This is a genomic window from Hyphococcus sp. D3-15, from assembly GCF_055809375.1.
This window is the reverse complement of sequence record NZ_CM147910.1, coordinates 442336-496463: the sequence shown is the minus strand read 5'-3', so window position 1 is coordinate 496463 and position 54128 is coordinate 442336. Positions and strand designations below refer to the sequence as shown.

60 protein-coding genes, 1 tRNA gene and 1 pseudogene (2 of these 62 only partly in view) are annotated in these 54128 nt (G+C 61.0%); 29 read left to right on the top strand and 33 right to left on the bottom strand.

The genetic code is table 11. The features are described 5' to 3' along the window. The 5 genes from AC0L8G_RS02600 to AC0L8G_RS02580 form a co-directional block, all read right to left on the bottom strand. On the bottom strand, nt 1–226 hold the 5' end (the start) of the coding sequence (locus tag AC0L8G_RS02600) for a hypothetical protein (RefSeq protein WP_473386518.1). The gene continues 263 nt to the left of window position 1, outside the view; 226 of the gene's 489 nt are visible here — the first part of the coding sequence; it begins with the start codon at nt 224–226; its stop codon lies beyond the left edge, outside the window. 129 nt (nt 227–355) lie between these two features. Continuing rightward, nucleotides 356–1411: a DNA polymerase III subunit delta gene (holA, locus tag AC0L8G_RS02595; protein ID WP_473386517.1), complete on the bottom strand. Its 1056-nt coding sequence runs from the start codon at nt 1409–1411 to the stop codon at nt 356–358. Nucleotides 1412–1417: 6 nt separating this feature from the next. Then, nucleotides 1418–2059: an LPS assembly lipoprotein LptE gene (gene lptE / locus AC0L8G_RS02590; protein ID WP_473386515.1), complete on the bottom strand. Its 642-nt coding sequence runs from the start codon at nt 2057–2059 to the stop codon at nt 1418–1420. A 37-nt stretch (nt 2060–2096) separates the two neighbouring features. After that, nucleotides 2097–4916: a leucine--tRNA ligase gene (leuS, locus tag AC0L8G_RS02585; protein ID WP_473386513.1), complete on the bottom strand. Its 2820-nt coding sequence runs from the start codon at nt 4914–4916 to the stop codon at nt 2097–2099. Nucleotides 4917–4986: 70 nt separating this feature from the next. After that, nucleotides 4987–5430, bottom strand: a complete 444-nt coding sequence (locus AC0L8G_RS02580; protein ID WP_473386512.1) for a DUF3576 domain-containing protein — start codon at nt 5428–5430, stop codon at nt 4987–4989. Nucleotides 5431–5896: 466 nt separating this feature from the next. Here AC0L8G_RS02580 and AC0L8G_RS02575 point away from each other — a divergent pair, with 466 nt between their 5' ends. Both AC0L8G_RS02575 and AC0L8G_RS02570 read left to right on the top strand, forming a co-directional pair. After that, a complete protein-coding gene (locus tag AC0L8G_RS02575; protein WP_473386510.1) occupies nt 5897–7042 on the top strand; it encodes a porin in 1146 nt (381 codons plus the stop codon). A gap of 233 nt (nt 7043–7275) precedes the next feature. Beyond that, nucleotides 7276–7635 (top strand): VOC family protein, encoded by a 360-nt coding sequence (locus AC0L8G_RS02570; RefSeq protein ID WP_473386508.1) that lies wholly within the window; start codon nt 7276–7278, stop codon nt 7633–7635. A 119-nt stretch (nt 7636–7754) separates the two neighbouring features. Here the strand turns inward: AC0L8G_RS02570 and AC0L8G_RS02565 are convergent, their stop codons facing one another. Continuing rightward, entirely contained in the window at nt 7755–8360 is a 606-nt protein-coding gene (locus AC0L8G_RS02565; RefSeq protein ID WP_473386506.1) for a thiamine phosphate synthase, read from the bottom strand. 12 nt (nt 8361–8372) lie between these two features. Between AC0L8G_RS02565 and AC0L8G_RS02560 the strand changes: the two genes are divergently transcribed. The 3 genes from AC0L8G_RS02560 (at nt 8373) to arsC (ending at nt 10249) form a co-directional block, all read left to right on the top strand. Next, nucleotides 8373–9095 carry a YggS family pyridoxal phosphate-dependent enzyme gene (locus AC0L8G_RS02560; RefSeq protein WP_473386505.1) on the top strand — a complete coding sequence of 241 codons (723 nt, stop codon included), beginning with the start codon at nt 8373–8375 and terminating at the stop codon, nt 9093–9095. Between the two features lie 88 nt (nt 9096–9183). Next, nucleotides 9184–9873: a response regulator transcription factor gene (locus tag AC0L8G_RS02555; RefSeq protein WP_473386503.1), complete on the top strand. Its 690-nt coding sequence runs from the start codon at nt 9184–9186 to the stop codon at nt 9871–9873. A 25-nt stretch (nt 9874–9898) separates the two neighbouring features. Then, nucleotides 9899–10249: an arsenate reductase (glutaredoxin) gene (arsC, locus tag AC0L8G_RS02550; RefSeq protein ID WP_473386501.1), complete on the top strand. Its 351-nt coding sequence runs from the start codon at nt 9899–9901 to the stop codon at nt 10247–10249. Here the strand turns inward: arsC and AC0L8G_RS02545 are convergent. Continuing rightward, complete coding sequence (locus AC0L8G_RS02545; protein ID WP_473386500.1) at nt 10246–10737, bottom strand: DUF302 domain-containing protein; 492 nt, start codon at nt 10735–10737, stop codon at nt 10246–10248. The two genes, arsC and AC0L8G_RS02545, sit on opposite strands and share 4 nt — an antisense overlap. Nucleotides 10738–10749: 12 nt before the next feature. Next, on the bottom strand, nt 10750–11889 hold the full coding sequence (locus AC0L8G_RS02540; RefSeq protein ID WP_473386498.1) for a patatin-like phospholipase family protein: 1140 nt from the start codon (nt 11887–11889) through the stop codon (nt 10750–10752). Between the two features lie 15 nt (nt 11890–11904). Here AC0L8G_RS02540 and AC0L8G_RS02535 point away from each other — a divergent pair, with 15 nt between their 5' ends. From AC0L8G_RS02535 to dnaQ, 3 genes are read left to right on the top strand one after another with little or no spacing between them, the layout of a single operon-like run. Further along, nucleotides 11905–13737: a PAS domain-containing protein gene (locus AC0L8G_RS02535; protein ID WP_473386495.1), complete on the top strand. Its 1833-nt coding sequence runs from the start codon at nt 11905–11907 to the stop codon at nt 13735–13737. 20 nt (nt 13738–13757) lie between these two features. After that, on the top strand, nt 13758–14636 hold the full coding sequence (locus AC0L8G_RS02530) for a response regulator (RefSeq protein ID WP_473386493.1): 879 nt from the start codon (nt 13758–13760) through the stop codon (nt 14634–14636). Between the two features lie 48 nt (nt 14637–14684). Beyond that, nucleotides 14685–15398 carry a DNA polymerase III subunit epsilon gene (gene dnaQ, locus AC0L8G_RS02525; RefSeq protein ID WP_473386490.1) on the top strand — a complete coding sequence of 238 codons (714 nt, stop codon included), beginning with the start codon at nt 14685–14687 and terminating at the stop codon, nt 15396–15398. A gap of 16 nt (nt 15399–15414) precedes the next feature. On the opposite strand, the gene secB is transcribed toward dnaQ, so the two are convergent. From secB to AC0L8G_RS02510, 3 genes and pseudogenes are all read right to left on the bottom strand, one after another. Continuing rightward, on the bottom strand, nt 15415–15912 hold the full coding sequence (secB, locus tag AC0L8G_RS02520) for a protein-export chaperone SecB (protein WP_473386487.1): 498 nt from the start codon (nt 15910–15912) through the stop codon (nt 15415–15417). Nucleotides 15913–16011: 99 nt separating this feature from the next. Then, nucleotides 16012–16143, bottom strand: a complete 132-nt coding sequence (locus tag AC0L8G_RS02515; protein WP_473386483.1) for an FxsA family protein — start codon at nt 16141–16143, stop codon at nt 16012–16014. 109 nt (nt 16144–16252) lie between these two features. After that, nucleotides 16253–16399, bottom strand: a pseudogene (locus AC0L8G_RS02510) (FxsA family protein); the annotation flags it as partial. A gap of 127 nt (nt 16400–16526) precedes the next feature. Between AC0L8G_RS02510 and AC0L8G_RS02505 the strand changes: the two are divergent. The 3 genes from AC0L8G_RS02505 to AC0L8G_RS02495 all read left to right on the top strand — a co-directional run bounded on the left by AC0L8G_RS02505 (nt 16527) and on the right by AC0L8G_RS02495 (nt 19194). After that, nucleotides 16527–17123 carry a Tim44/TimA family putative adaptor protein gene (locus AC0L8G_RS02505; RefSeq protein ID WP_473386481.1) on the top strand — a complete coding sequence of 199 codons (597 nt, stop codon included), beginning with the start codon at nt 16527–16529 and terminating at the stop codon, nt 17121–17123. A 66-nt stretch (nt 17124–17189) separates the two neighbouring features. Beyond that, nucleotides 17190–18548, top strand: a complete 1359-nt coding sequence (gene mltA / locus AC0L8G_RS02500; RefSeq protein ID WP_473386477.1) for a murein transglycosylase A — start codon at nt 17190–17192, stop codon at nt 18546–18548. A gap of 343 nt (nt 18549–18891) precedes the next feature. Further along, nucleotides 18892–19194, top strand: a complete 303-nt coding sequence (locus AC0L8G_RS02495) for a Smr/MutS family protein (protein WP_473386476.1) — start codon at nt 18892–18894, stop codon at nt 19192–19194. 48 nt (nt 19195–19242) lie between these two features. Here the strand turns inward: AC0L8G_RS02495 and AC0L8G_RS02490 are convergent, their stop codons facing one another. From AC0L8G_RS02490 to hslV, 4 genes are all read right to left on the bottom strand, one after another. Further along, on the bottom strand, nt 19243–21108 hold the full coding sequence (locus AC0L8G_RS02490; RefSeq protein ID WP_473386474.1) for a hypothetical protein: 1866 nt from the start codon (nt 21106–21108) through the stop codon (nt 19243–19245). Nucleotides 21109–21323: 215 nt separating this feature from the next. Beyond that, the gene (gene hslU / locus AC0L8G_RS02485; RefSeq protein ID WP_473386471.1) at nt 21324–22631 is read right to left on the bottom strand and encodes an ATP-dependent protease ATPase subunit HslU; all 1308 of its coding nucleotides are present in this window, start codon (nt 22629–22631) and stop codon (nt 21324–21326) included. Further along, a complete protein-coding gene (locus AC0L8G_RS02480) occupies nt 22624–23520 on the bottom strand; it encodes a VPLPA-CTERM sorting domain-containing protein (protein ID WP_473386469.1) in 897 nt (298 codons plus the stop codon). Before AC0L8G_RS02480 ends, hslU begins: the two co-directional genes overlap by 8 nt. 306 nt (nt 23521–23826) lie before the next feature. Continuing rightward, nucleotides 23827–24372 carry an ATP-dependent protease subunit HslV gene (gene hslV / locus AC0L8G_RS02475; protein WP_473386466.1) on the bottom strand — a complete coding sequence of 182 codons (546 nt, stop codon included), beginning with the start codon at nt 24370–24372 and terminating at the stop codon, nt 23827–23829. 149 nt (nt 24373–24521) lie between these two features. On the opposite strand from hslV, the gene hisB reads away from it, so the two are divergent. Next, the gene (gene hisB / locus AC0L8G_RS02470; RefSeq protein WP_473386464.1) at nt 24522–25115 is read left to right on the top strand and encodes an imidazoleglycerol-phosphate dehydratase HisB; all 594 of its coding nucleotides are present in this window, start codon (nt 24522–24524) and stop codon (nt 25113–25115) included. Between the two features lie 9 nt (nt 25116–25124). Here the strand turns inward: hisB and AC0L8G_RS02465 are convergent, their stop codons facing one another. Together AC0L8G_RS02465 and AC0L8G_RS02460 are read right to left on the bottom strand one after the other, a co-directional pair. Next, complete coding sequence (locus AC0L8G_RS02465; RefSeq protein ID WP_473386461.1) at nt 25125–25370, bottom strand: hypothetical protein; 246 nt, start codon at nt 25368–25370, stop codon at nt 25125–25127. A gap of 98 nt (nt 25371–25468) precedes the next feature. Then, nucleotides 25469–27112 carry an EF-hand domain-containing protein gene (locus AC0L8G_RS02460; protein ID WP_473386457.1) on the bottom strand — a complete coding sequence of 548 codons (1644 nt, stop codon included), beginning with the start codon at nt 27110–27112 and terminating at the stop codon, nt 25469–25471. A 229-nt stretch (nt 27113–27341) separates the two neighbouring features. Between AC0L8G_RS02460 and AC0L8G_RS02455 the strand changes: the two genes are divergently transcribed. The 8 genes from AC0L8G_RS02455 to AC0L8G_RS02420 all read left to right on the top strand — a co-directional run bounded on the left by AC0L8G_RS02455 (nt 27342) and on the right by AC0L8G_RS02420 (nt 32154). Next, entirely contained in the window at nt 27342–27608 is a 267-nt protein-coding gene (locus AC0L8G_RS02455; RefSeq protein WP_473386455.1) for a hypothetical protein, read from the top strand. Nucleotides 27609–27633: 25 nt separating this feature from the next. Next, on the top strand, nt 27634–27885 hold the full coding sequence (locus AC0L8G_RS02450) for a hypothetical protein (protein WP_473386452.1): 252 nt from the start codon (nt 27634–27636) through the stop codon (nt 27883–27885). 123 nt (nt 27886–28008) lie between these two features. Beyond that, entirely contained in the window at nt 28009–28653 is a 645-nt protein-coding gene (gene hisH / locus AC0L8G_RS02445) for an imidazole glycerol phosphate synthase subunit HisH (protein ID WP_473386450.1), read from the top strand. Next, nucleotides 28650–29381, top strand: a complete 732-nt coding sequence (hisA, locus tag AC0L8G_RS02440) for a 1-(5-phosphoribosyl)-5-[(5-phosphoribosylamino)methylideneamino]imidazole-4-carboxamide isomerase (RefSeq protein WP_473386447.1) — start codon at nt 28650–28652, stop codon at nt 29379–29381. Before hisH ends, hisA begins: the two co-directional genes overlap by 4 nt. A gap of 63 nt (nt 29382–29444) precedes the next feature. Next, nucleotides 29445–30662, top strand: a complete 1218-nt coding sequence (locus tag AC0L8G_RS02435) for a CYTH and CHAD domain-containing protein (RefSeq protein ID WP_473386445.1) — start codon at nt 29445–29447, stop codon at nt 30660–30662. Then, the gene (locus AC0L8G_RS02430) at nt 30575–31012 is read left to right on the top strand and encodes a CHAD domain-containing protein (RefSeq protein WP_473386442.1); all 438 of its coding nucleotides are present in this window, start codon (nt 30575–30577) and stop codon (nt 31010–31012) included. Before AC0L8G_RS02435 ends, AC0L8G_RS02430 begins: the two co-directional genes overlap by 88 nt. Before the next feature lie 8 nt (nt 31013–31020). Continuing rightward, nucleotides 31021–31806: an imidazole glycerol phosphate synthase subunit HisF gene (gene hisF / locus AC0L8G_RS02425; RefSeq protein WP_473386438.1), complete on the top strand. Its 786-nt coding sequence runs from the start codon at nt 31021–31023 to the stop codon at nt 31804–31806. 12 nt (nt 31807–31818) lie between these two features. Beyond that, entirely contained in the window at nt 31819–32154 is a 336-nt protein-coding gene (locus tag AC0L8G_RS02420) for a phosphoribosyl-ATP diphosphatase (protein ID WP_473386437.1), read from the top strand. 49 nt (nt 32155–32203) lie between these two features. Here AC0L8G_RS02420 and AC0L8G_RS02415 read toward each other — a convergent pair whose 3' ends face one another. From AC0L8G_RS02415 to AC0L8G_RS02400, 4 genes are all read right to left on the bottom strand, one after another. Further along, nucleotides 32204–34075: a M2 family metallopeptidase gene (locus AC0L8G_RS02415; protein ID WP_473386435.1), complete on the bottom strand. Its 1872-nt coding sequence runs from the start codon at nt 34073–34075 to the stop codon at nt 32204–32206. A gap of 72 nt (nt 34076–34147) precedes the next feature. Next, nucleotides 34148–34711: a demethoxyubiquinone hydroxylase family protein gene (locus AC0L8G_RS02410; protein ID WP_473386433.1), complete on the bottom strand. Its 564-nt coding sequence runs from the start codon at nt 34709–34711 to the stop codon at nt 34148–34150. Further along, entirely contained in the window at nt 34708–35313 is a 606-nt protein-coding gene (locus AC0L8G_RS02405) for a disulfide bond formation protein B (protein WP_473386430.1), read from the bottom strand. Before AC0L8G_RS02405 ends, AC0L8G_RS02410 begins: the two co-directional genes overlap by 4 nt. An 18-nt stretch (nt 35314–35331) precedes the next feature. After that, nucleotides 35332–36018: an exopolysaccharide biosynthesis protein gene (locus AC0L8G_RS02400; protein ID WP_473386428.1), complete on the bottom strand. Its 687-nt coding sequence runs from the start codon at nt 36016–36018 to the stop codon at nt 35332–35334. Between the two features lie 146 nt (nt 36019–36164). Between AC0L8G_RS02400 and AC0L8G_RS02395 the strand changes: the two genes are divergently transcribed. Continuing rightward, a tRNA-Leu gene (locus tag AC0L8G_RS02395) sits at nt 36165–36249 on the top strand. A gap of 129 nt (nt 36250–36378) precedes the next feature. Here the strand turns inward: AC0L8G_RS02395 and AC0L8G_RS02390 are convergent. The 7 genes from AC0L8G_RS02390 to AC0L8G_RS02360 form a co-directional block, all read right to left on the bottom strand. Beyond that, on the bottom strand, nt 36379–36714 hold the full coding sequence (locus AC0L8G_RS02390) for a zinc ribbon domain-containing protein YjdM (RefSeq protein ID WP_473386427.1): 336 nt from the start codon (nt 36712–36714) through the stop codon (nt 36379–36381). Between the two features lie 63 nt (nt 36715–36777). After that, nucleotides 36778–37848, bottom strand: coding sequence for a right-handed parallel beta-helix repeat-containing protein (locus tag AC0L8G_RS02385; RefSeq protein WP_473386425.1), 1071 nt, complete (start codon nt 37846–37848; stop codon nt 36778–36780). A gap of 10 nt (nt 37849–37858) precedes the next feature. Then, a complete protein-coding gene (locus AC0L8G_RS02380; RefSeq protein WP_473386424.1) occupies nt 37859–39148 on the bottom strand; it encodes a peptidoglycan-binding protein in 1290 nt (429 codons plus the stop codon). 227 nt (nt 39149–39375) lie between these two features. Continuing rightward, nucleotides 39376–39642, bottom strand: a complete 267-nt coding sequence (locus tag AC0L8G_RS02375; protein WP_473386422.1) for a sulfurtransferase TusA family protein — start codon at nt 39640–39642, stop codon at nt 39376–39378. 62 nt (nt 39643–39704) lie between these two features. Next, nucleotides 39705–40454: a slipin family protein gene (locus AC0L8G_RS02370; RefSeq protein ID WP_473386421.1), complete on the bottom strand. Its 750-nt coding sequence runs from the start codon at nt 40452–40454 to the stop codon at nt 39705–39707. A 51-nt stretch (nt 40455–40505) separates the two neighbouring features. Then, a complete protein-coding gene (locus AC0L8G_RS02365; RefSeq protein WP_473386420.1) occupies nt 40506–40820 on the bottom strand; it encodes an NfeD family protein in 315 nt (104 codons plus the stop codon). A gap of 4 nt (nt 40821–40824) precedes the next feature. Beyond that, on the bottom strand, nt 40825–42402 hold the full coding sequence (locus AC0L8G_RS02360) for an NfeD family protein (protein ID WP_473386418.1): 1578 nt from the start codon (nt 42400–42402) through the stop codon (nt 40825–40827). 223 nt (nt 42403–42625) lie between these two features. On the opposite strand from AC0L8G_RS02360, the gene AC0L8G_RS02355 reads away from it, so the two are divergent. Then, a complete protein-coding gene (locus AC0L8G_RS02355) occupies nt 42626–44767 on the top strand; it encodes a tetratricopeptide repeat protein (protein WP_473386417.1) in 2142 nt (713 codons plus the stop codon). Between the two features lie 18 nt (nt 44768–44785). Here the strand turns inward: AC0L8G_RS02355 and AC0L8G_RS02350 are convergent, their stop codons facing one another. Further along, nucleotides 44786–45490 carry a VPLPA-CTERM sorting domain-containing protein gene (locus tag AC0L8G_RS02350; RefSeq protein WP_473386415.1) on the bottom strand — a complete coding sequence of 235 codons (705 nt, stop codon included), beginning with the start codon at nt 45488–45490 and terminating at the stop codon, nt 44786–44788. A 140-nt stretch (nt 45491–45630) separates the two neighbouring features. Further along, nucleotides 45631–46851: a threonine ammonia-lyase gene (locus tag AC0L8G_RS02345; RefSeq protein ID WP_473386414.1), complete on the bottom strand. Its 1221-nt coding sequence runs from the start codon at nt 46849–46851 to the stop codon at nt 45631–45633. A 239-nt stretch (nt 46852–47090) separates the two neighbouring features. On the opposite strand from AC0L8G_RS02345, the gene AC0L8G_RS02340 reads away from it, so the two are divergent. Further along, nucleotides 47091–47762, top strand: a complete 672-nt coding sequence (locus AC0L8G_RS02340; protein ID WP_473386413.1) for a hypothetical protein — start codon at nt 47091–47093, stop codon at nt 47760–47762. Between the two features lie 18 nt (nt 47763–47780). Further along, nucleotides 47781–49220, top strand: coding sequence for a protein adenylyltransferase SelO (locus AC0L8G_RS02335; RefSeq protein WP_473386411.1), 1440 nt, complete (start codon nt 47781–47783; stop codon nt 49218–49220). Between the two features lie 3 nt (nt 49221–49223). On the opposite strand, the gene AC0L8G_RS02330 is transcribed toward AC0L8G_RS02335, so the two are convergent. After that, nucleotides 49224–49361: a hypothetical protein gene (locus AC0L8G_RS02330; RefSeq protein ID WP_473386410.1), complete on the bottom strand. Its 138-nt coding sequence runs from the start codon at nt 49359–49361 to the stop codon at nt 49224–49226. A 296-nt stretch (nt 49362–49657) separates the two neighbouring features. Between AC0L8G_RS02330 and AC0L8G_RS02325 the strand changes: the two genes are divergently transcribed. The 3 genes from AC0L8G_RS02325 (at nt 49658) to AC0L8G_RS02315 (ending at nt 51804) form a co-directional block, all read left to right on the top strand. Further along, a complete protein-coding gene (locus tag AC0L8G_RS02325) occupies nt 49658–50941 on the top strand; it encodes a hypothetical protein (protein WP_473386408.1) in 1284 nt (427 codons plus the stop codon). Nucleotides 50942–50950: 9 nt separating this feature from the next. Further along, the gene (locus AC0L8G_RS02320) at nt 50951–51385 is read left to right on the top strand and encodes a hypothetical protein (protein ID WP_473386407.1); all 435 of its coding nucleotides are present in this window, start codon (nt 50951–50953) and stop codon (nt 51383–51385) included. A gap of 95 nt (nt 51386–51480) precedes the next feature. Beyond that, complete coding sequence (locus AC0L8G_RS02315; RefSeq protein ID WP_473386405.1) at nt 51481–51804, top strand: YbjQ family protein; 324 nt, start codon at nt 51481–51483, stop codon at nt 51802–51804. 85 nt (nt 51805–51889) lie between these two features. Here AC0L8G_RS02315 and AC0L8G_RS02310 read toward each other — a convergent pair whose 3' ends face one another. Further along, nucleotides 51890–52522 (bottom strand): c-type cytochrome, encoded by a 633-nt coding sequence (locus AC0L8G_RS02310; RefSeq protein WP_473386403.1) that lies wholly within the window; start codon nt 52520–52522, stop codon nt 51890–51892. A 276-nt stretch (nt 52523–52798) separates the two neighbouring features. On the opposite strand from AC0L8G_RS02310, the gene AC0L8G_RS02305 reads away from it, so the two are divergent. Together AC0L8G_RS02305 and AC0L8G_RS02300 are read left to right on the top strand one after the other, a co-directional pair. Continuing rightward, nucleotides 52799–53656 (top strand): prephenate dehydratase, encoded by an 858-nt coding sequence (locus AC0L8G_RS02305; protein WP_473386402.1) that lies wholly within the window; start codon nt 52799–52801, stop codon nt 53654–53656. Between the two features lie 10 nt (nt 53657–53666). Continuing rightward, entirely contained in the window at nt 53667–53960 is a 294-nt protein-coding gene (locus AC0L8G_RS02300; protein WP_473386400.1) for a DUF1330 domain-containing protein, read from the top strand. 9 nt (nt 53961–53969) lie between these two features. On the opposite strand, the gene nudC is transcribed toward AC0L8G_RS02300, so the two are convergent. Continuing rightward, a protein-coding gene (nudC, locus tag AC0L8G_RS02295; RefSeq protein ID WP_473386398.1) for an NAD(+) diphosphatase crosses the window boundary here: on the bottom strand, nt 53970–54128 show its final stretch. The gene runs 750 nt beyond the window's last position; 159 of the gene's 909 nt are visible here — the last part of the coding sequence; the start codon falls outside the window, past its right edge; the stop codon is at nt 53970–53972.

The following is a 54128-nucleotide window of genomic DNA, read 5'->3' as shown; positions in this document are numbered from 1 at the left end:
GCCGGTAGGAGCCGGTGCGGAACAGGGACAAGATATAGTTATGCACCTGAAGAAAATCTTCCTGAGTGTCAAAACGGTCGAACCACACAGTGGTCACCAGCGCCAGCTCCTGATTATGCCCGACAATTGCATAAATTTGATCGTTTTTTCGGGTGAACAGACGGTTCTGCGTGACCGAAAACGTGACGGCGACGTCTTCCTGGGCTCTGGCGGTATTGTCAGTCATACTGCGGTTCCGGCTTCTTGTTGTTATTCTCGCCCCCGCGAACTTTATTTGTGCTTTTGAGTATATAACGAGTGCGACCTGCAAATCCACTGGAATGCGGGCGCCGCTTTGACGGCGTCATCAATGCGCCTAGCGCTTACCCATGACCGATAGCGCCAGCGCCGCCCGTTCGACGATTTCCCGCTGCGGCGCGCCGGTGGTTTTGGCGTCGAGTTCTGCATCGATCAGCATGCGGAGCGCCCGGTCGAGCTTTGGCCCGCGCCATTTATAGAGCCGGTTTTCAAAGGCCCGCTCCTCGGCGAAGAAAACCGGCGGGCGTAATTTTTTCATCGCAGAAGACGGGCTCTCCCCGGCATCCATGAAATCCTGCGCGGTTTTGAGCCGCGCAAATTGCCGTTGCAGGGCGCGCAGCAATCCGATCGGGCTGGCTCCGGCGGCGGCGGCCTTGTGCAGGGCGGTTGCAAGGCGCGCGGGCGCGCCGTCGGCGGCGGCGGACGCCGTGTCGTCCATCGCATCGCCAAGCCCGTCGACCAGCGAGGCGCGCACATCCTCCAGCGAGATGCTGGCCGGGCCCTTACGCAGTTCTTTCGGGCCTTTATAGAGCACCAGCTTGTCGATTTCGGCGCGGGAAATGCCGTGATCTTCACCGAGGATCGAAACCAGAAGATCAAGCGCATCAGGATCAAACCGCAGATCCTCGCCCTTGGCGACTTCCTGCGCCATGGCGCGCACATCGCCCGGCCCGTCCGCATAACAAGGCAGCGCGACGGCGCGTTTTGCTTTCTCAAACGCCTTGCGCAATCCGGCCCGCGGGGTCAGCTCGCCCGCCTCGACAATGACCATGCCATTGGGCTTCAAATGCCCGCTATCGAGCCCCTCAAGCAGCGCCTGAACGGCCTTCACCGCCGCCTCGCCGCTGGTCCGCAAGCGGATCACCCGTTCGCCCCCGGCGAATGAAAGCGCCGTGATTTCATCGGCGAGCCGGCCCGGTTCTTCCTTCAAATCGGAATCGGAAAGCTCCAGCGCGTTGAACGGGTCTTTGAGATCGGCGACGACGCGCGATGCGATTTTGAGCGCGCGCTCGCGCGCCAGGCCGCTATCGGGGCCATAGATCAGCACCGCGGCGACATTCTTGTCGCGCTCGGCGAGAAAGCTTTTGATGGCCCTGCCCTTGAGCGCGACCATGGCGGATTATTCTTTCTCTTCGGTGACGGTCGGTCCGTCGAAACCCTCATTGCCGAGCAGGGGTTCGACGGTTTCGCCGCGCCGCGGCTCCATCAGGATTTCCGACGGATCGAGATCGGTTTCGTAATCAAGGTCGCGTTTTTTGGCGCGCTGTTCCGGCGGTTCGTTGAACCGGATCAGAAGATCGCGCTCGATTTCCTCGGCGAGCAGGCGCGCGGCTTTTTCAATCGCCGTGCGTTCTGCGAACAGCGTTGAATATTGCGAGTTGACGATATTGTAGGAGGTGACGGCGCGGGCGAGACCGGAAAAGCGTTCGCCGGATGTGCGGTCCACCACCGTATAGCGCGCCGACAAGCGGTAATTATAGCGCGTCACCGTTGCGTCGATCTGCACCGCCAGGCGCTCGGCGCCTTCGCGGGCTTCGACGAAAAGATCATAGCGCGGTTCTTCTTCGGCGCGCGCGCCCATGCGCTCATGCAGCGCGTCGTTGATATAGGGCGCCACGGTTTCCGGTGCGGCGACGGAGTTGATCGAGACAAGCCGGCTGATCGCCGTTTCGCCTTCAGCGGTTGCGTAAAGCGGGCGGAAGCCGCAGGCGCCGAGCGACAGGGAAAGCATTATGGCGGCGGCGGATTGGATGAGTTTCATGAGGCCGCACTCCTGTGGCTGGCGCAAAACTTCGACGCTAGTTCGCGACGATATTGACGATCCGTCCCGGCACAATGACGATCTTGCGCACGGTCTTTCCGTCAATATGCCGCTTTACGCCTGCATCGGACAAGGCCGCTTGTTCCACAGTCGGATTGTCCGCATCGGCGGCGATGGTGATTTCCGCGCGGCGCTTGCCATTGACCTGCACCCCAAGGACGATTTCGTCTTTCGCCAGCAGCGCCGGATCGGCTTTCGGCCATGGCGCATTACAGATCATGCCTTCGCCGCCGAGCACTTCCCAGCACTCTTCGGCGAGATGCGGGATGAACGGCGCCACAAGCTGCGCCAGCGCGCCCAGCGCTTCGGCGCGGGCCCATGGGCTCGCATCGGCTTCTTTTTTTAGCACGTTCAAAAATTCATAAACGCGGGCGATCGCCTTGTTGAAGCGAAAATTTTCAATGTCGTCGGTGATGCCGGCGATCGCGCCATGGGTCGCCTGACGCAGCGCCTTGTCGCCCTCTTCCGCGCCGGGTTTTGACAGATCCACCGATTTCAGCAGGCCGGGCGCGGCGGAAACCGGGTCCCAGATGCGGCCGATCAGGCGCCATGCGCCTTCAACGCCGCTATCGGTCCATTCAACGTCGCGTTCCGGCGGCGAGTCCGACAGCATGAACCAGCGCGCCGCATCGGCGCCATAGGTCTGCGCAATCGCTTCCGGCGAAACGACATTCTTTTTCGACTTCGACATTTTTTCAATGGGGCCGACGAGGACGGGCAATAGTTCTTTCTTACCTTTGTGGTCTGTGACTGTTGTGCACAGCCAACTCTCATCGCTCTCTTGGAAAAATGGGTGACCAGGTCCGATAAATTCACTAACGCCAAATTGTTCTTCGTATTTGTTGACATCATCGCCGGTGATTTTTTTATCGAACATCAATTTCAAAAGTGCGCCTGAAAAGGCATTACCAATGACGCCCTTTTCAAAAAGAAATTGACCAAGAGCTTTTTTTGCGCGCCATGTAGTTTTTAGCTCTTCCGCTTCCTCAAGGTTAGGTTTCCTAACATCCTCTGGAAGCGCCCACTGTCCTCTGGCATCGCGATAAGTCGCATGCACGACCATGCCTTGCGTGAACAGATTGGCGAAGGGTTCGTCTACGGACAAATATCCGCATTGCTTCATCGCGCGGGTGAAGAAGCGCGCATATAACAGGTGCAAAATCGCATGCTCGATGCCGCCAATATATTGATCCACCGGCAGCCAGTAATCGGCGACCTCTTTATCGACCGGCTTGTCTTTCGGTTGCGAGGCGAAGCGCGCGAAATACCATGACGAGTCGATAAAGGTGTCGAACGTGTCGGTCTCGCGCCGACCCTTGCCGCCGCATGCGGGGCAGTCCACATGCTTCCATGTGGGATGCCGGTCGAGCGGATTTCCGGGTACGGAGAAATCGGCTTCCTCGGGCAGTTTTACCGGCAAGTCTTTTTCCGGCACGGGAACAATGCCGCATTTTTCGCAATGGATCGCCGGGATCGGGCAACCCCAATAACGCTGGCGCGACACGCCCCAATCGCGCAGGCGATATTGTGTGACGCCTTCGCCCTCGCCCATCTCCTCGATCTTTTTGATCGCCGCGGCGATGGCGTCGTCGACCGACAGCCCGTCGAGGAAGCTGGAATTGAAGATCTTGCCCGGCCCGATATAGGGCTCGCCTTCTAGCTTGTAGGTTGCGGCGTCCGCGCCGTCGGGCAGCACCACCGGCGGGATGGCCAGACCGTATTTGGTTGCGAAATCAAAATCGCGCTGGTCATGGGCGGGGCAGCCGAAGATCGCGCCCGTGCCGTAGCCCATCAACACGAAGTTGGCGACATAGACCGGCAGCTTGCGGTCATCGAAGGGATGGCCGGTTTCGAGCGCGGTTTTATAGCCGCGCTTTTCCGCCTTCTCGATCGCTTCTTCCGACGTGCCGGCGCTGGCGCATTCGGCGATGAAGGCGGCGAGATCCTTGTCGGTCTCGGCCAGCTTGGCGGCGAGCGGATGATCGGGAGAGATGGCGACGAAGCTCGCGCCGTAAAGCGTGTCGGGGCGGGTGGTGAACACCTCGACGCCCTCTTCAAAGCCCGCAGGCGTTTTCGTGTCGGCTGCAAAACGGAACTTCATCTGCAAGCCTTTTGACTTGCCGATCCAGTTTTTCTGCATCAGGCGGACATTGTCCGGCCAGCCGGCGAGGCGGCCGTCATCAAGCGCCGCCAGCAGGTCTTCGGCGTAGTCGGTGATCTTGAAAAACCACTGCGACAGCTTGCGGCGCTCGACCGGCGCGCCCGAGCGCCAGCCTTTGCCGTCGATCACCTGCTCATTGGCGAGCACCGTGTGGTCCACCGGGTCCCAATTGACCTGGCTTTCCTTGCGATAGGCCAGTCCCTGTTTCCAGAAGTCGAGGAAAATGCGTTGCTGGTGAACGTAATATTCCGGATCGCAAGTGGCGAATTCGCGCGCCCAGTCGACGGAAAGCCCCATCTGTTTGAGCTGCCCGCGCATGATGTCGATATTGCCGTAAGTCCATTTCGCCGGGTGCGACCCGGTCTGCATCGCCGCGTTTTCCGCCGGCATGCCGAAAGCGTCCCAGCCCATGGGGTGCAGCACGTTATAGCCGCAAGCCTTTTTGTAGCGGGCGATGACGTCGCCCATGGCGTAATTGCGCACATGGCCGATATGGATGCGCCCCGACGGATAGGGAAACATCTCCAGCACATAGTATTTCGGCTTGGTCTTGTCGGCGCTGGTCGCAAAGACGTCTTCCTCAGCCCAGCGCTTCTGCCATTTCTGTTCAACTTCGGTTTTGTTGTAGCGGGACATGGGTCGGGTCTTTCAGATACAAAAAAGCGGCGCCGTCGCGCCGCCTTTTCACCTAGTCTGGCGCGAATTTCTAGCCGTCGATCTGGTTTAGACGAAGCTGGCGGGCGCGGGTGAGGATCGCATTTTCGATCTCGCGGCCGGTCGCCGGGTTCACCGTGGCGTCATCCCAGACGCCATTCTCGCCGCGCACCTGACGGAACACCGATACGCGCAAGGCGTCGGCGCGCAGCGCGCTGTCGAGGATGTACACATTGGTTTTGACCCGCTCATTCGGGATTTCCGGGTTCACATACCAATCGGTGATGATCAGCCCGGCAATCGGATCGGCGGAGAAAATCGGCAGAAAATCAAGGGTTTCCAGCGAGGCCGCCCAAAGATAGCGGTTCACCGTGGTCGCCTGCGCATGGCCGGATTTGTAGTTTGCGAGGGTCTCGTTGCGTGACTCCCCGGCGCTGTTGCCGCCGCAGGCGGTCAGGGCGGCGCAGGCGCTCGCCAAAGCCAACACTTTGAACATACTTGCTTTTTCCGGCTTCATCGATGACTGTCCTGTAAATCCGAGAGGCTCCTGGCGCGTCGCCGTCGCCGGAGAGTGGCTTTCCTACCACAAACCGGCAATTACACAACGCCAAAGCGCCCCCTCGCTTGAACCCCCCCAGCGCTACGCCATTATAGCCGCTGGTCATAAAGCTGTTAACTTTATGTCGTTAACCTGTTTGCGCGCCGTGGAAGTCTTTACTACTGAGCTTCGAAGCTGGCGCGGGAATTGAAAGCATGGGCTGCGGGGGCGGCATATGCGGATGGCGATAAAGGCTTGTGGCGCCAGGGGTGTTGCGTAGGGAGAGTAGCCGGGTTACCGGCATGTTTGAAACGGTCGGGGGGCCGGATCGAGCGAAGCGGAATAAACACGAAGGCCCATTCGAATAAGGGTCTACTGGCGAACGAAACAGCGGGTTGAAGGACTGATGACCAGTCTACGGAGAATGTTGCTAGGCACGAGCGCGGCGGTGATTACCGCCGGCGCCGCTTATGCGGCTGATCCGATCAAGATCGATGTTGACGGCGAAGTCAGCGCCGCCGCCGGACTGGTTCGCGGCGACGACGCCAAGGGCGACGTCAACGCCGAGCTCAATGTCAAAGGCTCGACCCTTCTCAATAACGGCCTTGAGGTCGGCGCCGGTCTTTCCGCGCGTCTCGACGGCCAGCAGCCGCATCAGCTTTTCGGCGGCGGCCGCTATTCCGGCTTGCTCATGGGCGGGCCTCGCGGCATCGCGCCGACCCATAGCGACGCTTATCTTCAGGGCGCATATGCATATGCGCGCGGTTCTTTCGGCCAGTTGATTGTTGGCCGCGAAAAAGGCGCCGCGCAGATGCTTTCCGTTTCTTCGCCGACGATTTTCGCATCGGTGAATGTCAATAATTGGCAGACGGATCTTTCCGGCCTTAACGACATTCACACCATCAACGATGTTACCGGCTATTCGACCAAGCTCACCTATATGCCGCCGGCGAATTTCCTCGGCGGCGTGCTCGGCGGTTTGCAGCTTGGGGTTTCTTATTCGCCGTCGCTGAAAAATTGCGGCGACCTTCTTTGCGCATCGGAAGGCGGTTTCCTGATCGCGCCCGAAGGCGCCATGCTGACGACCGAGAGCCGTTGGGCCGATGCGGTCGAGGCGGCGCTCTATTACGAAAAAGGCATCAAGGTCAGCAGCAGCGAACGGCTCTATCTGGGCGTTGGCGCGAGCTTTGTGACGGCGGACGAAGACAATATCGCGCCGATGTCGTATTTTGATAATTATCAGGCTTATTCGGTCGGGCTCAATCTGGCCTTCCGCGGCATCACCGTGGGCGGCTCGGTCAAGTCAACCAATGCGGGCCTCGCCTCGCTTGAGGATGACGGCTATCTCGCTTTCGATGCGGGCATCACGTTCCGCACCGGCGAGGATGAAGGCGATGTTGCGTTCATGGTTGGCGTTGGCCAGTCGGAAGCGAACTCGCTGGCGACCAACCCGCTTGATCCTACTCTTTATCGCGATACGCGCTCTGCTCAGGCGGGCGTGACCTATGTTCTTGGTCGCGGCATTACGGTCGGCGCTGCCGCCCAATATGTCGAGATCCAAGAAGCCTGAAGCCGTAGGCGGCCCGGAAGAGGCGGCCACGGTGGTGATCGAAAGCTCGATCAAATTCTAAAGTTTCTGAGCGCCTAGCTGCTTGGAGGGGAATGAAGCAGGACGGTTCGTATGAGCCGTCCTGTTTTCTTTTGTGCGCCGCGCAAACCTGACCGGCATTTCTGGCGGGCTGGGGAGAATGACGCCATGCGCGCTCTTTCCGCGCTTGTTATGTAAGCAAGCTGCAAGGAGAGATGATGATGACAAGCATGAATAATCATATCGATTATGTGGAGCTCGCCGCGCAAGACCTGACCGCCGCGAAGAAATTTTACGCCGACGCGTTTGGCTGGGATTTTCAGGATTGGGGTCCCGAGTATGTGAGCTTTTCCGGCGCCGGTCTTGAAGGCGGCATTCGCGGCGGTGAAACGCCGGTCAACGGATCGACGCTAGTCATTCTTTATGCGGATGATCTGGAGGCGAGCGAAAAACGCGTGGTCAAAGCCGGCGGTGAAATCACCGAGCGTCATGACTTTCCCGGCGGACGGCGGTTTCATTTTCGCGATACGGTGGGCAATCAGCTCGGCGTGTGGACCAAATCCGGCGACGAATAGTCAGCCCATTCTTCCCGCCGCAAATTTTCCTTCATCCTGAGGGCGGGCTCGAAGAGCCCGTGTCTCGAAGGGCGAAGGAAAATTCGCTCCTCAGGATGAAGGGGTCCGCCTTTTAAGGTTCAACCCAAAAAAGCGCCGATCGCGGCGATTCCGGCGACATTCGTCCCGGCCAGAAGTCCTGCATTGGTTTCATCGACCCCGCCAAGCGCCAGCACGGGAAGCGGCGCGGCGGCGGCCATCATGCGAAAGCGCGCCGGGCCCAGCGCACTCTCTCCCGGATGGCTTTGGGTCGGGAAAGCGGGCGACAGCAGCGCGAGATCGGCGCCGGAATTTTTTGCGCGGGCCAGTTCGCCGGCGTCATGGCATGAGGCCGTGACGATCATGCCGGACGGCAAGGGCGCATCGGGCGTGAACCAGCGCGGCAGATGCACGCCGTCTGCGCCGATGCGCCGGGCGAGCGCGATGTCGGCGCCGATAATCAGCTTCACCTCGCGGCGGGCGCAAACCGACTTCAACTGCGCCGCCAGTCCGGTGCGGTGCGGAAGATCATAGTCGCGCAAAATCACGGCGCTGCCGCGCGGCAACACGCGCGCGACCAGCAGCGGATGCGGCGCACGCCGGGCGTCGGTCAAAAACGCCAGCGAAAACGGCGCCGTCCCATTTTGGGGTGCGCCCGATTGGCGTTTGAGCCGGAGCGCGGCGGCTGCTAGTTTCGCGGCGCGCAAGCGGAGCCCTTGATGCCTTCCCACAATGACCTTTCTGATGATTTTTCTGCCGATCCGGCGGCCAATCTCGCAGCGATCAAGACAGAAATCGAGACCGCGCTGAAAGAAGCCGGCCGCGCGCCTGGCGCGGTTGTCGTGACCGCCGTTTCCAAAACCCATGAGGCGAGCCGCATCCTGCCTGCGCTGGAAGCGGGACAGCGGGTTTTCGGGGAAAACCGGGTGCAGGAAGCGCTAGGCAAATGGCCGGCCCTGAAAGAACGTTTCCCCGATATCGAGCTGCGCCTGATCGGGCCCTTGCAGACCAACAAGGCGAAAGAGGCGGTGGCCCTGTTCGATGTCATTGAAAGCGTCGACCGGCCGAAACTTGCGCGCATCCTGGCGGAGGAGATGGCCAAACAGAACCGCCGCCTGAAGCTCTATATTCAGGTCAATACCGGCGAGGAGCCGCAAAAGGCCGGCCTCGCCCCGGCGGATGTCCCGGGTTTTCTGGCCCAGTGCCGGGACGAATTCGGCCTCGAAATTGAAGGCCTGATGTGTATCCCCCCGGCTGAAGACGATCCCGCGCCGCATTTCGCCCTGCTCGCCAAAATGGCGAAAACTCTTGGGCTTTCCGGCCTTTCAATGGGCATGAGCGGTGACTATCTGATTGCTGCGCAGCTTGGCGCAACAAACGTGCGGATCGGCACGGCGATTTTCGGCGCCCGGCCTGCTACACAGGAGATCACGGCCGCCTAACGAAAAGTTGTAGGGCGCAAGAATTTCAATTGCTGGTCAATCGGGGCTATGACCCGCCGACCGAATGCATGATCTGGGTGAGAGAGAAATGAACCGTGTAAAGAAAATCTTGCTGGTCGATGATGACGAGCTGTTGCGCGACGCGCTGATCGATCAGTTCGGCGTGCATGACGAGTTCGCCGTAGAGCCGGTCGCAAACGCCAACGCCGCCATTGAGCGCGCCAAGGAAGAAGCCCATATCGACTTGATGCTGCTCGATGTGGGGCTGCCTGATATGGATGGGCGCGAAGCCTGCCGCATCATGCGCAAAAACGGATTTAAATCCCCGATCATCATGTTGACCGGCGCCGATAGCGAGGCCGACACGATTTTGGGGCTGGACGCGGGCGCCAATGACTATGTGTCAAAGCCGTTCAAATTCGGCGTCTTGCTGGCCCGGGTGCGGGCGCATTTGCGCAGCCATGAACAAAGCGAAGATGCGGTGTTCAAGGTCGGCCCTTATGAATTCCGCCCGGCGGTGAAAATGCTGGTGACCCAGGAAGATAAAAAAATCCGCCTGACGGAAAAAGAAACATCGATCCTGAAATTTCTTTATCGCGCCGGCGGCAAGCCGGTGACGCGCGATGTGTTGCTCGACGAGGTCTGGGGCTATAATTCCGGCGTCACGACGCACACGTTAGAAACCCATGTCTATCGCCTGCGCCAGAAGATTGAGCCGGACCCGTCCAATGCGTCGATCCTGCTGACCGAAAGCGGCGGGTACAGATTATCGCTTTAGGCTTTGAGCGCGGCCACAGAGGAACATGATGACCGTTACGATTTACCACAATCCGCGCTGCTCCAAATCGCGTCAGACATTGGCGTTGTTGCAGGAAAATGGCGTCGAGCCTGAAGTGGTTTTGTATCTGGAAAACCCGCCGTCAAAAGCGACGCTGAAAGGGCTTGTGAAAAAGCTCGGCGTCAACAGCGCGCGCGACATGATGCGCATCAAGGAAGCGCCATTTATCGAGCTTGATCTCAAAAACGTCACGGCGGAAACCGCCCTGATCGATGCGATCGCGGAAAACCCGATCCTGCTTGAACGCCCGATTGTGGTGAAAGGCGAGAAAGCCGCCATCGGCCGCCCGCCGGAAGCAGTGCTGGAAATCCTTTAGCGTCCGGCTTCTTCTGCGATGGCGGCGAGTGCGCCGCTCATTTTCTCCGCAGCCGGATGGTCGCCGATTCCATATTCGTGAAAGGTGTGCTCCATGTCGCGCCAGCTCAGCGTGACAAGGCCATCGGCGTTTTGCGTCACCAGCATTTTCAGCGGCAATTCCAGCCCCATTAGCTGCTCCGCCTGCATCACCGGCGCGCCGCCTTTCGGGTTGCCGAAAATAACAAGCGTTGTCGGGCGCAAATCCACATCCACGGTTTGCGCGCCGGCGCCATGGTCGATCACGGCGAATGTTTTAAAGCCGCGCGCATCAATCGCGCCGTGCAACTGCGCCAGCGTCGCATCGAAATCCGCTGCGCTGTCATGGCTCAATATATGCGGCCCGTGATGCTCGGCCATGCTTGTGTCCGCATGATGGGCGGGCGCATCCGTCTGTGCGGAACATGCCGCAAGCGTCGCCGCCGCGATCAGTGTGAGCAGTTTTTTCATGGCGCGTTTCCTCTATTCGCGTAGCAGCTTTTCAATCTTCACCCGCTGCTCCATCAGCGCGTGATAGCCTTCCTCGATAAATTCATCGGCGCGGTCGAACGCTGTGGGCATGGCGTCGCGCATATCCGGCTTGATCAGAATGTCCGGCGGTTCGGCGATGGCGCGGGCGCGGGCGAGCTGCATCTGGAAGATGTCGGCGGCGGCGTAAGCGGTCTCGAACAGATGCGGCTGCGCGCCGGCGCGGGCGCGCGCCATGGCGACCTGGCGGTCAATCGCCGCCATCGTGTCGTCGATCAGCTTGGTCACCGCGCCGGTCATGGTGGCGGGCAATTGATCGTTTTTCGGGACCAGCACCGGCAGTCTCTCCGCCGGCGCATCGAACCGGTCGAGGACGCGCGGCACCGCGTTGAGGTCGACTGAAATCACCACATCCGCGCCAAGCTGGCGGGCCAGCGACACCGGCGCCGGATTGGCCAGCGCCCCGTCCACCAGCCATTTCCCGCGTGTCTGCACCGCATGGAACGCGACCGGAATGGCGCTCGACGCCCGCGCCGCGTCAATCACCGAGCCGGTGGTGAGGATCACCTCTTCGCCGGTGGCGAGGTCTGCGGCGACCGCGCCATATTTGATCGGCAAATCCTCGATATTCTTGTCATAGCTGCGAAACGCCTCAAAGGCGGGCGCGGTGTCGATGAAACCGCCCTTGTGCAGTTTGAGGGTGAAGGTCTGCAGCGCGGAAATCGGTTTCAGGGTGCGCGCCCAGCGTTCAAACTCTTCAAGCGCGCCCAATAGATGGGCGCCGCCCACCAGCGCGCCGACCGAACAGCCGGCAATGGCGTAGGGCTCAACGCCGATCTCCTTCAGCGCCCGCAGGACGCCAATATGGGCCCATCCGCGCGCGGCGCCGGAGCCGAGAACCAGTCCGAGTTTCTTCGCCATTGCGCCCATGCTCCTGAGATTGCGCCGCTTCAACTGGTAAGCCGAATGCGGTCTTGCAATGCTTACGGGAACATAATGCGGCGAGGTGCGGCGCAGGAAGGGCGAAAGCCTGAAAAGATAAAAGAAATCCGCCGCGAAACCGGGAAAACCGGCGCCGGGCGATGGTGGCGTGGGAAAGCGAAGCGAGCCATAGTCGCGGGTTCGAATCACCATTTTGGAGAGAGCCCCGTGTCCGGCGCAGAGCCTGTAAAATCCCTGCGAGAAGCCCTTCTCGAGCAGACCGGCGGCAAAACCGGCGATCAGGCCGAGGGGGAAGAGCGTCTCGGGAGCGAAGCGGATGAAACGCCGCGCCCGCATACGCGCGAAGAAATCATCGCCATGATGGATGAAGCGGTGGCGAAGGCTGGCAAGCCCGAGCGCGCGCCGGGCGGCGGGTTTTTCAACGCCGCGACCTTCTGGCTTTTATGGGCCGGCGTCTTCACTGCGGTCGCGGCGATCATCTATGTGATTTTGAGCGCCCGCGATTCCGGCGGCGCGGGGATCATTCTCGCCGGGGGGCTCGCCCTCCTGATCGCCGTGTTTCTGACCGGCGCGGCGATGAAAATGTTTTCGCCCGTCTTGGTGGCCGGCGTCATGCTGCGCCGTGCGACGGGCAAGAAGCCGGCTGAAGCGGTGGAGCTTGCGGGCGCGGAAATTCTCGGCGCGCTGGGTCTTGCGGAGCGGGTGCTTGATTCCGATCAGGATGCGCGCCTTGTCGCCCGCCGCGACGGCGTCGTCACTTACGCCAACCGGGCTTACTTCAATTTATCGCGCGCCGCCGGGGTGATGGGCCCCGCCGGCCTGCCGCCGCGCATCGACCGGCTGTTCGCCCAGCAAGGGGCGGAAGCGACCAAGGTGTTTCGCCTGTGCAAAGCGGCGAAAAGCGCAGAGACAGCGGAAGAAATCATCTTTCAGACCATGGGCCTTGCGGGCGGCGGCGAACGCCGCCGCTTTGAAGTCAGTGTACGCCCTATTCGCGGCGCCGACGAGCATGTGACCTGGCGCTTGCGCGAATTGCCGCTTGAGGAACAAGAACAGGACAGCCTTGCGGCGGCCTATGCGGATTTTCCCGAGCCGGTTTTTGCGCTGGAGAAATCCGGGCAGGTCGCCTGGGCGAACGCCGCAGCGCGCGAAAAACTCGGCGCGGCGCGCGGACAGGTTCAATCCATTGACGACATCGTGCTGGGCGAGACCGGCGATCTGGTGAGCGCCTTGTGGCGGATTGATCGCGAGCCGGTCAACGCGCAAGTGCGCCGCCGTCACGCCGATCCGGCGGAAGCAAGCTTCGTCGCTTTCCGTCGCGGCGGCGTCGGCGAAGGGTTCGCCTGCGTCGAGATGACGATTGATGAAGGCGCCGACGAAGTCGAAGACGTGGCGCTCTCCGGCGACATTTCGGAATCTCCCTTCGGCATCGCAATTGTCGAAGGCGAATTGAATCGCGACGGCCGGGTCATTGAAGCGAACAAGGCGTTCGCCGATGCGTTTGGCGCGCAAAAGAAAAATGCGCCCCTGGTCAAATCCGTGGCGCAGGCGACGCTCGAAGAAATCGCCGAGGAAATCCGCCGCAAGACCCGCGCCGGGGGCGCGCCTAAAGGCATTGAGGCGACCATCGGAACCGGCGCCGCCGCGCGCACTTATGCGCTGTTCGCCCGTCCGGTCCGCCGCAAGCGCGGTTCTTACGGGGTGCGCCGCACCCTCCTCTATTCGGTTGACGTCACCGACCGCAAACAGATGGAAGAAGAATACGCACAGGACCAGAAGCTGCGCGGCATTGGCGAGCTGGCGAGCAAGGTCGCCCATGACTTCAACAATTATCTGCAAGTGGTGATCGGCCATTGCGAACGCTTGATGCTGAAACATCCGGCCGGCGATCCCGCCTATGGGGATCTGGTGCAGATCCGCGAAAACGCCCAGCGCGCGGCGAACACCACGAAACAGCTCCTCGCCTTTTCGCGCAAGCAGACGCTAAAAAAGAAGTTCTGTCGATCACCGAAATTCTGCGTGACTTCTCGCGCTTCCTGACCCGCTCCATCGGCGAGAAAGTGAAGCTCGAACTGGTCAATGGCCGCGCCTTGCCGTCGGTCAAGGTCGACCGCTATCAGCTTGAAACGGCGGTCATGAATCTGGCGGTGAACGCCCGCGACGCAATGGCGCCCAATGGCGGCGTGCTGACCATCCGTACACAATGCGTTACGGCGGCGGACGTCAAGGCGCGCAATGTGCCGGGCCTGCTCGATCAGGATTATGTGCTGATCGAAGTCTGCGACACCGGTCCTGGCGTGCCGGAAGACATCGCCGCGAAAATCTTCGACCCGTTCTTCACCACCAAGGAAATGGGCAAGGGAACCGGCCTTGGCCTGTCGACCGTCTACGGCATTATCCGCCAGCTTGACGGCGTGATTGCGCTCAAAAGCGGCGCGGGCAAAGGCGCGATATTCGAGATTTATCTCCCCGCTTATGACGCGGAAGACATTGCGGAGCCGGCGGCGCCGAAAAAGCCCGCCACCGCCGTGACGCCGCGTTCGCAGCCGCAAGACCTGACCGGGGCGGGCCGCGTTCTGATCGTTGAAGACGAAGATCCCGTGCGCAATTTCGTCGTCGCGACGCTGACCGATTGCGGCTATGAAGTCAGCGAGGCTGCGGACGCCGAAGAAGCGCTCGAGATGCTGGAAGAAGACATGGATTTCGATCTCGTTGTTTCCGACGTGATGATGCCGGACATAGACGGCCCGACCATGATCCAGCAGGCGCGCGAGACATTGGGCCTGCAGTCAAAAGTGATCTTCATGTCGGCTTATGCGGAGGCGGCGGTGCGCGAACAGCTCGATCTGATCGAGGGTGCGGGCTATATTCAAAAGCCGTTCACGCTTCAGGGGATTGCTGCGCAAGTGAAGGCGGCGTTGTATCCTTCAGCGGATTGATCTGAATTTTTGCGCCGCTTGGGCCGGTGCGTGTAAGAAGGCGGCGGCATGCGGCAGATAGTATTCGACCTTGAGACGACGGGCTTTAAATTTTCCGAAGGACACCGGATTGTTGAAATCGGCGCGGTCGAGATGGTCAATGGCGCCGTCACCGGCCGCAATTTCCACACCTATGTAAATCCGCAACGCGACATGCCCGAAGGCGCCTTCAAGGTGCATGGATTGTCGGCGGCGTTTTTGAGCGACAAACCGCTGTTCACCGATCCGCTTGTGGCGCCGGCCTTTATCGACTTCGTCAATGGCGCTGAGCTTGTGGCGCATAATGGCGTCGGCTTCGACTTGCCCTTTTTGAATGCGGAGCTGGCGGCGGCGGGCCTGCCGACGCTCGACACCAAAAAGATCAAAGACACGCTGCATATGGCGCGGCGCAAATTCCCCGGCGCGCCCGCCAGTCTTGATGCGCTGTGTTCGCGCTTTGGCATTGATACGTCGACGCGCGAACGCGACGGCCACGGCGCCTTGCTCGATTCCAAGCTGCTGGCGGCGGTCTATATTGAATTGACCGGCGGCCTGCAGGCGGGCCTCGACTTCCGCCGCGATGACGGCTCATCCGGGCGCGATGCGAATGGCGAAAGAATGCCGGCGCGCCAGCGTCCGAAAGCCTTGCGCTCGCTCATCACCGATGAAGAACGCGCGGCGCATGAAACCTTCATCGCCGAGATGGGCGATGAAGCCGTCTGGAAGAAGCTGGCGGCGAATTAGCCGGGGCGCCTCAAGCTCAGGCTTGAGCGCCGCCCTGTGCTGCATTGCGCTGGGCGTTCGCCACATAGATGCCCATGAAATCGATCGGCTCGAGCATCAGCGGCGGGAAATTGCCGTTGCGCGTCGCATCGGCGACGATCTGGCGCATGAACGGGAACAGAAGCCGCGGGCATTCCACCAGCATAACCATTTCAAGCTGCTCGCGCGGCACGCCGGTGATTTCAAACACCCCGGCATAGCTCGCCTCGACGACGAACATCGCCTCTTCGCCTTCGCGATTGGCGCGGGCGGAAACCGAGAGCTCGACTTCATATTGATTGGCGTTCAGGCCGCGGCCTTGAACATCGACATTCACATCGATCTTCGGCTGCGCTGAGGATTGGTAGACCGCCGGCGCGCGCGGGTTTTCGAAGGAAAGATCCTTCAGATACTGCGCCAGCACCGTCAGCGACGGCGCGTCTTGCGGATTGACCCCTTGCGGGGCGTCATTCGGTGTGGTCGGCGTATCTGACATCAAGTCGTCCCGTCAGTTTATGAGGAAAAGAGCAAGCTCCTTACACGGCCCGCCCAAGGCCTGCAACCCGGCGCGCCTCCTGGCCAATGCGCCGTTCTATCAGCGGGTCAGGTCCTCATGGCGGACAATATGGCCGCGCACGGCCTTGAGCGCCATCTGGGCGATGATCCGCCGCACGGGCGGGATCAGCAGGGTGAAGCCGACAGCGTCGGTCAGGAAGCCCGGCGTCATCAGGAATGGGGCCGCGACGATCAACAGCGCGCCGTCGACCGCCGAGATCGACCGGCAGGCGGCCGGTTTCGAGATCCTTGCGCGCCGCATGCAGCGCCGCCAGCCCTTGCCAGCGGATAATGAAGCCGCCGAGAAAGGCGGTCATCAGGCAGGCGGCGATCACCGGCAGGATGCCAAACGCATCAGCGGCGGTCAAAAGCACGTAAATTTCTGCAATCGGGCCGATTATAAACAGTGCAATAAGTGCAAACAGCATGGAAACCCCGGGTGTATTCTGCTCTATAGCTCCTATATAGACCGTGCTTGAGCAATATTAAGGTTTCGGAGCGATATTGGCCCCTATGGATCCAGTGCTTCTATTTTTTGCAGGCGTAGCTGCGTTCGTGATTTTCCGGTTGATATCGGTGCTCGGCGCCCGGACCGGGCATGAGCAGCAACATGACCTTGAGGCCGTGCAGCGTTCGTCAGGCGCGCAAGCGGAAAATCAGCGCGACGATGCGCCCGCGCGCGAGGATGTGGCGCCCAAACCGGTTTCCACCAATGCCCGCGTCTTGCGCGATGCAGACCCGGCCTTTGACGAGGCGGCGTTTCTCGACGGCGCCCGCGGCGCCTATGAAATGATCGTTGAAGCGTTCGCCGCCGGCGATCTCAAATCCATCCGGCCCTATCTCAATGAGTCCGTATACGGCGCGTTTCGCGGCGCGGTGAGTGATCGCGACGCGGCGGGCCAGACGAGCGATCTGAAATTTGTCGGCATCGAACATGCGGCGATCACGGACGCTTCCGTCGACGGGGACATGATGTCCGCGACGGTTGAGTTCACATCCAATCAGGTGCGCGTGACGCGCGACCGGGATGGCGAAGTCGTCGATGGCGATCCGAACCGCATCGATCTCGTCAAGGACCGGTGGACCTTTGCGCATAAACGCACAAGCAATGATCCGAACTGGATGCTTGTCGCGACGGGCGGCGCCGAATAACACTAGCCGGCGTAACCAGGAGGGAGCGCCGGTCTCCGTGTCTTGTTCATGAAAATTTCGTCGGGAATGCTGTTGCGTCTGTTTTTGGCGGGCGCTGTCGCAATCGCTGCGCTCGCAACGGCGTTGGTGTTTTCCGGCGTGATCCCGCCTTATTATGCGCGTGACTTCACCGATGCGGATTATGCGCCGCCGGTGATCGACTATCGGCTTGTCGATTTTGACGACATGCCCGGCTGGCGCCTCGACGATCCCGGTCAGGCGCTGGAAGCATTTGTGCGCTCCTGCGCTGTGTTTGAGCGCCGCGATCCGGCGGCGATGGCTAATCCGCTGGAAAATCTCGGTATTTCAGACCCTGCGGTCAGCTTCTCCGGGACTGTCGCCGACTGGTTGCGGCCCTGCGCCGAGGCGCGGGCGCTGATCGTCAGCGCGTATTCCGACCCGGCGAACAAGCGGGGCGCATACCGGTCCTTCTTCGAGTTTCACTTTCAGCCCGTGCGCATTCTTTCCGTACGCACGCCCTTGCCTGACGGACGCGCCCGCCGGGCCGGCCCGCGCATCGATCTTGAAGGCGTGTTCACCGGCTATTTCGAACCTGTCTACGCCGCCTCGCACACGGCGTCAGGCGCACACACCGCGCCGGTTCTTCCGCGTCCGGACGATCTGGTGGAGGTTGATCTCGGCCTGTTTCGCGATGCGCTGAAGGGCGAGCGGATCGCCGGTCGCGTCACAGACGGGCGTCTTGCGCCTTATGAAGACCGCAGCGCACTGGAAACGAAAACGCCGCAGGACGCGCTGGCCTGGCTCGATCCCAATGATCTCTTCTTTTTACAGATACAAGGTTCCGGGCGGCTGTTGTTTGAAGACGGCGAAGTGATGCGCGTCGGCTATGCGGCGCAGAACGGTCACCCCTATACGGCGATCGGACGCGTCATGGTGGAGCGCGAATTGATGCCGCTCGATCAGGTGAGCATGCAGTCGATCCGCGGCTGGCTTGATGCGGCCGCTCATGAGGATGCGGCGGAATTGCGCGCCCAGAACCCTTCTTATGTGTTCTTCCGGCCGCTGGACGAGATCGCAGCGGGTCTCGGTCCGCTGGGCGCGCAAGGGGCGCCGCTGACGGCGGGCCGCTCCCTCGCGGTCGACCGCCGCTTCACGACGCTGGGCGCGCCGGTCTGGGTCGATATCGAGCCGGTGGCGGGCGCTGGCGCCGATCCGATCCGGCGGCTGGTGATCGCGCAGGATACGGGCGGCGCGATCAAGGGGCCGATACGTGGCGATCTGTTCTGGGGCTCGGGCGAGGCCGCTGGCGAAATCGCCGGCGCCATGAACGCCAAAGGCGCGATGATCGTCCTCCTGCCCCGGCGGCTGGCGGAGCGGCTGCCGCCGCGATCCGGGGAGCTCAGAACCGGGAAATCCCGGTCATGAGCCGGCGGCGCGGCCTGACGCCCGAAGAGGAAGCGCTGTGGTGCAAGGTCACCCGCGATGTGGCGCCGTCGCGGATGAAAAAGCCTGTGCCTGAAATGCTCGTCTCGCCCCCGAAATCGATGCAGAAACCATCCTCCGGCATGGGTCTGGCGCGCCGTTATATGGGCCTGGAGGGCGGTTCGGCGGGGCCTGCCTCCCATGGCCGGCCAAAGCCCCCTCGCCCCGGCTTGAGCATCCCTTTGCGTCCGGTGACCCGCGGCTTGAAAAGCTCGCCGGGCGCGGCCGCCTGCCGATCGATGCGACGCTGGACCTGCATGGCCATACCCAGCGTACCGCAAGGCCGGTGTTGCACCAGTTCATCGCCGAGGGCTATGCGCGCGGCGCGCGCTGTCTTCTGGTGATTACGGGCAAGGGCGCGCCGGAATTCACCCGCGGCGTGGAGGCCGAAACGGGCGGCGCCTGGAGCGGGGGCCAGAGCGGGGGCATAGGCGGGGGCATGAGCGGCGGGTCGGGACGCGGCGTGCTGCGCGCCCGGCTGGCCCATTGGATCGGTGAAGACACGGTGCGGAAATTCGTGTCCCGCGCAAGCCCCGCCCATCAGCGTCATGGCGGCGGCGGCGCGTTTTACATTTTCCTCAAGCGATAAAAAACCCGCCATGAAGGCGGGTTTTTTGGGTCGTTATTTTTCGGGGCGTTACGACCCGCTCATCAGCCGGATAAGCAGGTAGACGATCAACGCCGCCGGAATGACAAACACCAGCAAGACCCGCGACAGACGAATAAACATCGTCTCGGCGAACTCGCCGAACCAGGCGCTGACCGCTTCGCTCCACCAGCGGCGCGGCTTGTGGCGCGGCAACTGGTTGGTCTCAAACGGCACCGCGGCGAGCACTGTGACGCCGCGATTTTTCCAGCGCTGGAATGCGGTTTTCAACGCGCCATTGACGACGGAGCCGCGCAGGCGCCGGGTCCACATGGAAATCGGTCCGTAGGAAAAGTCTTTCGGATCGAACTCGACATCAAGCAACACCGCCGCCGGCGCCGCGCCTTCGCTGTCTTCATCCATGCGCACGATGGAATGACGAACGCCGAAATTGCGCAGATAGTCTTCAATGTCGCCAAGCGAAGCGGCTGTGGAATCGCGGCGGAAGCGCAGCATCATGCGCACGCCCTGATTGCCGGTGCTCTGTACAGAGAGCATCACCCAGGCGGCCATTGCAATCGCGGCGCCAAGCGCCGTCATGGCGCCGGCGGTCAGGCCGGACAGCCACGCAATCGAGTCGGGCAGGTTGAGTTCAATCGTTGTCGAGGTCGCCAGCCCGAACAGGCCGAGGCTGACCAGCGCGATGGCGAGCGTGCTCGCAGCGTAGCCGAACATTTTGACAAAGCCGGCGCCGAAGGAGCCGCGCGGGCTGGAAATCGCCTGCAAGCGGCGCACCCAATAGCGGGTCTTGGCGTCGGTCGTGCGATAGGCGTCTTCCACCAGGGTCTGGTCGAGATTTTGCTCGACAACGAGGAAGCGGGTCTTCGCCGGCGTCGCATCATCGTAATTGTGGTCGATGATCACATAGTCGGAAGAGCGCATGGCGACTTCGTAAGGCAGGACCATGCCGAACAGTTTTGAATCCTGCGTATCGGCGCCAAGGGTCGAATAGAACCGCGTTTCGCCGCTCACCGGGTCGAACATGGTGTTGGTCTGGCGCGACGGATTGGCCGTTGACCGCGCCAGCCGCGCCAGTTCGCGATGGGGTTCGATCATTTGCGCGGTTTCGCGCACTTCAACGCCAACCGCGCGCAAGCCGTCAAGCTTCGACTTGCAACGGCGGGATGCGTCGGGGCCGGCGAACACCATATCAATCCGGTCACGGATCAATTTCTGGTCGGCCATATCGATAGGCAGGCCGGCGCGCGGCATTTCGATATCATAGTCGCCGCCCGGCGTGTTGCCGCTTTCGGAATCCAGCAGGCCCCATGATTTACGCATGCGCCGCTGCAGGGCGGAAAAGCCAGTGCCCGGATGTGATGACTGAATGAGATCGTAAAGCTGCGATTCATGCACGGCGAGGCAAAGCTGATCGGTCGCCGCAACCTGTTCCACGCCCAACAGGCCGAACTGGCTCCCGAGCGCGCGCAGGCTTTCAAAATCATAACCGGAATAGGGATGGTAAAACGGGATGAGGGCGAAATCCGCCGTCCCCTGCTTCACCGCCATCAAGGACTGTTCTTTGGTCCGCAGCGGCATGGTGTCGGAAAAGCGGTAGTCAAATTCGTTATTCGGGCTCGCCTCTTCGAATTCGCGTTCGGTGCGCGCGTTTACCGCGGCGAAGCCGGCGTCGAAGACAGTGCCGTCCTTGCGGGCGCGGCGCAGGAACTCGTCAGTTGCGCGATAGCCAAAACCCCACTCCTCGCCGGTGAAGGCGATGCGCGGGCGTTTCTTGCCTTTGCCGATTTCGTTGGGGGTTTCCTTGGTCTCGACCTTGTCCGTGAAACGCGGATCCGCGTCCTCGGCATAGGCCATCATCGTCCGCCGCTTCCAGGGCCGTGTTGAGCCGTCTGCCATGGCGTTATTCCCCGCTGCCAATCCCTCGTGAAACTTTAGATTAACCCGTCATTAACGATCATGAAAGCCCGCTTTTTGGGGCTCCGCACGCGATTTCACGGCGGATTCTCACCGCCAGGCGCGGAATCGCCCGAATTCCGGCAATTCGCGGCGCCGGCGCTGGCGCCAATTCGCCTCCGGGCTGGTTATTCCGGGTCCGAAAGCGCCAAGGCTATCTAAAGGATATACTTGGACAAATCGGCGTTTTTGGTGATCACGCCCAACCGCGCCTCCACATAGGCCCGGTCGATGGCGACCGCCTCCCCGCCCTGATCGGCGGCGGTGAAGGAAATCTCGTCGAGCACCGTCTCCATGATCGTCGCCAGACGCCGGGCGCCGATATTCTCCACCCCGGCGTTCACTTCGGCGGCGGCGTCGGCCAGCGCGTCGATGGCGTCCTCGGCGAATTCGAGGGTCACATTCTCGGTCGCCAGCAGCGCGGTGTATTGCTTGATCAGGCTCGCCTCGGGCTCGGTCAGGATGCGGCGCAGATCGTCCCGCGACAGCGCTTCAAGCTCGACCCGGATCGGCAACCGCCCCTGCAGTTCCGGCAGCAAGTCCGACGGCTTTGACAGATGGAACGCGCCGGAGGCGACGAACAGAATGTGGTCGGTTTTCACCGGCCCGTATTTTGTGGCGACGGTCGCGCCTTCGATCAGCGGCAGGAGATCGCGCTGCACGCCTTCGCGCGAAATGTCGCCGCTGGCGCGATCGGAACTGCGCGCGATTTTGTCGATCTCGTCGAGAAAAACGATGCCGTCATTTTGCGTCAGGTCGACTGCTTCGCGGTTGATGGTTTCCTCATCCATCAACTGATCGGCCTCTTCGGCCAGCAGCGGTTCATAGGCGTCTTTGATCTTCACGCGGCGGGTTGATTTTTGGCCCTGAAACGCTTTGCCGAGCATGTCGGACAGATTGATCATGCCCATTTGCGCGCCGGGCATGCCGGGCACTTCAAACATTGGCGACGACGATGACGCTTCGCGCAGATCGAGTTCAACCTCGCGGTCGTCAAGCTCGCCCTCGCGCAGTTTTTTGCGAAAGGCTTCGCGCGTTGACTCGCTGCCATGTTCGCCGACCAGCGCATCAAGCACGCGCTCTTCCGCCGCCGCCTGCGCCGCGGCTTTGACGTCTTCGCGTTTTTTCTCGCGCACCATGCCGACGGCGATTTCAGCCAGGTCGCGCACAATCGAATCCACATCGCGGCCCACATAACCGACCTCGGTGAATTTCGTCGCTTCCACTTTCAGAAAGGGAGCGCCCGCGAGCTTGGCGAGGCGGCGGGAAATTTCTGTTTTGCCGACCCCGGTGGGGCCGATCATCAAGATGTTTTTCGGCGTGATTTCTTCGCGCAACGGGCCTTCGACGCGGCGGCGGCGCCAGCGATTGCGCAAAGCGATGGCGACGGCGCGTTTGGCGGCTTTCTGGCCAACGATGTAACGATCGAGTTCGGAAACAATTTCGCGGGGAGAAAAATCAGACATAAATATCAGGCGTAACCATGTTGTGAGGGACCGCCCTCACATAGAGATTCCAGATGAAAGCGCAATGGCGCGGGGCTGTGGGGCTAGAAAAACAAGGTGCGATAAAGGGCGCAAAAAAAGGGCGCCCGGTTTGGGCGCCCTTGATCTGGTTCGCTGCAATGAAAGCTTTCGGCTTAAGCTTTTTCTTGCGCGCGGCGAAACCGAAGCCTGCAATGCCGGCCAGGAAGAGCGGCAGAGCTGCAGGAAGCGGCACTTCCGGCACTTCTTCGAAGGTCACTTTTTTCAGCTTCCATTCGGACTTCTTGGTTTCGCAGACTTTCTTTTTCTTGCCGTGCTTCCATTTGTAGTAGCAGGACACTTCGGAATAGCTCGTGCCGATGCCGAACAGTTTGCCTTCAAGCAAGCTTGCTGCGACGAGGCCGCTCAGCGAAACGCTGCTGTAACCGGATGAAAGGCTCTGATCGGTCAGGACCCGCTCAAGAATGCCGTCGTCATTTGAATCGACGAAGAGGTCGAATTTCGCATAGCTGTTGGCATAGTTGAACACGAGCTGTGTCAGGCTGACGACCTTGTCGAAAGCGAGGATCAGCACTTCCGGGTAATATCCGTCTACCGTGTGCTCGCCGTCATTCTGGTCATGCGAGATGCCGGTGCCGTAGCCGTTGTAAAGGACAGGACGCGCGTTGTACTGTCCCTCGGTTACGACCGCTGGCGTGTCGTCGGTGTAAAGGCCAGCCGTCACCGTCATGGTGACGCCATCGTCTTCATAGGTCTGTGAAGACGACGTTCCCGAAACATAGTCGGAATAGCTGTTGGTAGAGATGGTCGTTGCGTTGGCGGCTGTGGCGCTCATCAGAGCGGCAGCGGCGATCGCGGTTAGCTTTTTCATAGTACTCCCCAAACTCAACATAAAACTCGAGAACTACTCCCAACGTGAAACACTATCCCTTGTCAATCGTGTTTCTTGCGGCGCAACACAACCTTCGGCTGTGGTTGCGCGCCACCTTAACTGTGCGGCATCAACGGGTTAGGGTGCGGCAGGGAGAAATGAGCAAGGCGAATCAATGGGTTTGCCGATTAACGTGCCGCGGTGCAGCATCGCGCAATCGATAAAATCGTCACCAGGTTAGTTACGATACAGTAAGATTTATATGGACTGTGTTTTTTAGGACACGCCGAGTCGGGCGCACGGTGTTCACTCGGCGATCGTCTCCAAGGTCAGGGATTCATTTGTATAGATGCAAACAGATGCGGCGATCGCCATCGATTTCTTGACGATTTCTTCCGCAGAAAGTTCGGTTGCTTCCATCAGGGCGCGGGCGGCTGAGCGGGCGTAATCTCCCCCCGACCCGATTCCGGTGACGCCGAATTGCGGCTCCAGAACGTCCCCGGCGCCCGACAATGTGAGGGTCACCGATTTATCGGCGACAATCATCATGGCTTCCAGGCGGCGCAGATAGCGATCCGTGCGCCAATCCTTCGCCAGCTCGACGCAAGCCCGGGTCAGCTGATCAGGATATTGCTCCAGCTTGGCTTCCAGCCGCTCCAGCAGGGTGAAAGCGTCCGCGGTGGCCCCGGCGAAACCGGCGATCACCTTGCCGCCGGCGAGGCGGCGCACTTTGCGGGCGTCGCCTTTGACCACGGTGTTGCCGAGGCTGACTTGCCCGTCCCCGCCGACGCAGACGGCGCCATTGCGGCGCACGGCGAGGATTGTTGTTCCGTGCATTGACTCATTGCTCATGATTTCTGCTCTATTTTCAGTATCTTGCTTCGCGACGGGACCGGCGCTCCATGGACGGGGCGATGGTTTTTGAATAGGAAGGGCCGAAGACGCGGCCAGGGAAGCGGCCTGAATGCCACCAAGGGCGGCAGGCGTCAAAGGAGACGGCAATGCGAGCGGCGACGGTTGAGCGGAAGACACGGGAGACGGAGATTTTCGTCGCCCTCGAACTCGACGGTTCGGGCGATTACGACATCGAAACCGGCATCGGCTTTTTCGATCATATGCTCGAGGCCTTCGCCAAGCACGCCATGATCGATCTCAAAGTGCGGGCGGAGGGCGACCTTCACATCGACATGCATCACACGGTCGAAGATGTGGGCATCGTCATGGGCCAGGCGGCGGCCAAAGCGCTCGGCGATTGCGCCGGCATTCGCCGCTTCGGCGCATCCTATATTCCCATGGATGAAACCCTGTCGCGCGCAACGATCGATATTTCAAAACGCCCCTATCTTATTTGGCGCGTGAATTTCGAACGCCCCAAAGTCGGCGATATGGACACCGAACTTTTCAAGGAGTGGTTCCACGCCTTTGCAACCAATGCCGGTCTTTGCCTGCATGTTGAAAATCTTTATGGCGAGAACACGCACCATATCATCGAGAGCTGTTTTAAAGCGACGGCGCGGGCGTTTCGTGAAGCGCTTGAAGCCGATCCGCGCAGCGATGGCGGGGCGCCGTCAACCAAGGGTTCCCTTGGCAGTTAAGCGCGCGGCTCAGGCGTAAAAATAAACGGCGACAATCATCAGGACAAACACCGCGCCTGCGATCGACGCCATCAGAATATAGCGCACATGATCGCCTGTATGGCCCTGGCGCACTTCCTGGGTTGTCCGCGTTTCTGAATGGCCGTCCGCCGTTTCGCTCGGCGCGACGCGGATAGAATCGTCGGTGTTTTCCGCATTCTCATCCGCGCGGCCGTGGTGATCGTGATGTCTTTGCTCACGGGCTTCGACTGGCATGGCGTGCTCCTCTCAGTATCGGGGCGCAAAATCAGCGCCTCATTGGGGAACAGCTGGCGGCCGGGATTGTTCCCGCCCGCTGGTGTTTCATCGCTTCGCTAGCGGCATCGGCGGGTGTGGCCGGGATCTGCCGCCTTGCCGGTTTCTTCAAGCAAGACGCAGCTATGTCCGCTGTCGCCCTCGGGCATGGGCACGCCCTTTGCGAGCATGAACTTCACCGAATGCGCGCCAGCAAGCCCGGCGGGAAAGCGCGCGATCGGTTTCTTGATATAATAGACGCCGTCACTCAGTCGCTCGATCTTGCCCTCTTCCATCAATTGAACGAGACCGGCTTGCTGGGGGAGCACGTCATAGGCTTGCGCCGACGGCGAAGCGATGACTGATTTTGCGTCGATGGTCGCGACGCCGCCGGGCGAAAATCTTTTGAGCGCGGCGATTGTATTGGCGTCCGCCTTTGATTCCGGAGACTGATTTTTTCCGGCGTCTTGCGTCAGGCTGGTGACGCTGCCGTCTTTTTCCAGAACAAACTGGTTCTGGCCCATCACCACAACGGGTCCCCTGCCCCGTGATTTCTTTTCGGGAGTGACGCCGGACGGCACGCCGATGCTGTCTATGGAATAGACGCCGAACACATTGGAGACGGGGTGGTCCAGAAGGTTTTCAGTGATCGCTTTCGCCTGCAGGGCGCCGCCGTCCTCTGATTTTGAAAAATACTTGAAGCATGCGCCGGGCGGCAGGAACGTGACCTTTGACTTCGGCACGCCGACAACGCCGACCCCGCTATGAGGATACTGCGCCACGGCGACGAATTTTGAAATGCGTTTCACATCGCCTTCAATGCGCCAGATGAAGGGGTCATATGTCGTGACGAAAATATAGAGCGGCGCCTTGCCGGATTCGATAATCATGCGGCCGGTGCTGGTGGTTCGGTCCATGCCGGCGACGGATACGGATGAAATGGCGTCGCCTTCATACCCGCTGACAATGACGACCTCTTCATTGGCCGCCGCAGCAGGCGGTTTGCAGTAAAGCGCCTGGCTTGCATTGATGCGCGCAGACCTTTCGGCTTGCGCATTCGCGTTCATCACCTTGCGGACCTCTTTCATTTCGTCATCGTCGAGAATGTCGTTCTTGTCGATGTCGAAATGCGCAAAGGTTTTCCGCCCAAGCGCCAGCAACTCGCCCGCAGTGAGCTTGCCGTCATCATTCGGGTCAAGCGCGAGCAGATCGTGAAGCGTCTTCGTCCGGCGGTTCGGTGTTAGCTGCGCGCCCTCATCGGCGAAAGCGAGCGCTTCCGCGAGCGAAATCTGTTTGTCCCCATCGCTGTCGGCGGTGAGGATTTTCTGCACTTCCGATGCGACGCGGCGCTCAACATTTTCATCGGTTTCGGAATTGCGTTTGGTCGTAATGCTTTTTGGCAAGGACGCTTCGATCTCCGCCATGGTGATGTTCCCGTCGCCATCGGTGTCACGGCGCAATTCTTTTTGCAGAAGCGACGACCGGCTTTGCGCGAGCGCTTGCTGGTCAATTTCGTCAATCAGCGCCTGATCGATATACAGATGATCGCGCCCCTGATTGCGCAAGGGCGACAAAAGACTGCTGAGATATTGTTCCTGGTATTTCGCGCTGAGCGGTGTGCTCAACACCTGGGGAATGGACGCCTCCGGCGCCTCCGCCAGGGCGGGCGCGGCGATCAACAGGGCCGGGATTGTGAAAACGGTCTGCCAAAGGCGGGTCTGCATCTGCGTCTCCTTTGTCCGTCACTGCTTTTATGGCCCGGCAATCTTTAGGAATGCTTTCCCGCAGGCGCGAGATTGGGCGAATTCCGCAGTTTCCTCAGTTGACCATGGCGGCGCTTCGCGGTCAGATTGCGGCGGTTTAGGGGTGTCGCTACGGCGCCGAATGTTGCGTTTCGTCTGGTGCGGAAAACCGCGCCGGGCTGTCGGTCGCCGAACAACAGGAAACGTTTCAATGATCATTAAAACTATCTGCGCCGTATCTGTCGCGGCGAGCGCCATGATGTCAGCGGGCATCGCCGGCGAATGGGCTGACGCCTGCACGGCGACGCTGGAGGCTGATGGCCGCGACGCGTCCGGATGCAGCTGCCTTGAAGAAGAAATCGACGCGAACGGTCTGGCCGACGAATTTTTGCAGCTCGCAGAAATCGCGGACCCGGCAGAGCGCTACGATGCGGCGTCAGACGACGCCAAAGCGGCAATGGACAAGTGCACCCGGTAGTCGGGGCTTTTTGGGAGATTTGGTTATGAAGAAGATGCTTATTGCGCTCGCGATTGCGGGCTTTTCCGCGGCGCCGGTCATGGCGCAGGATCTGGAAGCAGGCTGCGAAGCCTATGCGGCGGAGAACGGCACTGACGCGTCCGGTTGCGCCTGCCTTGCGGAAACCGCAGACGCCGATGTCGCGGAAGAGCTGATGATGGTGGCCGGACCTGAAGATTTCGACGGTCTGAGCGACGACGCCAAAGCCGCGATCGGGGCCTGTTTCCCGGCCGCTTAAGGGCTGAAAGACCATTTCGGGGCGCCTCGCCCCATCGGAACGGAAAACCGCGCCTGGTTCAGGCGCGGTTTTTCTTTGCGCCCTCCCCTTGCTCCCTTGGTTGCGGCGGCTAAAAGCCTCGCCATGGCAGAAACGCTGGCGATCATCGATTACGGGTCCGGGAATTTGCGCTCCGTCGAAAAGGCGGTCGAGCGCGCCGCGCGTGAGGCTGGCCTCGCCCGCCATGTCTCGGTGACCGATGATCCCGATCTGATCGCCAAAGCGGACCGGGTGATCCTGCCCGGCGTCGGCGCCTTCGCCGCCTGCATGGCCGGCCTGGCGGCGCGCGACGGCGTGCTCGAAGCGATCGAACATGTCGCGCTGGTGGAAAGTCGTCCGTTTCTCGGCATTTGCGTCGGGATGCAGCTTCTGGCGAGCCGCGGTCTTGAATTTGACGGCGCGGATGGTCTCGGCTGGATCCCCGGCGAAGTCGTTCCCCTCACCCATTCCGCCGAATTTCGCGCCCCGCATATGGGCTGGAACAAGGTCGATGCGCGCAGCCACCATCCGGTGTTTGACGGCCTCGCGGGAGAGACCTTTTACTTCGCCCATTCCTTTCATTTCGAAACCGAAAATGATGCGCATATTTATGGCGTTACGGAGCACGGCGTCGCCGTCGCGGCGCTGGTTGGCCGGGACAATCTTTTGGGCGCGCAGTTCCACCCGGAGAAGTCGCAAAAGGCGGGCCTCGCCTTTCTGAGCGCGTTTTTAGAATGGTCCCCTGCATGAGCCGATCCCTCACCCTTTACCCTGCGATCGACCTGAAGGGCGGCGAATGCGTCCGCCTGTTTCAGGGCCAGATGGAGAAATCACAGGTCTATAATACAGACCCAGCGTCACAGGCTGCGGCGTTTGAAGCTGCGGGGTTTGGTTGGGTCCATATTGTTGACCTGGATGGCGCCTTTGCGGGGGCGGCGCGCAATGGCGACGCCGTAGACGGGATCCTCAAGCGGATCGGGCTCAAGTTCCAGCTCGGCGGCGGGGTGCGCGATATGGCGGCGGTGGAGCGCTGGCTCGAAGCCGGTATGACCCGCGTGATTCTCGGTACGGCCGCCGTCAATGACCCGAAATTTGTGACCGAGGCGTGCAAGAGCTGGCCGGGCCGCATCGTGCTCGGGGTCGATGCTCGCGACGGCCGGGTGAAGACCGATGGCTGGGATGGCGACAGTGCGGAAACCCCGGCAGGTCTGGTGAAACGCTATGCAGATCATGGGCTTGCGGCGGTGATCTATACGGATATCAGCCGCGATGGCGCGCTGGCGGGCGTCAATGTGGAAGCGACGGCGGCGCTTGCGGAAGAGGCGGCCATACCGGTGATTGCGTCCGGAGGCGTCGCTGGCCTTGAGGACATAAAGGCGCTCAAGGCCGCCCATGAAAATATCGAGGGCGTGATTATCGGCCGGGCGCTTTATGACGGCCGCATCGACGCCGCAGAAGCCCTGAAACTCGCAAAGTAGTGCCTGATTTTCGGCAACCGGCCCGCTAATGGCCATGCCCGGCCAAGTCCATTAGAGTGACCCTTGCTGTCGCATGTGGGGACAGATTGTTGTGTAGGGGGCCATGGGCTCGGGGCGAATAGAGTTCGAGCTGAAATTCACCGGCGCGCCTGGCGATCTGGCGGCGTTGCCGGGGGCCGGTTTTTTGCGGCTGTCGCGCCGGCGGGCGGCGAGTGGGAGCGCCTGTCTTCAACCTATTTCGACACGGCTGACGGCGTGCTCGCCAGGCGCGGGCTCAGCCTGCGGCTGCGCGAGGAGGGGGCGGATTTCATCCAGGCGGTCAAGGCGAAGGGCGCAAACCCCGCATCCCGCATGGAATATGAGGTTTCCATCGCCCGGGCGGAGGATTTTCCGGCGCCGGTCGGCGATGCGGCGATTGATGCGCTGATTGAGGGCTTGATCGCGAAGCTTGTTCCGGTCGCGGGCACCGCTGTGGATCGCTGGTCGTCGGTCGTCACCTTCAAGGGTTCGAAAATTGAGCTCGCGGTCGATCTCGGCCAGGCGGAAAGCCGGGATGGGGAGGGGCGCATCTTCGCCGGGCCGATGGCGGAGGTGGAGTTGGAGCTGGTCGACGGCGAACCGGCGGCGGTTTTTGATTTTGCCCGGCTTTTGCGGGCGAATGCGCCGCTGCGCCTGTCCGGCGGCAGCAAGCTCGAAACCGCGCTGGCCCTGCAGGATCCTGCGAACCCGACGCCCAAGCGAAAAAAGGCTGATATCGCTCCCGAAATGAGTGCGGCGGACGTGCTGGCGGCGTCGCTGACGGAGGTTGCGGCCCGCCTCGCGGAGCTTCAGCCCGCCCTGATCGACTATCGGCGCGTGGAAGGCGTGCATCAGATGCGCGTCGTGCTGCGCCGGCTGCGCGCCATTGAGCGGATTTTCCGGCGCTACCTTGTGTCGGACGAAATCGCCGGGCTTGCGGCCCGAGCCAAGCTTTTCGCGGGCGCGCTCGGGCCCGCACGGGACTGGGACGTGTTCTTGGAGGACACGCTGCCCGCCGCGCTTGAGAGCGCCCATACGCCAGCCGGGGCGCGGGATCTCAAGGCGAAGGCCGAAGCGGCGCGGGCGGCCGCCTGGGCGGATGCGGTGGCGGCGGTGGCCGGGCCGGATTTCACCCGGTTCCTCATCGACCTGACAGCGGTGGGCGTGCTCATGGATTGGCGCGAGGGCGCCAAAAGGGCTTGTCGCGCTCCGCCGCGGAGTTTGCGCCCAAGGCGCTCGACCGGGCGCACCGCAAGGCCATGAAGACGGCCGAGGACACGATTGGCGTCGCTGACCTCGCCTCGCGCCACCCCTTGCGGATCGCGCTTAAAAAGCTGCGTTATCCGATCCAGCTCTTTCGCGGCCTTTACCCAAAGGAACAGCGCAAGGACTATATGGCGGCGCTCTCGGCGTTGCAGGATGCGTTTGGCGAGGTCAATGACGCGGTGGTGGCGCAGGGGCTCGCGGACCGGCTCGCCGGCGGCGGCGGCGGGCTGATGCGCGCGGCCGGCTTCATCTCCGGCTATAAGGCCGCAGAAGCGCGCGAAGCCGCTAAAAAGATTGACGCCGCCTGGGATGCGTTTGAAAAGATGCCGCCCTTCTGGCGAGATTAACGGACACAATGCTCAATATACGGATTATTCCCTGCCTCGATGTGAAAGACGGCCGCGTCGTCAAAGGCGTCAATTTCGTCAATCTGCGCGATGCGGGCGATCCCGCCGCCGCCGCAGAGGCCTATGACGCCGCTGGCGCCGACGAGCTTTGTTTTCTGGACATCTCCGCCAGCCACGAGGGCAGGGGGATCCTGCTCGACAAGGTTTCAACCGTCGCAGAGCGTTGTTTCATGCCGCTTACGGTGGGCGGCGGCGTCGCCTCGCTTGATGACTTCCGCGCATTGCTGCTGGCTGGCGCCGACAAGGTGGCGATCAATACGGCGGCGGTGAAAAATCCCGACCTCATCAACGCTGCTGCGCATCGTTTCGGCGCGCAATGCGTGGTGGTCGCCATCGACGCCAAGCGCGTGGGTAATCCCCCGTTAAACGGGCATTGGGAGATTTTCACCCATGGCGGGCGCAATGCGACCGGCATTAATGCTGTGGATTTCGCAAAGGATGTTGTGGCGCGCGGTGCGGGGGAAATCCTGCTGACCTCCATGGATCGCGACGGCGTCAAAACCGGATATGACATCGCGCTTGTGCGCGCGATCGCCGAAGCCGTCGACGTGCCGGTGATTGCGTCCGGCGGCGCCGGTTCGGTCGAGCATTTGATCGAAGCGGCGAAAGAAGGCAAAGCGTCCGCTGTGCTCGCCGCGTCGATTTTTCACTTCGGTGAGATCACGATCGCCGAAGCGAAAGCGGCGATGGCGAAGGCGGGGCTGCCAATGCGGCTTGCGCCGCCTGCTGCGTAAAGGGCGAGGGATATGACGGAACGAAAAGATGATATCGGCGCTGTCCTGACGCGTCTTGAAGCGACAATCGCGGCGCGCAAGGGCGCGGGCGCCCACGAATCCTACACGGCTTCCTTGCTTGCCGGCGGCGCGCAGAAATGTGCGAAGAAATTCGGCGAAGAAGCGGTGGAAGCCGCGCTTGCAGCGGTATCCGGCGACAAGCCGCATTTGACGGCGGAAGCCGCCGACGTGCTCTATCATTTGCTGGTTATGCTGGCGGAACGCGATGTTTCCCTGAACGAGGTCGCCGCCGCGCTTTCGGCGCGCGAAGGCACATCCGGTCACGAGGAAAAAGCATCGCGCCCATAAAAAAGCCCCGGAAAACCGGGGCTTTTCTTTTCCTGTCGCAATAAGGCGCTTAAGGCGCTTCCCAACCGCATGTGCGGTCCGCATTCTGCTCTTCAAGCCACGCCATCAACGGCGCGAAATATTCCGCAACGGCGGAAGCGTCCATTTCGCGGCTGCCGGTGAAGGCCTCAAGCGCGTCGGGCCAGGGCTTTGAGGCGCCCATCTCCAGCATCGCATTGAATTTTTCGCCGATGGCGTCGGATCCGTAAATCGAACAGCGATGCAGCGGTCCGGTCCACCCAGCCTGTTCGCAGGCGGCGCGGTGAAACTGGAACTGCAGGATATTGGCGATGAAATAGCGCGTGTAAGAGACGTTGTTCGGAATGTGATATTTGGCGCCCGGATCGAAATAGCGCGCATCCCGTTCAACCGGCGGGCGAATGCCCTGATATTTGGTGCGCAATTCCCACCAGCCATCATTGTAAGTCTCGGGCGTCAGTTCACCGGAGAAAACCTCCCAGCGCCATTTGTCCATCAACAGACCGAAGGGCTGGAACGCGACTTTTTCAAGCGCCTGCTCCATCAGGAGCCCAACATCTTTCGACGCATCCGGCACGTCGTCGATCAGGCCGAGCTGCTGCAAATAATCCGGCGTGATGGACAGTGCGATCATGTCGCCGATCGCTTCGTGAAAGCCGCCATTGGCGCCGTTCTGGAACAGCGGCGGCTGTTCCTTATAGGCGCGCTGATAGTAATTATGTCCGAGCTCGTGATGCACGGTGCGGAAGTCGTCGGCGTTCACCTTGGTGCACATCTTGATGCGGATGTCGTCCTGTCCGTCGAGATTCCAGGCCGAGGCGTGGCAATGAACTTCGCGATCAAGCGGCTTGGTGATTTGCGAGCGTTCCCAAAACGTATCGGGCAGGGGCGCGAAACCGAGCGATGAGAAAAACGCCTCGCCGGTCTCCACCATTTTCTTTGCGTCATAGCCTTTGGAGACCAAAAGCTCGGTCAGATCATAGCCGGGATCGGCGCCTTCCGGCGCGACCAGATCATAAATATTGCCCCAGCTTTGGGCCCACATATTGCCGAGCAGATCGGCGCGGATCGGCTGGTCCAGCGGCACAATATCGGCGCCGTATTTTTCGTTGAGCTTGGCGCGCACATGGCAATGGAGCTGGTCGTAAAGCGGCTTGACCTGCCCCCACAGGCGGTCGGTCTCCGCTGCAAACTCCGCAGGCGGAAGATCATAGCGCGCGCGCCACATCGACCCCACATCGTCAAAACCAAGCTCGCGCGCGCCTTCATTGGCGATCGAGGCCATTGCGGCGTAATCGTCTTTCATGGTCGTGCCGTCGGCGTTTTCCGCGACGGTGATTTCGCGCCATTTCACCCACATTTCCTGCAACTTCGCAGGGTCGCGCACGGTGCCCATCTTCTCTTCAAGATCGACGCCGGGCGTCATCACGCCGTCAAGATCGATCTTGCCGGTGGCGTAGGTCGACGCCATGCGCGTGTTGATCTTGGCGAGATCCTTCGCGGCGCCCGGCTTTTCCGGCGCCGGCAGGTTGAGGCCGAGCTTGATCAGTTCAATCTTGCGGCGCATGTCCGCCGGCAGTTCAAGATCGTTGAAGCGTTTTGCTTCATTGGCGAATTTGACGCCCATCTCGACGCCTTCGGCGTCGACGCGCGAAGCCAGCCAGTCAGTGTCATAGTTGATATAGGTCGCATTCACCCATTGGATGTGGGCGGCATATTCGCCGAAATCCTTGTACCAGTCTTCGACGCCGTTAATGAACGCTTCTGCATCGGCCTGGGTCGGCGCGGCCGCTTCTTTGGTCGTTGGCGATTGCGTCGGGGCCTGGCCGCAGGCGGCGACGAGCGCCAGGGTGGAAACTGCAACGAGTGCGCCGGCGCGGCGCAACATCATGCTTTTTGTCATGGGAACTCCTTGAAACGAATGTTGGGTCGATGATAGCGGGGCCCCAGCCATGCGCAAAGCGTAGGGGGCAGGCTAAATTTTTTCGGCGATGCGGATCGCGGCGCGGCAGCCAAGCCGGATCGCCGAAGACAGCAGGCGATAGCCGGGCGCATCTTCAGCGCCGTGACTTTCCGCCGTGTGCTTGTGCTCAAGCTCGTCTTCGCGGAACTGGCGCACGGTTTCAGCAAGCGCCGGTTCGTCGGCTTCAAGCTCGCCGATCTGCTCGCCATAATGTTTTTCGATGACGTCCTCGACAGCGGCGGTGCAGGCCATGGCGGCTTTTTCGCCCATCAGCGCGGTCGCCGCGCCAAGGCCAAAACCGGCGACATTCCAGAACGGCGCCAGCAGGGTGGGCCGCACTTTGCGGTCGGCGAGAAGCTTGTCGAATGTAGCGAGATGATGTTGCTCGCCCTCTTCCATTTCCTTCAAGAGCGAGGCGGTTGCAGCCTTATGCGGCAGCGTGTCGAAGATTGCGCGCTGGCCGCGATAAATCGCCACCGCGCCATATTCGCCCGCATGATCGACGCGCAGCATTTCCGCCAGGCGGCCTGCCCGCGGTCCGGGTTTTTCGGGGCCCGGCTTTTGCGGGGCGCTCATGCGGGCGCGCCTTGTCTTGTGCGCTTTGCGGCCCGGGTCTCTGAAAGCGCCGCGAACAGCGTGAAGGCGAACAGGCCCGCCGAGGCGAGCAGATTATAACCGGCCATGGAAATGCCGGCGAAGCGCCATTGCACATCCTCGCAGGAGGGAGCGTCGGCTTTTTGCGTCAGGGAGGCGGCGAGGTTTTCGAGGTCGACAATCGCATTGCCGCCGCCGCCGGCGCAGATCGCCGGGCCGGGCCAATAGCCGTATTCGACGCCGGTGTGATAAAAAGCGAGACCCGCGCTGACCGCATAGACCAGCGCCGCCGCGCCAACGGCCGCCGCCGCACCAAGCCTTGAGCGCAACAGCCGTCCAGCCACCAGACCGGCGGCGGCGACCGCCAGCGCGGTCCAATGGGCTTCGCGCTGATTGAGGCATAAAATGCAGGGGACCAGCCCGCCGACTTTTTCAAACAGATGGGCGCCGGCAAGCATGGCGCCGCTCGCCGCGAAGGAGAGCCCAAGGGCCCGCTCGGGAAGAGACATCTGGTTGATGAGTGTCTTGAGCATGACAGTGTTATAGCCTTGAAGCGCTGCGGCGGCTTTTGGGCGGATCGTCACAGCCATCTCACAACGGCGTTAAACGACGCCTGTCAGCCAGTCCTTAACCAGATGCAGGGTCTCGGCGCCGACAAAGACGAGCAGAAACACCCAGACAAAGCCGATCAGCAGGCCGCCGGAGACGAGCAGGCCGTCGCGTTCGATCAGGCCCAGCGCCGCGATGGCGACGCCGATGCCGGGGATCGTGTTGGTGAGCGGAAGCGGCAACAAGATCGAGGCGATCGGGATCAGCATCAGCGCGCCGATAATGCGCAAGGCTGTCGGCCCGGTCACCGGGCGCAAGCGCGGGGTCGCGATGCGCTCAACCCAGCCCACATAGCGCTCAGCCCGGGTGAGCACGGTGGCGAAGGCTGGAATCGCAAAGCGCCGTTCATGCAGTTTTTTCGGCAGCCAGGGATGGCGCTTGCCCATCGCCAACTGGCCGGCCAGCGCCAGCATGGGCAGGGCGACGATCTGCGGCAGCGCATAAACAAAGGGAAGACAGCAGGGCAGCGCGAGCAGGAGCAGCAAAAACCCGAATGCGCGGTGATCGAGCCGGTCGACAATATCGCCCAGGGTCGCGGTGGGCGCGGCGGCGGGGCCATCCGGGTCGGAAGCGGCCGCCTTGTTCTCCGGGGCGGCGCTTGTGAGCTCGTCCAGAATATCGTGCAGGACGCGCGTCGCGCCCCGTGGCTTTTCCTGCGGCTTTTGATGTTCCCCGGTCATCTCATTCCCGTTCTTGCTTGCATTCGCCATTTAAGACCTTTCGCAAGCCTAACCTAGGCGCGCTTAATAAATCTTTCGGGCCTTCCGGTCCCGAAGCTGCTTGACCCCGGGCGCGCCCTGCCTATCATGCGCCGCCTTCGTCGCAGGCCCCTGTGGTGGAATTGGTAGACACGCCTGACTCAAAATCAGGTGCTGCAAAGCGTGCTGGTTCGAGTCCGGCCAGGGGTACCATTTTCGTTTATCGCTTCCGGTGAATTCGCTTCGCGCATCACCTCCGCGAGGAGCGCTCTGACCGGGCGACGACCAGTCGGTCTTGCGAACACTGCGTGTCCGGGATCGCCCCAGGCAGATGCAGACGCCTCAAACTTTCTTCACAAATTGCGACTTCAGCTTCATCGCGCCAATGCCGTCAATGCGGCAGTCAATGTCGTGATCGCCGTCCACCAGGCGGATGTTCTTCACCTTGACGCCAACTTTCACCACCGTTGACGAGCCTTTGACTTTCAGATCCTTGATGACGGTCACCGTGTCGCCATCCGCCAGCGGGTTGCCATTGGCGTCGACAATCTTGCGCGCGCCCTCTTCGGCCGCCTCGCCCGCGACCCATTCATGGGCGCATTCGGGACAGACCAGCATGGCGCGGTCCTCATAGGTGTAAGTCGACCCGCATTGCGGGCAGGGCGGAAGCTCGCTCATTCATGATCCTTTCAGGCAACAAAAAGCCCCGCCGAAGCGGGGCTTTTTCATAACGCAGTTGCGTCAGTAATTGCGCTTCTTTTTCTTTTTCTTCTTGCCGCGATCGCCGCCATTATTTTCGATGAAATTATTGGTGACTTTCGGCTCAAGGCCGTCGCGCAGGAAGATCGACAATCCGTCATTGCCGACAATGTCATTGTCTTCGATCACGCCATTGACGCCGAACGGGATGGCGACGCCGTCGCCGGAGTTCTGCGCAATCTCGTTATAACGCACGAGAGAGAGCTTGGCGTATTTGTCGAGAATGACGCCCGTGCCCTTATTGTTGCGGATCTTGTTGCCGATCAGCTTGGCGGAGCCATAGCCGGAAGACTTCACGCCGCTGTCGAGATTGTCGAAGATTTCATTGCCCGCAATCACCACGTCAGCGCGGCTGCCGGAAGCGATATCGACGCCGACTTTGTTTTGCAGGATCTTGTTGTCGATGATGAAGCTCTGCGACAGCGAATGGGGCTGCGCCACGAACACGCCTTCCGAGCCGGCGGAAATGCGGTTCTTCTCCAGCATCACCGTGCCGCCATTGATCTTCACAGCAGGCCGCACGCCGGAGCCGAGCACGTCGCTTTCCTTCAGCGTGAACACGCCCTGATCGATATCGATGCAGGCCGCGGCGCCGGAATTGATCTTGGCGGCGAACTGCACATTGGCGACCACCGCATGGGAGGTGCCTTCTTTCGGCGAGAATTTGAGGCAAGGCGTGTTCATCGGCGCGGAGATTTCAACGCCCGAGCCCGGCCCGCGATCACCCTGGATAAAGATCGATTTTTCCAGCGTGATGGATTCGTTGTAGACGCCGTGCATGATGTAAACGACGCCGCCTTCGGCGACATCGTTGATCGCCGAGGAAATGGTTTTGTAAGGACCGGGACCATTCGCATCGACGATGATCTGCATCGGGCCTTTTTTGCTGGAGCCCTTGCCGGTCGATCCGGAGCCGCTCGAAGAGCCGGCGCCCGGTTCGCGGATCGGAAAGCCGCCAAGCGACTGCGCATGAACGCTGGTGGCGATCATGCTTGCCGCCAGCAGGCCGGCGGCCAGTGCGGGGGCTACATGGTTCATCTTCATAAGTTTCATCTCTAACCCCCTACTGAATGTCACGCGTATATTCGAAGCTCAGCCGGCGCAGCGCATCATTCGCTGGCTTGTAGCCAAGCGCCGAAGCGCGAGCGAGATGGAAAGCGGACTGGCGCTCATCCGGCGCCACTTCGTTGAGCCCGGTGGTGCCGTCGCGATAAACGACGCCAAGCGCGTAATGGGCGATGGCGAGGTTCTGGTCAGCCGCTTCGGTGAGCCATTTCACCGCCGCCTTGCCGTCCTGTTCCACGCCAATGCCGCGCACATGCATGATGCCATACACATATTGCGACATCGGATGCTTGGCTTTCGCCGCGTCGCCGAAGAGGTCGACAGTCTGGCGCGGCGACAGAACGCCGGTGACCACAGCCTGTTTTTCATCTTCGGTCATGTTGTTGTTGCGCGCGACCTGCGCGTATTGGAAGCGGCGGATCGCATCGCGGCTTGACGGGCCGAGCTTGTTGTCGACGACGCCGGCGCGATAGCCGAGGGCGTTGAGCGCGCGCTGGATCAGCTCCACATCAATGTCGGAGACCGCTTCAAGCGCATCCGCCATGCGGATTTCTTCGAGCTCTTTCTTCAGGCGCTCAAGCTCTTCCTGCTGGCGGGTCTTGCCGGTGTGTTCCGGCGGCAGCGGTGGTTGCCACTTTTCGACTTTTTCCAGCGCGATCTTGATTTCCTTGCGGTTCATCAAGGGCTCGAGAAATTCGTAGGCCGCGCTCGCTTCACCGACGCCGCGCTCTTTGGCGAGGGCGTACATTTGCAGCGCCTTGGTGTTGTTCTTATCGACGCCGGCGCCTTTCTGATACATCTCGCCAAGGCGATAGATGTCGTAGGGGCTGCCTGCCTCGAAGGTGCGCGAGACCACGTCTTCGGCCTTGTCCACATCCGAGGAGCTCATCCGGAAACGAATTTCCGTCAGCCGCTGCTCGGCGAGGATTTGCGAATTCACTTCATCGGCGGTGGGAAGTTGGTATGCGGAGAAATCGTGATACGCCGCCAATGTGTACCAGACCAGCGCCTGAACATTGTCGACCGGCAGCTCTTCCAGGGGCGCCGCTGCGCCGCGCGCCGCTTCCAGCGCCTTGCCGGAATAGACATCGCCGAGAATTTTCTTTGAGCGAATATCGCCAGCGACGGCGAAGCGCTTCCAGATATCGAGCGCCTGCGAATATTGCCCGTTCTTATAGGCTTCGAGGCCAGCCTCGTAAGTTGCATGCGCCGGCGCCACAGCGGCGAGCGCAAGGACGGACGCAGCCGCCATGCCGCCGACAAGACGGCGCGCTTTTCCAAACAACATTTTCGGATCTCTTTCCATATCCCCGCTTCCCCTCACACACATCCAAGGCGTTTCAGCCCCGGCCCGGCGCTTGATCTGAGCCAACTCCGATCAGGGCGCCGGCTCCGGCCCCCGCCCCAAGACAGCAATCAAGACGGCATTAAAGCACGCATCGACGCGTCTCTCCATATTAACCATTACCATTTCCGAAAGTAAAAGGGCGCCCCCGGCTTTTTGTCGGCTCGGCTTCAGGCCGGATTTGGCCCCCGCGTGACCAGAAAGACGCAAACCGGCGCGGCATGCGGCCCCTCATCCGGCTGGCGCTCGGCGCGATGCCCGGCCTCCCGGCAAAAGTGAGGAATATCAAGGGCTGCGATCGGGTCATCGGCCCGGATGAGGAGCTTTTCCCCAGGCGCCATGCGCCGCAAATGCGCTTCCATGCGGATCACCGGCATCGGGCAGCGATAGCCCGTCGCGTCGAATACCGTAATTTTTTCAATGGGTTGGTCTGTCATTGCGGTCATAAAAGAAATGGCGCGCCGAAGCGCGCCATTTCCATAGACCGGGGCGGGGCCGGTTACGACCTAAATTTGTCGGCCAGTTTTTCCAAAGAGAACGGGAAAACAATGGTGTTGGTGCGGTCGCCGGCAATGTCCTGGAGCGAGTTGAGGTAGCGCAGCTCCATGGCGCCGGGGGAGGTGGCGAGCACTTGCGCGGCTTCGGACAATTTGGCGGCCGCCTGATATTCGCCTTCCGCGAGGATGACTTTCGAACGCCGCTCGCGTTCCGCCTCGGCTTGCCGGGCGATGGCGCGGATCATCGACTGGTCCACATCCACATGCTTGATTTCTACATTTGAGACCTTGATGCCCCAGGCTTCGGTCTGGGTGTCGAGAATTTCCTGAATGTCCTTGTTGAGCTTGTCGCGCTCCTGCAGCATTTCGTCGAGATCATGCTTGCCGAGCACCGAACGCAATGTCGTCTGCGCGAGCTGGCTGGTCGCCGCCATGTAGTTTTCAACCTGTACGACCGCGCGGACCGCATCCACAACGCGGTAGTAAATAACTGCGTTCACTTTCACCGAGACGTTGTCCTGGGAAATCACGTCCTGCGTCGGCACGTCGTGAACGAGCGTGCGCATGTCCACCTTGCGCATGGTCTGGATCATCGGGATCAAGAGGATGAGGCCCGGTCCCGCCGCTTTCCGGCCGACACGGCCAAGCGTGAAGATGACCCCGCGCTCATACTCTTTGAGAACTCTGATGACGCTGGTGACGAGGAAGATTAAAAACGCCAGCAACGGGATGAGAAAACCTATACCGCCCATGGGGGCCTCCTTGTTTGTCGATCTGTCGGCGCGGCCGCGCCGGGCTTTGCGCTAGGGCGCGTCTTTCTTTACGTGCAGCATTAGTCCGTTGACGGAGAGTATCTTCACCGCGTCTCCGGGCTTCAGGTCGTCTTTCGAGGCGGCGCGCCACAACTCTCCGCCCGCCGACACATAGCCCTCGCCGTCGGCCCATTCCGTGACATCCGCGCGGTTGACGTTCATAGCCTCGCCAACCCGAAACGGCGTCTTCCAGCGCATGAAGATAAGGCCGTAGATTTTTGCAGCGGCGACCGCGGCGAAGCCGGCGAAGACCATGATCGCAATAAACTTCAACGGATCGTCGGGAAGGCCCGTCACTTCAATCATGCGTTCACGCTTCTTTCGGCTGCATCACACCGAGAAGGCCGGAAGCCTTGGCCTGTTTGACCACAAGAACAAGACCATCGACCTCAACGACGCGGACCTTGTCTCCGGGCGACAGGGGCTTGTCTGAACGGGCGCGCCAGCGTTCGCCTTCGACAATGACCCAGCCCTCTTTGCCGTTCCATTCATCGACAAGGCCTTCACGCCTGCGGATGGCTTCGGCGCCGATCATGGGGCCATGTCCGCGCGAGCCGACAATGGCGAGCAGGATGAGGCCGAGAAACGCCCCGGCAATGACGAGAATGGCGCCGATGACGCTGGCGGATACGCGGAACCCTTCGGGGAAGACGACAAACATGCCGAATCCAAAGACCGCGAGCCCCGCAATGCCGACAAGCCCCAGAGTGGGCGTATAGGCCTCTATAAGGATCATCACTGCGCCGAGCGCCATCAAGGCGAGGCCAAGCGAGTTAAAGGGCAGAACCTGAAATGCGTAAAAGCCGAGCAGGAGGCAAAGAACGCCGACAACGCCCGGAAAGATCGAGCCGGGATTCCACATTTCAATGATGATCCCGGTTGTCGCGAGCGACATCAAGATCACCGCCACATTGGGGTCAGCGATGAAGCTCAAGATCCGCTCCACGAAACTCGCCTCGACCCGCTCAAGCTGCACGTCTTTCGTATTTAGGGTTTTGTCTCCGGCGGCGGTGCTTACGGTCAGGCCGTCAATCTGCGCCAGCAAATCATCGAGATCGCTCGCCACGAGATCGATGACGCCAAGACGCAAGGCTTCGTTCGCGGTCACCGAGACCGCGTCGCGCACGGCGCTTTCAGCCCAGTCGGCATTGCGCCCGCGCTCTTCCGCCAGCGCGCGAATATAGGCGACGGCGTCATTGATGGCTTTGGCGCGCAAGGCGTCGTCGCTCGACAGCGGCGCCGCTTGCGTGCGCCCTCTCACCTTTTGGACGGACTCGCCGAGATCTTTCGCCAGGCCTTCAATATCTTCTTCCGTGACCGAGCGGTCGTTTTCACGCGCAGAGTCCGGCGTGCGGCTTTCCGCATCGTCAAGCGCTTCGGCCTCCGCGCCGTCTTCGCTCGCATCCGGATTGGTGGCTTTTGCTGGGTCCGCCTCATCCTCAGGGCCGTTCTCCGCCGGTGCGCCGCCAATCTCCACCGGCGTCGCCGCGCCGGTATTGGTGGCGGGCGCCATGGCGGAGACATGCGCGGAATACATGATGTACAGCCCGGCGCTCGCCGAGCGGGCGCCTTGCGGCGACACATAGGTGACGACCGGCGTATCAGAAGCGAGGATCGCCTGGATGATGGTTTTCATCGACGTCATCAGCCCGCCGGGCGTGTCGATTTCTATGATGACGATTTCCTTGCCGGCGTCAGAGGCGGCTTTGATCTCCCGTTCGAGATATTGCGCCGCCGGCGGCGTCACCGCGCCATTGAGCGTCAGGATGACGCCGGAGCGGGAATTGATCTCGCCGGTGGTTTGAGCGAAAGCGCTGAAAGCGGCCAAGGCGCCGCCCAAAAAAAGCAACGCCGCCCAACAAGCAAGGCGCATGGTGCCAGCACGCATCAGTCTCACCCCTCAATCTGCCTGCTTTCAACATAAGGCTTATTGGCGTCGTTTCAATCAAACCTTGCGGTTCAGTCCGGTCCTGCGCGGTCCGCGAATTCGGGATTGCTTGCCGTGATGACGGCTGTCGCTATGCTTTGCGCCGCACAATCGTGATAGTGATTGAAAATCAACGCGCCAGTGCGGGAGCGGGAGCCGGCGCGGCGAATGATGGGGGCGCAACATGATCAGGCGGTTTATGTCGGAAATTCGCCGCCGCCGCGTCCTGGCGGTGGTGACGCCTTATCTGATCGCCGTCTGGCTGGTCATGCAGGTCGTGTCAGTGATCACGCCGGCGCTCGGCTTGCCCTTTTGGGCGCAGACGCTGACAGTTGTCGCGTCGATTGTCGGCCTGCCGATCGTTTTCTATTTCGCCTGGTTTTTTGATTGGACCCCGGAGGGCGTCCAGCGCACGCCGGGCTTGAAGGACGGCGACGCAATCAAACCGTTGAAGGCGGGTCATTGGGCCGGGCTCGCGGTGACAGTGGTGTTCGCGCTGGCGGGGGGCTTTGTGTCCTTTGGCGTCATCAGCGGCAAAAACGCCGAGAAAGGCGATCTGGCGGCTGCGCCTTCGGATAAATCCGTGGCGGTGCTGCCATTTGACGATCTCAGCCCGGCGCAGGATCTTGGATATCTGGCGCAAGGGCTCGCCGAAGAAATAACGGTGGCCCTGGGCAAGGTCGGCAATATCCGCATCTCCGCGCCGAATTCGGCGTTCCGGGCTGCGGCTTCTGATGAAAGCCTGACGGAAATTGGCCGCCGCCTCGGGGTCGCAGCGATCCTGAAGGGCAGCGTGCGCACCGCTGGCGATCAATTGCGCGTCACGGCGCAGTTGATCAGCGCCAATGACGGGCTGACAATCTGGACTGATGCGTTCAGCCGCGCCCGCGCGGATGCGGTCATGGTGGAGGAGCAGATTGCGCGCTCCATTCTCGGCGTCATGCTCGATCGTTTCCTTACTGACGAAGATGATGCGCTGCTTGATCGCCCGAAGGCGGGCGAGGCGCATGAGCTTTACCTGCGCGGGCGCGAAGCCATGCGGCTGCGAACAACGGGATCGCTGAAATCCGCGCGCAGCTATTTTGAACAGACCATCGCCGCTGACGAGGAATATGCGCCGGGCTATGCGGGGTTGGCCTTGACGATGCTGTTGCTGGCGGAAGGCGAAGACAATTACGGCAATATGGATCCCGGCATCGCCGCGCAATTGGCGTCCAGCAATGTGGAGAAGGCGCTGTTGCGCGATCCCAACCTGGCGGAGGCCCATGCAGTAAAAGGCGGCGTTGCTGCATTAAAGGGCGACCGCACCGCGGCGATCGCCGCCTTTGATCGCGCCATCGACATCAATCCGAGTTATGCGGACGCGTATATGTGGCGCGCAAATGCGTATCTTAAAGAACGCAGCTATGACAGCGCCGAAGCAAGTCTTGATGACGCCTTCAAGCTCGATCCGTTGTCGCCGGCCATTCTTTTCAATAAGGGGTTTTTGCGCGCGCGCGCCGGGGACCTGAAAGAGGCGCGCAATTACTATAACGCCATTCTCGACCTCGAAGAAAATTCGCCGCTTGGCTTTCGCGGCCTGGCGGATGTGGCGCGCCGCGATGGCGACCTTGCAGAAAGCGCAAAGGTCTGGAAACGCGCGGTGGAAAGCTCGCCCGCCAGCACTCAGTATAAGGACAACCTTGTCGGCGCGCTGTTGACGCTGGAAATGCCGGAAGCGGCCGCGCCGTTCGCAGAGGATTATTTCAGCGTCAATTTGAAACTGGCGGCGGGGGAGATTGAAGCCGGGCTTGAAGAAGTGCGCTTCAATTACGCCGCCTCTCCCGATGACGCCTATATGGCGTTTGAGGCGGGCTGGTATGAATTGCTGTATGGCGATGGCGACGCGGCGGCCGCCGATCTGATCGCCGCTGACGCCGCCCTGCCGGAAGATGAGCGCTTCGCCATGCCTTATTGTTCTCCGGCGATTGAAGCGGCGTATGTTTTCAAAATGCGCGGCGACAATGATGCCGCGAAAGCCCGGATCGATCGTTGCGCGGCGCTGCTCGCTGAGGAGCGCGAGAGCGGGGTTTCCTCCACCGAACTTGATTATCTCGCCGCCCGGATTGATGCGCTTTCCGGCGATGGCGCGGCGGCGGCGGCGCGTCTCGCCGACGCCTATGAGGGCGGCTGGCGCGAGCCCTGGACGTCCCGAGATCCTTTGATAAAGGCGGCGGGAGAAAGCGCGGCGCTTCAGGCGAGCTTTGCAAAAATCGAAGCCGACCTCGCGCGCCAGCGCGCAGAGCTCGCTCCGGTTGTCGCCGACTGGCGTGTGGCGGTTGAATAGGCTGGCTGTGTTCTCGCTCTAGGCGCGCAATGCTTTCTTGCGCCGTGCGGCGGCGAGCCCGCCAATGCCGGTGAGCATGAACACCAAAGCGCCGGGCAGCGGGACTTCCGACGATACGGGCAAGACGCGCATAGAGGCGCTGTCGGATGCAAAGGACAGCCCGCCAAGGGCGTCGCCCTGTTTGACGCAGACATTGCTGCCGAAATCGATGGGGCCGCAGGCGAATAAGCTGTAGCCCGCTTTGGCGACAATCGTCAGCGTGGCGATCAAATTGAAACTCACTTCAGCTGTGATGGTCTGCAATTCCGCCGGCATCGGAAAGGGGCCGCCGGTGAAGCTGTTGCTGGTCACCTGATGGGCCCCGAATGTGTAGGCGAGTGTCGAAGCGACGTTTTCGTTCTGCATCAGTAAATAGAGATCGCCGTCTAGCGAGCCCTCGAATTGCAGGTCTTCATCCGCATCGAACTCGTAAAAGGAGCCAATGCAATCGTCGATAAGAACGCGGAGCGGTTGATCAGAGCCGCCTTCGTTGTAGAGGTCGACCTGTGCGCCGTCGCTGTCGCGAAACAGGCCGATAAAGGGGCCGTAATTGGGGTTGTCGGCGTCGCAGTGATTGCTGACGTCAGTGGAGCCGCCTGAGCGAATAACGCGCGCTTCCGCGCCGCTCGCAGCAATAATGACAGCGGCGCCAAGCGCCACTGCAAGAATTTTCGATGATGTCATAGATCCCCACGCAGCTTTGCTGCGCCCCCTTATGCAACCCCGTCGTGCAAGTCCGCAGCGACTTTATCGCCGCGCTTATGCGAGGTTACAGGAGAACGCCGGACAGCGAAAGTGCGGCGCAGCATTTTTCCGTGAGCGTCCTAATAGCTGGCGATTTCGACTTCGTAGCCTTCCTGACGCAGATTTTCGATGATCCGGCCGAGATGCTCCTGACCTTGCGTGTCGATGGTGACGTCCATGCAGGTCATCTTGGCGGGCAGGTCCGAATAGGTGCGGTGGTGGCCCACATCGATGACATTGCCGTCCTGGCTGGCGATAATGCTCGCGACACGGACCAATTGTCCCGGCATGTCGAGCAGTTGAACGCGCAGCCGCGCCAGACGGCCCGAGCGGGCGAGATCGCGCATCAAGATCATCGACAACAACCGCGCATCGATATTGCCGCCGCACAGGATCAGCCCGACTGTCTTGCCTTTGAAGCGTTCGGGCTCGGCCAGTATCGCCGCGAGGCCCGCCGCGCCGGCGCCTTCCACGAGAAGCTTTTGCTCCATCATCAGCATGGACAGCGCGCGTTCGAGAATGCGTTCATCAACAAGCGCGATGTCATCCACATATTTGCGCGCGACCTGACGGGTGATGGCGCCCGCTTCTTTCACCGCGATGCCTTCAGCAAGGGTGTTGCCGCCGGTCTCGCGATGGCCGCCGTCTAGGGCGTTGGCCATGGAGGGGAAGAGCGCCGCCTGCACGCCGATGATCTGGGTGTCGGGAGAGGCGTCTTTCACCGCGAGCGCCACGCCGGCGATCAAGCCGCCGCCGCCGATCGGCACGATCATCGCATCGAATTTCGGGCCGTCTTCGATCATCTCAAGGGCGAGCGTGCCTTGCCCGGCGATGACGTCCGCATCGTCAAACGGGTGCACGAAGATCAGGCCGCGCTCTTTCTCAATTTTTGATGCGGCGGCTTTGGCTTCGTCGAAATCATGTCCGACCAGCACCACTTCCGCACCGAGCGCGCGGGTCTGGCGCACTTTCACATCCGGCGTGGTGACCGGCATGACGATGACGGCGGGCACGCCCAGCGCGCTCGCATGGCGCGCAAGGCCCTGCGCATGATTGCCGGCGGAGGCGGCGATGACGCCGCGCTTTTTATCGGCGTCGCTCATCAAGAGAAGTTTGTTAAGCGCGCCGCGTTCTTTGAAAGCGCCGGTATATTGCAGGTTTTCGAGCTTCAGCCAGATATCGGCGCCGGTCAGCAAGGACAGCTTTTCCGCATGGATCAGCGGCGTGCGCTTAATGTGGCCCGCAATCCGTTCGGCGGCGGCGCGAACATCATTGGCGGCGGGCAAGCGGGCGGCGTCCATGGTGAAATCTCTTTTCCAGCGTGTTGGTAATCGCGGCCGCGCTCATTCGCGCCCGCAACAAGCCGCGACTTTTGGCGCAAATGATTAAGAAGGTCCATATTGGTAGTGGAAAATAATCCCGCGCGGGTGCTTCAGCGCAGATAACCGCAAATGTCAGCCGCCGCGAGGTGGCGCTGGCGGCGATGGTGTTTTAATAGGCCGCAAGCAGCTGGGCGTAAGCACCGAAGAGGGGAAGTAAAATGCGGATGTTGTTGACTGTCGCGGCGTTGGGGGCGGCGTTTTTGGCGAATGCGGGTGCGGCGGCCCAGGACGATTTTTTCACGGTCATGCAGCATGAAATGACCGGGCGTGCGAACCTGTGCAACAGCGCGCTGACGCGTCAGGCGGCGAAGGAGCGCGAGAAGACCAAGACCACCTACAAATCCGCCGCACGGCTTTACCTGTTGATCGCGGAGGGCATGGCGGGAGTGCGGCAGTCGGAAGCCGTTTATGGCAAGTCAGGTCTGTCCTGGTGGGCTTTGCGCGGCACGGCAAAGAAATGCATCTCTTATCTTCCCTCCGAGATCGGCGCGCAGTTAGGCGCGGTAGAGGGGTTTCCCGATAAAGAGTATTTGCGCGCCGAAGCCTGCGCGGCGGCGTTGAATTACCAGTTGAAGGCGCTGGAACAGAATCCGGGCAGCGATGAAAACGGTGGGAAAGCAAGCCTGGAGGCTGTGCGCGGACGCTTAAACGCCTATGCCGCAGTGGTTAGAGAGTTGCGCGGCCAGGGCGCGATCGTCGGACCCGGCCATGATCGCGGCGCGGCGTTCCTGCAAGCCAAATATGGACGCCTGTACGCCGAAGCGGGAGAGGTCCAGGACTGTTGGGAGGTGGGCCGCAAGATCTTATTCTCATTGCCCGACCCCAAGTAACAGAACAGGCGGAACCCTTTGGCCGAACCGGACCCAGCTTCTTATAATCCTTCGCGCGCCTTCACTGTGCTGGAAGGCGCGCCCTTCTATGACGCAGTAACCCCGGCGGACTTCCCGCAACATGTCCTGCGCTACCGCAATCGGCGCTGGGCGGAAAAAGTCGGGCTGGGCGGGCTGACGGAAGAAGAATGGATCGACCATTTCGGCCGCTTCACGCCCTTGCCGGACAATCTCGAACAGCCGCTGGCGATCCGCTATCACGGCCATCAGTTCCGCAATTACAATCCCGACATTGGCGACGGGCGCGGGTTTTTGTTCGCGCAATTGCGCGATGACCAGAACCGCCTGCTCGATCTCGGCACCAAGGGCTCCGGCCAGACGCCTTATTCGCGGTTTGGCGACGGGCGGCTGACCCTCAAAGGCGGGGTGCGCGAGGTGCTGGCGACGGAAATGCTGGAAGCGCTCGGCGTTTACACCTCAAAGACTTTCAGCCTGATCGAAACCGGCGAAGCGCTGGAGCGCGGGGATGAACCTTCGCCAACCCGTTCGGCGGTGATGGTGCGGCTGTCCCATTCTCATGTGCGCTTCGGCGCGTTTCAGCGTCTCGCTTATGAAAAAGACGCCGACGCGATCAGCGCGCTGGTCGACTATTGCGTCGCGAATTTTTATCCGGCGCTTGAAGAAAAGGCTGGCGGCGCGCGCGCTGTCGCCTTGTATGAAATCATCGTTCAGCGTACGGCGCAATTGGCCGCGCAATGGATGGCGGCGGGCTTTGTTCATGGCGTCTTGAATACCGACAATATGAATATCACGGGCGAGAGTTTCGACTATGGGCCCTGGCGTTTTGCACCCAATGCGGACCCGGCCTTCACGGCGGCTTATTTCGATCAGACGGGGCTTTACGCGTTTGGCCGTCAGGCCGAGGCGGGGGCGTGGAACCTCGCGCAGCTCGGCGGCGCCTTGTCTGCCGTCGCGCCTGTCGATGGGCTCAATGAGGCGTTGCAAAACTTCGCGCCGGCTTACGAGAAGGCGATGACGAACACGTATTTCATGCGCCTCGGTATTGAGCCGCCGCAGGAGGGCGGGTTTGAATTTGTTGCGGATTTGCTGAAATGGATGGGCGGAAGTCATGCGCCCTATGAGCAGGTTTTCTTCGACTGGTTCTGCGGTTCGCTGTCCGCCGAGCGCGCCGCGCAAAGTCCGGTCGCCGAACTTTATGAGCAGGAGGCGTTCGCGCCGCTGGGCGCCGCGCTGGCGGGTTTCGCGCCGGCGCGTCCGGAACAGCTTGAGCATGCCTATTTCAAGCGCGCACAACCCTGCACGATGCTGATCGACGAGGTTGAGGCGATCTGGGCGCGCATCGCGGAAGGTGATGATTGGTCGGTTTTGGCTGCGAAGCTCGAGGCGATTGCAGAAATGCGCGACGCCTATGGTTTTGACGCGTCGCGATTTGCCTGATGGCTATTCTTTTGCGGGCGGGTCCAGCTTTTTGACCCCGTTATGGAGCAGACAGACGCCGACAATCGCCAGATTGGCGCCGATAAAGCTGAAAATCAGCCATTCAATCAGGCTGAAACTTCCCAAAATGCCAGGAAACATAGCCGAGCCCTCCATCCCGCCACGCCCCAATTTCCCGCGAAAAAATGAAAATTTTGCGTAGCTTTTCAATAGACTTGGCTAATTGGAGGCTAACCGGGCAAGCCGCTGTTTCGACGCCGTTTTCGGGGCGGGCGCTGGCGGCAGGCCAGACCGGCGCCTTGGCTGCGCCCGTTTCCAATTGGTGAATTTCCCGTTAACATCGTTTTTCGCGCCCGGCCGGGCGCTTGTGGGGCCCGAGGGGCCGCAGGCCGCGTTTTGGCCGGCGGGGCAGGGCGCGGGGAAGTCGTGAGGGGCTGATGACGTCTGAAGTCGTGTTGATGAATCGTCAGGCGGTGGCGATGGCCGCCGATAGCGCCGTCACCATTTCCGGCGACCGCTACCTCAAGACTTACAACTCTGCGGACAAGTTGTTTCCGCTGGTTGAAGGTCAGCCGATCGCGGTGATGATCTATAACAACGCCGAAATCATGTCGACGCCGTGGGAGACCGTAATCTCGCTCTATCGCGAGCAGGCGCGCGGGCGTTCGCTCGACACCGTCGCCGCCTATGCGGAAGACTTTATGGAATTCCTTTCCGGCAATCCGGATCTGTTTCCGGCGGAACATCAGGATACGGAATTTTTCAAAGTGGTGGCGGTGGTGTTCACCGTGCTCGCGGAAGAGTTCGACTATCAGGTGCAAAACTTCCAGCAGGCGCATGCGGGCGGGGTGCGCGACCATGTGGCGTCGATCTTTGAATTCGTCGTCGGGGAAATGCATTCTGATTATCAGCGCTGCCCCGATGACAGCCCGCGCGGCGATCTGCCATGTTTTCCAAAAGGCATGGCCGAGCAGGTGCGCCGGCGCTATGGCGGCGAAATCGATCAGCTGATCCAGAGCCTTGTGGGCTCGCTGAAGAATGAATTTCCCGGCCTGTCGGTTACCGAAGAAACCATTGGCCGCCTGCGCGATATTGCTGTGTTCGCCGTCGTCAAGGACGCGTTCTTTGAACACTATACGGGCGTTGTATTTGCGGGTTTCGGCGCAAAAGAAAAATTCCCGTCAATGCGCTCCTATCTCGCTTCGTCAGTGGTGTTGGGCATTTTGAAACGCAAGCGCGACCGGCAGGCTGATATCGGCGCGGATTCCGGCCCGGTGTTTCAGCCCTTCGCGCAGGACCGGATGATCCGCACATTCCTCACTGGCATGGATCAGTATCTGCGGATGTTTGTCTATTCCGAGACGCTGAAACTGTCGCGCGGCCTGGTCGCCGATATTGTCGGGCGGACGCCGAATCTCAGCGACGCGCAGAAGAACGCGATCTTCCGCGACTACAGCACGAATAATCTCGGCGTTGCGGTGAACGAATTTTTCCGCTCCGTGGATAATTATCAATATGCAGTGCATACGCGCCCGATCCTGCGCGCGATCAATTCACTGCCGCGCAAGGAGCTTGGTGAAACAGCGGCCTCGCTGATCAAGCTCAATTCCTTCCAGCAAAAAGTGATGCATTCCGTTGAGACGGTCGGCGGACCGATCGACGTCGCCGTCATCACCCGCAATGGCGGGCTGGAATGGAAACGCGAAAAAGCGGAATTGTAGGAGAGATCCATGAGCGACAGGCTGAAACAGATCTGGTCAGGCTTTTCCGAAACAACCTCGCGCCATCTGACCGGGCGCGGCGTTGATAATATCATGGTGCCGCCGCGCACCGATTATTCGCCGAAAGACGCGGCCTTTCTTCCCGAAAATTTCGATGCGCCTGCTGCGGCGGCGTTCTCCGCGCTGCGCGAAAACCTGTCGAAAAAAGAAAAGAAGTTCTCCGGCAAAAAGAAACTCGCCGACGCCGCATTGCCGTCCGAGGCCGAAGACTTTGTCGCCGCCACGGCTTTTTCCGCGTCGGGCGACGATCTCATTCGCGGGCTTCGCGCCACCGCAATGCGCGTTGAGCGCCCCGAGATCGATTACGGCGCCTTTCTTGAGTCCAAAGAAGGCAAGGCGCATTTCAAAAAGCACAAGCGCAAAAAGATTTTCGGCCTCTTTTAATCGCAAATCACCGGCGGTTTGGCGCATGGCGCGCCGCCAATTCTTGAAGCCGTCGCCCGCTTCCCCATGTCTTTGATCAGCAAGGGAGGCGATCCATGATAGTAACCACCACAGATTCTGCGCCGGGGCGCGAAGTTCATCAAAGCCTGGGCGTTGTCGCCGGCGAAGCCATTCTCGGCGTCAATATTTTCCGCGATCTGTTCGCGGGCATCACCGATATTCTCGGCGGGCGCTCAAAAGGATATCAAAAGGCGCTGCGCGAAGCGCGCGATCTCGCCATGCGCGACATGGAAGAAGAAGCGGCAAGGCTCGGCGCCGACGCGGTTATCGGAATCGATATCGACTATGAGGCGGTGGACACGCAAAAAGGCGCGATGCTGCTCGTCTCGTGCAACGGCACGGCGGTGACGCTGCGCTGACCGGCTTTGCCGGCAATGCGCCTGGCGCAAGAAAAAAGGCTTCGCCAATGGGCGAAGCCTTTTTCAATCGCGAAAGAATGAAAGCTTAGTGCGCTTCGGGTTCGCCATGGGCTTCTTCAGCCGCAGCATGGTCTTCCTCTTCAGCGGCGGGCGCCGCTGCGGGGGCTGGAAACGCAACCGGCTCAGCGGCCAGTGAACCGAGATAGGCGAGAATTTCCGCGCGCTGCTCAGGCTTGGCGATGCGCTGGACCATGGCCGTGCCCGGGACATAATCCTGAGAGTTTTTCAGATAGTGGTCGAGCCGCTCATAGGTCCAGGCGCCGCCGGCGTCTTTCAGCGCGCTGGTGTAATTAAAGCCCGCATGGCTGGCCACAGGGCGTCCGACAACGCCCCAAAGATTGGGGCCGGTGCCATTGGCGCCGCCTTCATCGAACGTATGGCAGGATTTGCACAGCGCGGAGCGGCGCGACCCTGCGGCGGCGCTGGCGTCAGCGAGCAGCGTGCCAAGATCGATTTCCGGCGCAGCTTCGACCGGTCCGGCGCTGGTCCCAAGGTCAAGTTCCCCGCCATAGGCAAGATGCAACTCTTCTTCGTGTCCGCCGCCATGATGGCCGCCGCCGCCGATCAGGGCTTTGGTCAGTTGCGGCAGGCCGAAAATCAGCAGCAGCGCTGTCAGCACAGCAGCGGCGATTTTGTTGCTCAAAAGTGGATCATTCATGGGGACATCCCGGCAAGGTCGGCCCGCTATCGGGCGGCTTAAAAGTCGGGCGGTTTCTAACGGTCTTCTCGGGCGCGTGCAATGCGGCCAGCGGGCGCGGCGAGCGCGGCCTTTTCGCGCGGCTGGCGAGCGGGCCTTAGGGGCCAGGCTCTGACGGACCGATCCGGGGCCGTAAGGATGGGCGCAGGGGGCGCGGCTTGCCGCCCCGGCCCCTATTGTGCATAAGCCCCGGCGGCCCCTGCTGGTTAACCGGCGGGAATTTTAGGGAAAAAGACCATGACGGATGACGCCGCCGCCAAACCCAAACGCATCGCCTATCAGGGTGAGCCGGGCGCCTTTTCCGAATTGGCCTGTCGCCGCTATGCGCCTGATTTCGAGCCGCTTCCCTGCGGCGCGTTTGAAGAAGCGGTCGAGGCGGTGACCGAAGGCCGCGCCGCGCGCGCCATGCTGCCGGTGGAAAACTCGCTCGCCGGGCGGGTCGGCGACATCCATCATTTGCTGCCGCGGGCCGGGCTGCACATCATCGCGGAGCACTTCCTCCCGGTTGAGCATAATCTGATGGCCAAGCCCGGCGCGAAGCTGGAAGACATCAAGGTCGCCCGCTCGCACCCCGTCGCACTGGCGCAGGTCCGTGATTTTCTGCACGCCCATAATATCCGCGCAGAGACCGCCGGCGACACGGCGGGCGCCGCGCGCCGCCTCGCAGAATCGAACCATATGGACGAAGCGGTCGTTGCCTCAGAACTCGCCGCCAAACTCTATGGGCTGACGATCCTCAAGCACAATATTGAAGACGCGTCCCACAACACCACGCGCTTTCTTGAGATGGCGGGCGAGCCCATGGACGCCGCGCCCGATGACGGCCCAGTGGTCACCAGCTTCATCTTCCAGGTGCGCAACATCCCCGCCGCGCTCTACAAAGCGCTGGGCGGGTTCGCCACCAATGGCGTCAACATGACCAAGCTGGAGAGCTATCAGCTCGAAGGCTCGTTCAGCGCGACAATGTTTTACGCAGATATTGAAGGCCATCCGAGCCATGAGCCGGTGCGCCTTGCGCTGGAAGAGCTGAGTTTCTTTTCTTCGTCGCTGAAAATTCTCGGCGTCTATAAAACAGCGCGCGAGCGCACACTCTAAGGGGGCTGTCATGGCAGGCTATGTGATTGCGAATTACCGGGTCACCAATCCGGAAGGTTATGCGAAATACGGGCCTGCCGTTGTCCCGACAATTGCGGCCTATGGCGCGGAAGTGCTTGTCGTCGATCCGCAAAGCGAAGCGGCGGAAGGCGAGCCGGCGAATGTCATGATTGTGCTGAAATTCCCGTCAAAGGATGCGGCGCGCGCATGGTATAATTCGCCTGAATATCAGGCCATCATTCATTTGCGCCAAGACAATACGGAAGGGTTTTTGGCGTTCGCTGATGGATGGGTCGCGCCTTAAGCCTGAGCGCTACTCTTTCACCCACAACTCAATCAACTGCCGCGCGATGGTGAATTTCGGCGGCACGAAAAAGCCGCGCTCTTCGCCGTTCAACACGGCGATGACATCGGCTTTGTCGAACCATCGCGCCTCAGCGAGTTCCTCCGTGTCCAGCGTAATTTCGCGTCC

Excerpts from the sequence above, each read along its gene's own strand:
- holA (WP_473386517.1), bottom strand. The coding sequence starts at position 1,411 with ATGGTCGCGCTCAAGGGCAGGGCCATCAAAAGCTTTCTCGCCGAGCGC.
- lptE (WP_473386515.1), bottom strand. The coding sequence starts at position 2,059 with ATGAAACTCATCCAATCCGCCGCCGCCATAATGCTTTCCCTGTCGCTC.
- leuS (WP_473386513.1), bottom strand. The coding sequence starts at position 4,916 with ATGTCCCGCTACAACAAAACCGAAGTTGAACAGAAATGGCAGAAGCGC.
- AC0L8G_RS02580 (WP_473386512.1), bottom strand. The coding sequence starts at position 5,430 with ATGTTCAAAGTGTTGGCTTTGGCGAGCGCCTGCGCCGCCCTGACCGCC.
- AC0L8G_RS02575 (WP_473386510.1), top strand. The coding sequence starts at position 5,897 with ATGTTGCTAGGCACGAGCGCGGCGGTGATTACCGCCGGCGCCGCTTAT.
- AC0L8G_RS02570 (WP_473386508.1), top strand. The coding sequence starts at position 7,276 with ATGATGATGACAAGCATGAATAATCATATCGATTATGTGGAGCTCGCC.
- AC0L8G_RS02560 (WP_473386505.1), top strand. The coding sequence starts at position 8,373 with ATGCCTTCCCACAATGACCTTTCTGATGATTTTTCTGCCGATCCGGCG.
- AC0L8G_RS02555 (WP_473386503.1), top strand. The coding sequence starts at position 9,184 with ATGAACCGTGTAAAGAAAATCTTGCTGGTCGATGATGACGAGCTGTTG.
- arsC (WP_473386501.1), top strand. The coding sequence starts at position 9,899 with ATGATGACCGTTACGATTTACCACAATCCGCGCTGCTCCAAATCGCGT.
- AC0L8G_RS02545 (WP_473386500.1), bottom strand. The coding sequence starts at position 10,737 with ATGAAAAAACTGCTCACACTGATCGCGGCGGCGACGCTTGCGGCATGT.
- AC0L8G_RS02540 (WP_473386498.1), bottom strand. The coding sequence starts at position 11,889 with ATGGTGATTCGAACCCGCGACTATGGCTCGCTTCGCTTTCCCACGCCA.
- dnaQ (WP_473386490.1), top strand. The coding sequence starts at position 14,685 with ATGCGGCAGATAGTATTCGACCTTGAGACGACGGGCTTTAAATTTTCC.
- secB (WP_473386487.1), bottom strand. The coding sequence starts at position 15,912 with ATGTCAGATACGCCGACCACACCGAATGACGCCCCGCAAGGGGTCAAT.
- AC0L8G_RS02515 (WP_473386483.1), bottom strand. The coding sequence starts at position 16,143 with ATGACGCCGGGCTTCCTGACCGACGCTGTCGGCTTCACCCTGCTGATC.
- mltA (WP_473386477.1), top strand. The coding sequence starts at position 17,190 with ATGCTGTTGCGTCTGTTTTTGGCGGGCGCTGTCGCAATCGCTGCGCTC.
- AC0L8G_RS02490 (WP_473386474.1), bottom strand. The coding sequence starts at position 21,108 with ATGGCAGACGGCTCAACACGGCCCTGGAAGCGGCGGACGATGATGGCC.
- hslU (WP_473386471.1), bottom strand. The coding sequence starts at position 22,631 with ATGTCTGATTTTTCTCCCCGCGAAATTGTTTCCGAACTCGATCGTTAC.
- AC0L8G_RS02480 (WP_473386469.1), bottom strand. The coding sequence starts at position 23,520 with ATGAAAAAGCTAACCGCGATCGCCGCTGCCGCTCTGATGAGCGCCACA.
- hslV (WP_473386466.1), bottom strand. The coding sequence starts at position 24,372 with ATGAGCAATGAGTCAATGCACGGAACAACAATCCTCGCCGTGCGCCGC.
- hisB (WP_473386464.1), top strand. The coding sequence starts at position 24,522 with ATGCGAGCGGCGACGGTTGAGCGGAAGACACGGGAGACGGAGATTTTC.
- AC0L8G_RS02465 (WP_473386461.1), bottom strand. The coding sequence starts at position 25,370 with ATGCCAGTCGAAGCCCGTGAGCAAAGACATCACGATCACCACGGCCGC.
- AC0L8G_RS02460 (WP_473386457.1), bottom strand. The coding sequence starts at position 27,112 with ATGCAGACCCGCCTTTGGCAGACCGTTTTCACAATCCCGGCCCTGTTG.
- AC0L8G_RS02455 (WP_473386455.1), top strand. The coding sequence starts at position 27,342 with ATGATCATTAAAACTATCTGCGCCGTATCTGTCGCGGCGAGCGCCATG.
- AC0L8G_RS02450 (WP_473386452.1), top strand. The coding sequence starts at position 27,634 with ATGAAGAAGATGCTTATTGCGCTCGCGATTGCGGGCTTTTCCGCGGCG.
- hisH (WP_473386450.1), top strand. The coding sequence starts at position 28,009 with ATGGCAGAAACGCTGGCGATCATCGATTACGGGTCCGGGAATTTGCGC.
- hisA (WP_473386447.1), top strand. The coding sequence starts at position 28,650 with ATGAGCCGATCCCTCACCCTTTACCCTGCGATCGACCTGAAGGGCGGC.
- hisF (WP_473386438.1), top strand. The coding sequence starts at position 31,021 with ATGCTCAATATACGGATTATTCCCTGCCTCGATGTGAAAGACGGCCGC.
- AC0L8G_RS02420 (WP_473386437.1), top strand. The coding sequence starts at position 31,819 with ATGACGGAACGAAAAGATGATATCGGCGCTGTCCTGACGCGTCTTGAA.
- AC0L8G_RS02415 (WP_473386435.1), bottom strand. The coding sequence starts at position 34,075 with ATGACAAAAAGCATGATGTTGCGCCGCGCCGGCGCACTCGTTGCAGTT.
- AC0L8G_RS02410 (WP_473386433.1), bottom strand. The coding sequence starts at position 34,711 with ATGAGCGCCCCGCAAAAGCCGGGCCCCGAAAAACCCGGACCGCGGGCA.
- AC0L8G_RS02400 (WP_473386428.1), bottom strand. The coding sequence starts at position 36,018 with ATGACCGGGGAACATCAAAAGCCGCAGGAAAAGCCACGGGGCGCGACG.
- AC0L8G_RS02390 (WP_473386427.1), bottom strand. The coding sequence starts at position 36,714 with ATGAGCGAGCTTCCGCCCTGCCCGCAATGCGGGTCGACTTACACCTAT.
- AC0L8G_RS02385 (WP_473386425.1), bottom strand. The coding sequence starts at position 37,848 with ATGAAACTTATGAAGATGAACCATGTAGCCCCCGCACTGGCCGCCGGC.
- AC0L8G_RS02380 (WP_473386424.1), bottom strand. The coding sequence starts at position 39,148 with ATGTTGTTTGGAAAAGCGCGCCGTCTTGTCGGCGGCATGGCGGCTGCG.
- AC0L8G_RS02375 (WP_473386422.1), bottom strand. The coding sequence starts at position 39,642 with ATGACAGACCAACCCATTGAAAAAATTACGGTATTCGACGCGACGGGC.
- AC0L8G_RS02370 (WP_473386421.1), bottom strand. The coding sequence starts at position 40,454 with ATGGGCGGTATAGGTTTTCTCATCCCGTTGCTGGCGTTTTTAATCTTC.
- AC0L8G_RS02365 (WP_473386420.1), bottom strand. The coding sequence starts at position 40,820 with ATGATTGAAGTGACGGGCCTTCCCGACGATCCGTTGAAGTTTATTGCG.
- AC0L8G_RS02360 (WP_473386418.1), bottom strand. The coding sequence starts at position 42,402 with ATGCGTGCTGGCACCATGCGCCTTGCTTGTTGGGCGGCGTTGCTTTTT.
- AC0L8G_RS02355 (WP_473386417.1), top strand. The coding sequence starts at position 42,626 with ATGATCAGGCGGTTTATGTCGGAAATTCGCCGCCGCCGCGTCCTGGCG.
- AC0L8G_RS02350 (WP_473386415.1), bottom strand. The coding sequence starts at position 45,490 with ATGACATCATCGAAAATTCTTGCAGTGGCGCTTGGCGCCGCTGTCATT.
- AC0L8G_RS02345 (WP_473386414.1), bottom strand. The coding sequence starts at position 46,851 with ATGGACGCCGCCCGCTTGCCCGCCGCCAATGATGTTCGCGCCGCCGCC.
- AC0L8G_RS02340 (WP_473386413.1), top strand. The coding sequence starts at position 47,091 with ATGCGGATGTTGTTGACTGTCGCGGCGTTGGGGGCGGCGTTTTTGGCG.
- AC0L8G_RS02330 (WP_473386410.1), bottom strand. The coding sequence starts at position 49,361 with ATGTTTCCTGGCATTTTGGGAAGTTTCAGCCTGATTGAATGGCTGATT.
- AC0L8G_RS02325 (WP_473386408.1), top strand. The coding sequence starts at position 49,658 with ATGACGTCTGAAGTCGTGTTGATGAATCGTCAGGCGGTGGCGATGGCC.
- AC0L8G_RS02320 (WP_473386407.1), top strand. The coding sequence starts at position 50,951 with ATGAGCGACAGGCTGAAACAGATCTGGTCAGGCTTTTCCGAAACAACC.
- AC0L8G_RS02315 (WP_473386405.1), top strand. The coding sequence starts at position 51,481 with ATGATAGTAACCACCACAGATTCTGCGCCGGGGCGCGAAGTTCATCAA.
- AC0L8G_RS02310 (WP_473386403.1), bottom strand. The coding sequence starts at position 52,522 with ATGAATGATCCACTTTTGAGCAACAAAATCGCCGCTGCTGTGCTGACA.
- AC0L8G_RS02305 (WP_473386402.1), top strand. The coding sequence starts at position 52,799 with ATGACGGATGACGCCGCCGCCAAACCCAAACGCATCGCCTATCAGGGT.
- AC0L8G_RS02300 (WP_473386400.1), top strand. The coding sequence starts at position 53,667 with ATGGCAGGCTATGTGATTGCGAATTACCGGGTCACCAATCCGGAAGGT.